General features: G+C 33.6%; 55 protein-coding genes and 1 pseudogene (1 of these 56 running past the window's edge). 14 read left to right on the plus strand and 42 right to left on the minus strand.

Going from position 1 to position 57,671, the window contains the following annotated elements:
• Positions 1 to 320 precede the first annotated feature (320 nt).
• From uvrC to zapA, 6 genes are all read right to left on the minus strand, one after another.
• Positions 321 to 2,105, minus strand: a complete 1,785-nt coding sequence (gene uvrC, locus CD127_RS01595) for an excinuclease ABC subunit UvrC (protein WP_103365508.1) — start codon at positions 2,103 to 2,105, stop codon at positions 321 to 323.
• Positions 2,106 to 2,201: 96 nt separating this feature from the next.
• Positions 2,202 to 2,516 carry a thioredoxin gene (gene trxA, locus CD127_RS01600; protein ID WP_011276093.1) on the minus strand — a complete coding sequence of 105 codons (315 nt, stop codon included), beginning with the start codon at positions 2,514 to 2,516 and terminating at the stop codon, positions 2,202 to 2,204.
• 200 nt (positions 2,517 to 2,716) lie between these two features.
• Positions 2,717 to 5,068 (minus strand): endonuclease MutS2, encoded by a 2,352-nt coding sequence (locus CD127_RS01605; RefSeq protein ID WP_103365509.1) that lies wholly within the window; start codon positions 5,066 to 5,068, stop codon positions 2,717 to 2,719.
• Between the two features lie 9 nt (positions 5,069 to 5,077).
• Positions 5,078 to 6,790: a DNA polymerase/3'-5' exonuclease PolX gene (polX, locus tag CD127_RS01610; RefSeq protein ID WP_103365510.1), complete on the minus strand. Its 1,713-nt coding sequence runs from the start codon at positions 6,788 to 6,790 to the stop codon at positions 5,078 to 5,080.
• Between the two features lie 77 nt (positions 6,791 to 6,867).
• Positions 6,868 to 7,389 (minus strand): CvpA family protein, encoded by a 522-nt coding sequence (locus CD127_RS01615; protein ID WP_103365511.1) that lies wholly within the window; start codon positions 7,387 to 7,389, stop codon positions 6,868 to 6,870.
• On the minus strand, positions 7,390 to 7,656 hold the full coding sequence (gene zapA, locus CD127_RS01620) for a cell division protein ZapA (protein WP_103365512.1): 267 nt from the start codon (positions 7,654 to 7,656) through the stop codon (positions 7,390 to 7,392).
• Positions 7,657 to 7,904: 248 nt separating this feature from the next.
• On the opposite strand from zapA, the gene rnhC reads away from it, so the two are divergent.
• Positions 7,905 to 8,840, plus strand: coding sequence for a ribonuclease HIII (gene rnhC, locus CD127_RS01625; RefSeq protein ID WP_103365513.1), 936 nt, complete (start codon positions 7,905 to 7,907; stop codon positions 8,838 to 8,840).
• Positions 8,841 to 9,354: 514 nt separating this feature from the next.
• Here the strand turns inward: rnhC and pheT are convergent.
• The 5 genes from pheT to CD127_RS01655 all read right to left on the minus strand — a co-directional run bounded on the left by pheT (position 9,355) and on the right by CD127_RS01655 (position 14,888).
• Positions 9,355 to 11,757 carry a phenylalanine--tRNA ligase subunit beta gene (gene pheT, locus CD127_RS01630; protein ID WP_103365514.1) on the minus strand — a complete coding sequence of 801 codons (2,403 nt, stop codon included), beginning with the start codon at positions 11,755 to 11,757 and terminating at the stop codon, positions 9,355 to 9,357.
• A complete protein-coding gene (pheS, locus tag CD127_RS01635) occupies positions 11,757 to 12,815 on the minus strand; it encodes a phenylalanine--tRNA ligase subunit alpha (protein WP_103297414.1) in 1,059 nt (352 codons plus the stop codon). The genes pheT and pheS overlap by 1 nt, the downstream gene beginning before the upstream one ends.
• Positions 12,816 to 13,198: 383 nt before the next feature.
• On the minus strand, positions 13,199 to 13,939 hold the full coding sequence (locus CD127_RS01640; protein WP_103297413.1) for a TrmH family RNA methyltransferase: 741 nt from the start codon (positions 13,937 to 13,939) through the stop codon (positions 13,199 to 13,201).
• Between the two features lie 135 nt (positions 13,940 to 14,074).
• Positions 14,075 to 14,248, minus strand: a complete 174-nt coding sequence (rpmF, locus tag CD127_RS01645) for a 50S ribosomal protein L32 (protein WP_002435373.1) — start codon at positions 14,246 to 14,248, stop codon at positions 14,075 to 14,077.
• 85 nt (positions 14,249 to 14,333) lie between these two features.
• Positions 14,334 to 14,888 (minus strand): YceD family protein, encoded by a 555-nt coding sequence (locus CD127_RS01655; RefSeq protein ID WP_103297411.1) that lies wholly within the window; start codon positions 14,886 to 14,888, stop codon positions 14,334 to 14,336.
• A gap of 126 nt (positions 14,889 to 15,014) precedes the next feature.
• On the opposite strand from CD127_RS01655, the gene CD127_RS01660 reads away from it, so the two are divergent.
• The gene (locus CD127_RS01660) at positions 15,015 to 16,151 is read left to right on the plus strand and encodes a nucleotidyltransferase (protein WP_103365515.1); all 1,137 of its coding nucleotides are present in this window, start codon (positions 15,015 to 15,017) and stop codon (positions 16,149 to 16,151) included.
• 74 nt (positions 16,152 to 16,225) lie between these two features.
• On the opposite strand, the gene coaD is transcribed toward CD127_RS01660, so the two are convergent.
• Both coaD and rsmD read right to left on the minus strand, forming a co-directional pair.
• Complete coding sequence (gene coaD, locus CD127_RS01665) at positions 16,226 to 16,711, minus strand: pantetheine-phosphate adenylyltransferase (RefSeq protein WP_103297409.1); 486 nt, start codon at positions 16,709 to 16,711, stop codon at positions 16,226 to 16,228.
• Complete coding sequence (gene rsmD / locus CD127_RS01670; protein ID WP_103297408.1) at positions 16,704 to 17,255, minus strand: 16S rRNA (guanine(966)-N(2))-methyltransferase RsmD; 552 nt, start codon at positions 17,253 to 17,255, stop codon at positions 16,704 to 16,706. Before rsmD ends, coaD begins: the two co-directional genes overlap by 8 nt.
• A gap of 70 nt (positions 17,256 to 17,325) precedes the next feature.
• Here rsmD and CD127_RS01675 point away from each other — a divergent pair, with 70 nt between their 5' ends.
• Positions 17,326 to 17,715, plus strand: a complete 390-nt coding sequence (locus tag CD127_RS01675) for a DUF7147 family protein (protein WP_103297407.1) — start codon at positions 17,326 to 17,328, stop codon at positions 17,713 to 17,715.
• A gap of 74 nt (positions 17,716 to 17,789) precedes the next feature.
• Here CD127_RS01675 and CD127_RS01680 read toward each other — a convergent pair whose 3' ends face one another.
• Positions 17,790 to 18,041 (minus strand): DUF2129 domain-containing protein, encoded by a 252-nt coding sequence (locus tag CD127_RS01680; RefSeq protein ID WP_103365516.1) that lies wholly within the window; start codon positions 18,039 to 18,041, stop codon positions 17,790 to 17,792.
• Between the two features lie 175 nt (positions 18,042 to 18,216).
• On the opposite strand from CD127_RS01680, the gene CD127_RS01685 reads away from it, so the two are divergent.
• Complete coding sequence (locus tag CD127_RS01685) at positions 18,217 to 19,149, plus strand: glycerophosphodiester phosphodiesterase family protein (protein ID WP_103365517.1); 933 nt, start codon at positions 18,217 to 18,219, stop codon at positions 19,147 to 19,149.
• Positions 19,150 to 19,216: 67 nt separating this feature from the next.
• Here CD127_RS01685 and CD127_RS01690 read toward each other — a convergent pair whose 3' ends face one another.
• From CD127_RS01690 to cyoE, 4 genes are all read right to left on the minus strand, one after another.
• Complete coding sequence (locus CD127_RS01690; protein ID WP_103365518.1) at positions 19,217 to 19,651, minus strand: YlbF/YmcA family competence regulator; 435 nt, start codon at positions 19,649 to 19,651, stop codon at positions 19,217 to 19,219.
• Positions 19,652 to 19,696: 45 nt separating this feature from the next.
• Positions 19,697 to 20,764: a CAP-associated domain-containing protein gene (locus CD127_RS01695; RefSeq protein WP_103365519.1), complete on the minus strand. Its 1,068-nt coding sequence runs from the start codon at positions 20,762 to 20,764 to the stop codon at positions 19,697 to 19,699.
• A 270-nt stretch (positions 20,765 to 21,034) separates the two neighbouring features.
• On the minus strand, positions 21,035 to 21,496 hold the full coding sequence (locus CD127_RS01700) for a DUF420 domain-containing protein (protein ID WP_103365520.1): 462 nt from the start codon (positions 21,494 to 21,496) through the stop codon (positions 21,035 to 21,037).
• 29 nt (positions 21,497 to 21,525) lie between these two features.
• Positions 21,526 to 22,437 (minus strand): heme o synthase, encoded by a 912-nt coding sequence (cyoE, locus tag CD127_RS01705; RefSeq protein ID WP_103365521.1) that lies wholly within the window; start codon positions 22,435 to 22,437, stop codon positions 21,526 to 21,528.
• A 243-nt stretch (positions 22,438 to 22,680) separates the two neighbouring features.
• Between cyoE and CD127_RS01710 the strand changes: the two genes are divergently transcribed.
• Positions 22,681 to 23,598: a COX15/CtaA family protein gene (locus tag CD127_RS01710; RefSeq protein ID WP_103365522.1), complete on the plus strand. Its 918-nt coding sequence runs from the start codon at positions 22,681 to 22,683 to the stop codon at positions 23,596 to 23,598.
• Between the two features lie 56 nt (positions 23,599 to 23,654).
• Here the strand turns inward: CD127_RS01710 and CD127_RS01715 are convergent, their stop codons facing one another.
• The 3 genes from CD127_RS01715 to CD127_RS01725 form a co-directional block, all read right to left on the minus strand.
• Positions 23,655 to 27,104, minus strand: a complete 3,450-nt coding sequence (locus tag CD127_RS01715; protein WP_103365523.1) for a pyruvate carboxylase — start codon at positions 27,102 to 27,104, stop codon at positions 23,655 to 23,657.
• A 304-nt stretch (positions 27,105 to 27,408) separates the two neighbouring features.
• Complete coding sequence (gene ftsW / locus CD127_RS01720) at positions 27,409 to 28,644, minus strand: cell division peptidoglycan polymerase FtsW (protein WP_103365524.1); 1,236 nt, start codon at positions 28,642 to 28,644, stop codon at positions 27,409 to 27,411.
• Between the two features lie 283 nt (positions 28,645 to 28,927).
• Complete coding sequence (locus CD127_RS01725; protein WP_103297124.1) at positions 28,928 to 29,203, minus strand: Fpa/YlaN family protein; 276 nt, start codon at positions 29,201 to 29,203, stop codon at positions 28,928 to 28,930.
• Positions 29,204 to 29,345: 142 nt separating this feature from the next.
• Here CD127_RS01725 and CD127_RS01730 point away from each other — a divergent pair, with 142 nt between their 5' ends.
• On the plus strand, positions 29,346 to 29,831 hold the full coding sequence (locus CD127_RS01730; RefSeq protein ID WP_103365525.1) for a hypothetical protein: 486 nt from the start codon (positions 29,346 to 29,348) through the stop codon (positions 29,829 to 29,831).
• A gap of 1 nt (position 29,832) precedes the next feature.
• Positions 29,833 to 30,024, plus strand: coding sequence for a DUF2197 domain-containing protein (locus CD127_RS01735; RefSeq protein ID WP_103365526.1), 192 nt, complete (start codon positions 29,833 to 29,835; stop codon positions 30,022 to 30,024).
• A gap of 88 nt (positions 30,025 to 30,112) precedes the next feature.
• On the opposite strand, the gene typA is transcribed toward CD127_RS01735, so the two are convergent.
• Positions 30,113 to 31,957 carry a translational GTPase TypA gene (typA, locus tag CD127_RS01740; RefSeq protein WP_103365541.1) on the minus strand — a complete coding sequence of 615 codons (1,845 nt, stop codon included), beginning with the start codon at positions 31,955 to 31,957 and terminating at the stop codon, positions 30,113 to 30,115.
• 98 nt (positions 31,958 to 32,055) lie between these two features.
• Here typA and CD127_RS01745 point away from each other — a divergent pair, with 98 nt between their 5' ends.
• Positions 32,056 to 32,247, plus strand: a complete 192-nt coding sequence (locus CD127_RS01745) for a DUF5325 family protein (RefSeq protein ID WP_103297120.1) — start codon at positions 32,056 to 32,058, stop codon at positions 32,245 to 32,247.
• 64 nt (positions 32,248 to 32,311) lie between these two features.
• Here the strand turns inward: CD127_RS01745 and CD127_RS01750 are convergent, their stop codons facing one another.
• Positions 32,312 to 33,127: an inositol monophosphatase family protein gene (locus CD127_RS01750; RefSeq protein WP_103365527.1), complete on the minus strand. Its 816-nt coding sequence runs from the start codon at positions 33,125 to 33,127 to the stop codon at positions 32,312 to 32,314.
• A 239-nt stretch (positions 33,128 to 33,366) separates the two neighbouring features.
• Here CD127_RS01750 and CD127_RS01755 point away from each other — a divergent pair, with 239 nt between their 5' ends.
• Both CD127_RS01755 and CD127_RS01760 read left to right on the plus strand, forming a co-directional pair.
• A complete protein-coding gene (locus CD127_RS01755; protein WP_103297118.1) occupies positions 33,367 to 33,975 on the plus strand; it encodes a YktB family protein in 609 nt (202 codons plus the stop codon).
• Positions 33,976 to 34,117: 142 nt separating this feature from the next.
• Complete coding sequence (locus CD127_RS01760) at positions 34,118 to 35,464, plus strand: Nramp family divalent metal transporter (RefSeq protein WP_103365528.1); 1,347 nt, start codon at positions 34,118 to 34,120, stop codon at positions 35,462 to 35,464.
• Positions 35,465 to 35,548: 84 nt separating this feature from the next.
• Here the strand turns inward: CD127_RS01760 and CD127_RS01765 are convergent, their stop codons facing one another.
• The 13 genes from CD127_RS01765 to CD127_RS01825 form a co-directional block, all read right to left on the minus strand.
• Positions 35,549 to 36,034: a DUF4064 domain-containing protein gene (locus CD127_RS01765; RefSeq protein ID WP_103365529.1), complete on the minus strand. Its 486-nt coding sequence runs from the start codon at positions 36,032 to 36,034 to the stop codon at positions 35,549 to 35,551.
• A gap of 124 nt (positions 36,035 to 36,158) precedes the next feature.
• Positions 36,159 to 37,340, minus strand: coding sequence for a lipoteichoic acid stability factor AuxB (gene auxB, locus CD127_RS01770; RefSeq protein WP_103365530.1), 1,182 nt, complete (start codon positions 37,338 to 37,340; stop codon positions 36,159 to 36,161).
• A 72-nt stretch (positions 37,341 to 37,412) separates the two neighbouring features.
• Entirely contained in the window at positions 37,413 to 38,486 is a 1,074-nt protein-coding gene (locus CD127_RS01775; protein ID WP_103297114.1) for an ABC transporter substrate-binding protein, read from the minus strand.
• Positions 38,483 to 39,295 carry an ABC transporter permease gene (locus tag CD127_RS01780; RefSeq protein WP_103365531.1) on the minus strand — a complete coding sequence of 271 codons (813 nt, stop codon included), beginning with the start codon at positions 39,293 to 39,295 and terminating at the stop codon, positions 38,483 to 38,485. The genes CD127_RS01775 and CD127_RS01780 overlap by 4 nt, the downstream gene beginning before the upstream one ends.
• Positions 39,296 to 39,300: 5 nt before the next feature.
• The gene (locus tag CD127_RS01785) at positions 39,301 to 40,104 is read right to left on the minus strand and encodes an ABC transporter permease (protein ID WP_103297112.1); all 804 of its coding nucleotides are present in this window, start codon (positions 40,102 to 40,104) and stop codon (positions 39,301 to 39,303) included.
• On the minus strand, positions 40,097 to 41,191 hold the full coding sequence (locus tag CD127_RS01790; protein ID WP_103297111.1) for an ABC transporter ATP-binding protein: 1,095 nt from the start codon (positions 41,189 to 41,191) through the stop codon (positions 40,097 to 40,099). The genes CD127_RS01785 and CD127_RS01790 overlap by 8 nt, the downstream gene beginning before the upstream one ends.
• 15 nt (positions 41,192 to 41,206) lie before the next feature.
• The gene (locus CD127_RS01795) at positions 41,207 to 41,746 is read right to left on the minus strand and encodes a helix-turn-helix domain-containing protein (protein WP_103365532.1); all 540 of its coding nucleotides are present in this window, start codon (positions 41,744 to 41,746) and stop codon (positions 41,207 to 41,209) included.
• 172 nt (positions 41,747 to 41,918) lie between these two features.
• Positions 41,919 to 42,194 carry a UPF0223 family protein gene (locus CD127_RS01800; protein WP_103297109.1) on the minus strand — a complete coding sequence of 92 codons (276 nt, stop codon included), beginning with the start codon at positions 42,192 to 42,194 and terminating at the stop codon, positions 41,919 to 41,921.
• Positions 42,195 to 42,368: 174 nt separating this feature from the next.
• Positions 42,369 to 43,775 (minus strand): dihydrolipoyl dehydrogenase, encoded by a 1,407-nt coding sequence (gene lpdA, locus CD127_RS01805; protein ID WP_103297108.1) that lies wholly within the window; start codon positions 43,773 to 43,775, stop codon positions 42,369 to 42,371.
• A 3-nt stretch (positions 43,776 to 43,778) separates the two neighbouring features.
• Positions 43,779 to 45,077, minus strand: a complete 1,299-nt coding sequence (locus CD127_RS01810; protein ID WP_103365533.1) for a dihydrolipoamide acetyltransferase family protein — start codon at positions 45,075 to 45,077, stop codon at positions 43,779 to 43,781.
• 219 nt (positions 45,078 to 45,296) lie between these two features.
• Positions 45,297 to 46,274, minus strand: coding sequence for an alpha-ketoacid dehydrogenase subunit beta (locus CD127_RS01815; protein WP_103297106.1), 978 nt, complete (start codon positions 46,272 to 46,274; stop codon positions 45,297 to 45,299).
• Positions 46,275 to 46,277: 3 nt separating this feature from the next.
• Positions 46,278 to 47,390, minus strand: a complete 1,113-nt coding sequence (gene pdhA / locus CD127_RS01820; protein ID WP_103297105.1) for a pyruvate dehydrogenase (acetyl-transferring) E1 component subunit alpha — start codon at positions 47,388 to 47,390, stop codon at positions 46,278 to 46,280.
• A gap of 168 nt (positions 47,391 to 47,558) precedes the next feature.
• Complete coding sequence (locus tag CD127_RS01825) at positions 47,559 to 48,185, minus strand: YkyA family protein (RefSeq protein ID WP_103365534.1); 627 nt, start codon at positions 48,183 to 48,185, stop codon at positions 47,559 to 47,561.
• A gap of 130 nt (positions 48,186 to 48,315) precedes the next feature.
• Here CD127_RS01825 and def point away from each other — a divergent pair, with 130 nt between their 5' ends.
• The 3 genes from def to rnjA all read left to right on the plus strand — a co-directional run bounded on the left by def (position 48,316) and on the right by rnjA (position 51,189).
• A complete protein-coding gene (gene def / locus CD127_RS01830; RefSeq protein ID WP_103297103.1) occupies positions 48,316 to 48,867 on the plus strand; it encodes a peptide deformylase in 552 nt (183 codons plus the stop codon).
• A gap of 424 nt (positions 48,868 to 49,291) precedes the next feature.
• Positions 49,292 to 49,510, plus strand: a complete 219-nt coding sequence (locus tag CD127_RS01835; protein WP_103297102.1) for a DNA-dependent RNA polymerase subunit epsilon — start codon at positions 49,292 to 49,294, stop codon at positions 49,508 to 49,510.
• The gene (rnjA, locus tag CD127_RS01840) at positions 49,510 to 51,189 is read left to right on the plus strand and encodes a ribonuclease J1 (protein ID WP_103365535.1); all 1,680 of its coding nucleotides are present in this window, start codon (positions 49,510 to 49,512) and stop codon (positions 51,187 to 51,189) included. The genes CD127_RS01835 and rnjA overlap by 1 nt, the downstream gene beginning before the upstream one ends.
• A 97-nt stretch (positions 51,190 to 51,286) precedes the next feature.
• Here the strand turns inward: rnjA and CD127_RS01845 are convergent, their stop codons facing one another.
• From CD127_RS01845 to CD127_RS01855, 3 genes and pseudogenes are all read right to left on the minus strand, one after another.
• On the minus strand, positions 51,287 to 51,946 hold the full coding sequence (locus tag CD127_RS01845; RefSeq protein ID WP_103365536.1) for a potassium channel family protein: 660 nt from the start codon (positions 51,944 to 51,946) through the stop codon (positions 51,287 to 51,289).
• Between the two features lie 124 nt (positions 51,947 to 52,070).
• Positions 52,071 to 53,087 (minus strand): cytochrome d ubiquinol oxidase subunit II, encoded by a 1,017-nt coding sequence (locus CD127_RS01850; RefSeq protein ID WP_103365537.1) that lies wholly within the window; start codon positions 53,085 to 53,087, stop codon positions 52,071 to 52,073.
• Positions 53,087 to 54,439, minus strand: a pseudogene (locus CD127_RS01855) (cytochrome ubiquinol oxidase subunit I). The gene CD127_RS01850 and the pseudogene CD127_RS01855 overlap by 1 nt, the downstream one beginning before the upstream one ends.
• A 213-nt stretch (positions 54,440 to 54,652) precedes the next feature.
• Here CD127_RS01855 and CD127_RS01860 point away from each other — a divergent pair.
• Positions 54,653 to 54,886, plus strand: coding sequence for a glutaredoxin family protein (locus tag CD127_RS01860; protein WP_103297097.1), 234 nt, complete (start codon positions 54,653 to 54,655; stop codon positions 54,884 to 54,886).
• A gap of 152 nt (positions 54,887 to 55,038) precedes the next feature.
• Here CD127_RS01860 and ptsP read toward each other — a convergent pair whose 3' ends face one another.
• From ptsP to CD127_RS01875, 3 genes are all read right to left on the minus strand, one after another.
• On the minus strand, positions 55,039 to 56,754 hold the full coding sequence (gene ptsP, locus CD127_RS01865; RefSeq protein ID WP_103365538.1) for a phosphoenolpyruvate--protein phosphotransferase: 1,716 nt from the start codon (positions 56,752 to 56,754) through the stop codon (positions 55,039 to 55,041).
• A gap of 2 nt (positions 56,755 to 56,756) precedes the next feature.
• Positions 56,757 to 57,023 (minus strand): phosphocarrier protein HPr, encoded by a 267-nt coding sequence (locus CD127_RS01870; RefSeq protein ID WP_103297095.1) that lies wholly within the window; start codon positions 57,021 to 57,023, stop codon positions 56,757 to 56,759.
• A gap of 330 nt (positions 57,024 to 57,353) precedes the next feature.
• A protein-coding gene (locus CD127_RS01875) for a DUF697 domain-containing protein (protein ID WP_103365539.1) crosses the window boundary here: on the minus strand, positions 57,354 to 57,671 show its 3' portion. It continues 225 nt past the right edge of the window; 318 of the gene's 543 nt are visible here — the last part of the coding sequence; its start codon lies off the right edge, out of view — the gene reads right to left on this strand; its stop codon occupies positions 57,354 to 57,356.

The following is a 57,671-nucleotide window of genomic DNA, read 5'->3' on the forward strand; positions in this document are numbered from 1 at the left end:
CTCGTCAACCTCATCTATATAGTGATGACAATTAAATTTGGTATTCGTTCTATTGATGCCTTATTATTACTAAACATTTAAAATATTTTGAATATGTAAACAAGTATGACTTAAAAAAGTAAATACGTTCAGTGTTTTCTAAATTAATAAGAAATAAAATATATTGCAACATTGAAGTAAATTATATAAGTGATAACATTTCTCAATTAGAAAACGCTTCCATACTTCCTTAAAAAAATAAGCTTTTTGTTAACTTTATTGTAACATTTTTTATATGTTTTTGGGGTATGAGAATAATTCTCATACCCCTTTTTTTGAAATCAATCGTTTTTAAGTGCTTGTTGTAAATTTTTCGCTACTTTTTCAGGAAGTCCTGCAGCTTGTAAATCACTTACACTCGCTTCTTTCATCTTCTTAATAGAACCAAATGTACGTAATAGTTTAGTTTTACGTTTACTTCCAATACCATCTACTGTATCAAGTACAGATTGTAAACCTGTTTTTTGACGAGTTTGACGATGGAAAGTAATCGCAAATCGATGGACTTCGTCTTGAATACGATGTAGTAAGTAGAATGCTTGGCTATTTTTCTTCATTGGCACTACTTCAGCATTAGCGCCGTAAAGTAATTCAGAGGTTTGGTGTTTGTCATTTTTTCTTAAACCAGCGACTGGAATGTCTAAGCCTAATTCATTTTCCAAAACATCAATAACGCCTGACATATGCCCTTTACCACCATCGACGATAATTAGGTCTGGCAAAGGAAGGCCCTCGTTCAATACACGTGTATAGCGACGACGCACGACTTCGCGCATCGATTTATAATCATCTGGGCCTTTTACAGTCTTAATTTTATATTTACGGTAACCTTTCTTATCAGGTTTACCATCTACAAATGTAACCATCGCTGAAACGGGATCTACCCCTTGAATATTTGAGTTATCAAAGGCTTCAATACGAATTGGCGTTTGAATGCCCATACGTTCGCCTAACTCTTCAATCGCTTTAACTGTGCGCGATTCATCTTTAGCAATTAGCTTGAACTTATTATCAAGGGCTACTTCTGCGTTATGATTTGCTAAATCAACCATTTCCTTTTTAGTACCTCTTGCCGGTTGGACAATTTTAGTGTCCACAACAGAATGAATAATATCTTTATCAAGATTTTTAGGAACATGGACTTCTTTAGGTAAAATGTGTTGATTTAAGCTATAGAATTGGCCTATGAAGGTATAAAATTCTTCTTCCTCAGTTTGTTGTATAGGAATCATCGTAGCATCACGTTGAATCATATTACCTTGGCGAATAAAGAATACTTGAATACACATCCAACCTTTAGACACACTATAACCGAAGACGTCTCGAATAGTATTATCTGAAGACATGATTTTTTGTTTTTTAGTTAAATTATGGATATGTTGTATTAAATCTCTATATTCTTTCGCACGTTCAAAATCTAATTTTTCACTTGCATCCATCATACGAGTTTCTAAATTATTCAAAATCGTTTTATCTTCACCATTTAGAAAATCACTAATTTCACGTGTCATTTGAGCATATTTTTGTTGATCAACATCATATACACATGGTCCCATGCATTGCCCGATATGGTAATACAGACATAATTTATCTGGCATGTTGTCACATTTTCTAAATGGATAAATACGATCTAATAACTTTTTCGTTTCTTGCGCAGAATACACATTTGGATAAGGTCCAAAGTATTTACCTGAACCTTTCTTAACGGTTCTTGTAACGATTAATCTTGGATGTTTCTCTTTTGTGATTTTTATAAATGGATAACTTTTATCATCTTTTAATAAAATATTGTAGCGAGGTTGGTATTGTTTAATTAAATTTAATTCTAATAAAAGTGATTCAGTTTCACTTGAAGTTACTATAAATTCAAAATTTCTAATTTCAGCTACTAAACGCGTTGTTTTGGCATCATGCGCGCCAGTGAAATATGAGCGTAATCGATTTCTAAGACGCTTCGCCTTACCTACATAAATGACTTGGTCGTTACGGTCTTTCATGAGATAACAACCTGGTTCAAATGGAACTACGCTCAATTTATCTCTAATCTTATCTTGGTAGTCTGCCATTAATGTCCTCCTTCCTCCTATTTTAAAGACATATAAAAAAGACGGAGCGATTACATTTAATGTAATGCCCCAGTCTTAATTACTTTATAGTCATTCTTATAGATGTTTGTCTAAAACTTCAGCTAAGTTTTCTTTAGGTTGGAAACCAACTACTTTATCGACTGGTTCGCCATCTTTAAATACGATTAAAGTTGGGATACTCATTACTTCAAATTTAGCAGCAGTTGAAGGATTTTCATCTACATCTAATTTTAAGATGTCAGCTTTACCGTCATAATCACCTGCTAATTCTTCTAATACAGGTGCAATCATTTTACAAGGTCCACACCAAGTAGCCCAGAAGTCTACTAATTTAACGCCTGATTGAATGTTTTCATCAAAGTTTGAATCCGTTACTTTTACGATTGCCATAATTGCCAATCCTCCTTAAATTTTGAATGATGAGCAAATTATAACAGACTTTAATCGCATCTGCATTGCTCTTGCTCAATTAATCCATTTCTTGTTTTTAAAAAAAATTACTTATAAATCATTGATTTATTATTTCACTCGCTTTATTGTACGTCAAATAAATAAAAAATCAACTTCCTTGCTTACAAAAACATTATAAATTATTTGAGCTCAGCTACAGTCACGCCGAAGCCACCTTCACTTGGCATACCACCTCGGAATGATTTCACACTTTTATGTTTCTTCAAGTGATTTTGTACGGCTTTTTGTAAGGCACCTGTACCTTTACCATGAATGATATATACTTGCTCATAGTTACTTAACACCGCTTGATCGATATATTGATCTAATTCACCGACCGCTTCTTCATAACGGTAACCTCTTAAGTCTAGTTCTGTTTTAATCGTTTGACGATTTTGACGCGTCACCATTTTAACTGGCTTTTCTTTTTTCTTCTTCGATTTTTCTAAATCTTCAATAGGCAATTTCATTTTAATGATGCCCATTTGCACGACGGCTTCATCATCACCAACAAGTTCTAATACTTCACCTTTTTGGCCATAAGATAAAACTTTCACTTCGTCTCCAGCGTGAATTTCATCATATTTTTGTTTTTGAACATTTTGTTTAATGGATTTTGCTTCATATTGATCATCTAATTGTTTTTTCTTATCAATTAATTCGTGTTCTTTAACATCGGCGCCTTTTTTATCTCGCAATTCGCGTAATTCTTTTAAAATCTCGTCTGCTTCTTTAGTTGCAGATTTTACACGTTGATTTGCTTTTTCTTTGGCCTCGTCCATTAATTTTTGTTCATAATTTTTATACTGTTGATACTGTTGTTCAAGGTCATCATGTGTTGTTTTAGCTTCTCTCAATAATCGGTCTAATTCAATACGTTGTTCATCTACACGTTTTGAATTCTTTTCAAGTGATTCAATCATTGAATTAATTTCTTGTTCATCTGTACCAATCATTGTTTTAGCTTTATTGATGATATTCAGTTTGAGGCCTAATTTTTTAGAAATATCGAAAGCATTCGAACGTCCTGGAACGCCCATCAATAATTTATACGTAGGACTCAATGTATTCACGTCAAATTCAACGCTGGCATTCATTACACCTTCACGATTATAGCTATAAGCTTTAAGCTCTGGATAATGCGTTGTCGCCATTACTAAAGAGCCAATCTCACGAACGTGATCTAGAATACTCATAGCAAGCGCTGCCCCTTCACTAGGGTCCGTCCCTGCACCTAATTCATCAAATAAGACTAAGCTGTTCTTATCTGTCTCTTTCAAAATTTCAACGATATTTTTCATATGAGAAGAGAAAGTAGATAATGATTGTTCGATAGATTGCTCGTCCCCGATATCACAATAAACGTTCTCAAAGACGCTTAATTGGCTACCATCTAATGTAGGAATGAGTAAACCTGATTGCGCCATCACAATGATGAGACCTAACGTTTTAAGTGTGACTGTTTTACCACCTGTGTTAGGACCTGTAATAATCACCGTTTCAATATCATCAATAAATTCAATAGTATTCGCTACTACAGTTTCTCTATTTAATAAAGGATGATAAGCATTTGGTAAATAAACCGTTCTTTCTTTATAAAATGTAGGTTTAGTCCCTTTAATTGAACGCGCATAACGTGCTTTAGCCGTTAAGAAATCAATGTGTCCCATTACAGATTCTGCTACTAAACAGCCATCCGCCTCAGCCGCTACTAATCCCGTTAATTCTGTTAAGATACGCTCACGTTCAACCGCTTCATCATTGCGTAAACGACTAATTTGATTATTCATTTCTACTATTGAAGATGGCTCAATATATAACGTTTGGCCAGACGCAGATTGATCATGCACAATCCCTTTAAAGTCCTGACGATATTCTGCTTTAACCGGAATAACATTTCGGTCATTACGCACCGTAATAATCGCATCAGATAATTTCTTCTGATTCGCTTGACTCTTCACAATACGGTCTAAATTCTGTCTAATACGTTGGTTCGTGCTCGAAATCTTGCTTCGAATGCCTTGTAACTCATAACTTGCATTATCATATAAATCGTACGTATCACATTTCTCATTGATTTCTTGGAAAAGGTCTGAAAGTACTGGTAGCTGGTTCATCTTATCATTCAAGATAGGATATTTAACAACCTCTTCATCTTCTTCAAGTAATTGATTATAAAATGTCTTAAATTGATTCTGAACTTGAATTAAACGTTTAATCAAATTCAATTCAGAAACATTCAGTACCCCACCAATCGTAGCACGATGAATCAATGGTGAGACTTTGGCTAAACCACTTAAACTAGGCATACGATGTTTATTATAAATTTGTGAGATTTCATCTGTTTCATTCATTTGAAACTCTACTGTTTCAAAATCCGTTGCTGGAGACATCTTAGACACTTTTTCACGTCCTAAATCACTCACTGTTTCAGAAGCAACAAATGATTTAATTTTATCAAATTCTAAGACGTCTAATGTTTTTTGTCTCATACAATCCCTCTATTTCTTCAATTTTATATTATTTTCTACTAAATCTTTAAATGCTTCCCTAGACATTGTATTAATGACTCTATCTTTATGGACGAAACCTTTCTGTGCAGTTGCTACACCATATTTCATAAAGTCTAAGTGATCAATATGATGCGCATCCGTATTAATTGTTAATCTAACGTTTGGATATTTTCTTACTATGTCTGCATTTAAATCCAAACGACCTGGGTTAGCATTAATTTCCATAATAGTATTGGTTTCTTCCGCCAATTTCATCAACTGTTCAATATTTGGCTCATAACCTTTACGGCCACCTACAATTCGACCTGTAGGATGTGCAATATGTCTGACATAAGGATTGCGACATGCATTTTCTAGACGCTTCATAATTTCTTCTTCAGGTTGATTAAAGCTTTGGTGAATAGACGCAATCACGTAATCTAATTGCGCTAAAACGTCATAATCATAATCTAATGAGCCATCTGGTAGAATATCCATTTCTGTACCTGAATAGACATCGATTTCTTTATATTCTTCATTCAGTTTTTTAATTTCTTCATTTTGGCGCAATAATCTTTCTACTTGTAAACCATTCGCTACTCTTAAACTTTTAGAATGGTCAGTAATCGCCATAAATTGGTAACCCTTTTCAATATTGGCTTCGATCATTTCTCGAATTGAAAAAGCACCATCACTATATGTCGTATGCATATGGATATCGCCATTAATATCGTCTAACGTAATAATATTGCTTAAATCTTTATCGAATTCACTGCCATCTTCGCGCATCGCTGGGTCTATCCATTCACTACCAAAGTGTTGGTAAATTTCCGCTTCACTTTGGAATTGTAGAAGCGTGCCATCTTGTTGTTCAATACCATATTCACTGACTTTTTCCTTTTTCGCTTTCGCCAGCTGTCTAATGCGAATATTGTGGTCTTTAGAACCCGTGAAGTGTTGTAACGTATGATAGTAAGCAGCAGGTTCGATTAATCTAAAGTCTACACCAACTGTTTCGTCATCATATGTTAACTCAAGCGAAACTTTAGTTTGACCTACAGCCACTTCTTTAACTTTATTCGGAATCTCTAATAATTGTTGTTGCACTTTATCAGGATGGTTTGTGCTGATAATATAATCTAAGTCTTTGCTCATTTCTTTATAACGACGGAAGCTTCCAGCTACAGAATATTTATCAACGTCTTCTAAAGTCTCTAAATATTCACTAATCGTTTGATTTAATTTGCGCATCAACCCAATTGGATAACGATCTTTTTTAGCACCTAACGCTTTCACAGCTTCTAAAATATTTTGTTCCGTCTTTTTAGCAAAACCGCTTAATTCACTCACCTTGCCATTTTCACATGCGACTTGAAGGCTTTCTTTATCTGTAATATTAAGCTCTTTGTACAATTTCGCTATTTTTTTACTACCTAAACCTTGAATCTTCATTAAGGGAATTAATCCTTCAGGTACAACTTGTTGAAGTTCATGTAAGGTAGTTGATTCTCCTGTATTACGATATTCATTGATAACATCCCCTACACCTTTACCAATCCCTTTTAATTCTGTCACATCTTCAATTTCGTCTAAAGTACGCTCATCGATTTCTAAACTTTGTGCTGCCTTTCTATATGCAGAAACTTTAAATGTATTTTCTCCATTTAATTCCATATATATGGCTATTTTTTCTAATAATTGAATTACATCTTTTTTAGTCACTACACTCACTCCATAAAAAGAAGACCAGGACATTTAACATAGTCTTATTGTCCTGACCTCATATCAGTTTTGTTTTATTATAAGTTTAAAATATAGGACGATAACCATGGTGTGTGAAATAAAATGCCACTTCCTATTATTGAATGCGATAAACTTTGTTGTAACCAGTCAACTGGATATAAAGCTACTATGTATAGCACCAGTTGAAGTAAAATGATAGCCAATACTGGACTAATCACACAACCCAATATCCTACTTATTAATGAAATATTTTGATACGTCACTATATTATCAAAAGTTACAATAATAAGATATAAAAGCAACTTGCTAATAAACATAATTAAAATAAAAGCGAAAATGGTATCAAAACGTTGTTGTAACTCATTAAAGTGAAATGCATATGCCGTATCGTAAGCAATTGTCTTGGGGAAAGGTATAAACACAATAAGTTGTTTAGCAATAGAACGATAAAAATGATGCGCAATAATCAACGAGACTATCGTTGCTAATAAATGCAAACTACTGAGCCAAATGCCCCTTCTAAATCCCATCACAATATAATAAATGATGATTAGTACAACAATGACATCAATTAGCATCTATTCTTCTCGATGTTTTAATTGTTGAATTTCTTGACGGAGCTTACGATTTTCCTCTTCTAACTTAACTTTCTCATGCATAATATTCACTGCTGTTAAAATAGATTTTCTTGTTGTATCTAACCCAGATGATTTACGTCCCATTTCTTTTAACTTTTCATCAACTAAATGCGCCACGTAACGAATATGTTCCGGACTGTCTTCCCCGATAATGGTATAATTTTGATCATTAATTGAAACATTAATGCGATTTTTAAACTCTCCCATAACCTCAACTCCTGACGTATTTAAATTATTCTAAAGCCTATCATGGATAGTTATATAGATATTGCAAACTCTCTTAATTAGTAAATAATCACAATATATTATACATGAGCATACCCTTATTTGTAAGTGGCTAGATACTATACTTTTACTTCTAAGTCTTTTCACGTTATCTCCTACTCTAGCTAATATATATGTTATCATTATGTAGGTTTTAACAGTATTTTTGAAAAGTGAGGTCAAGCATCGTAATGGCTAACGTCGTTCATAAATTAACAGAACAAGAGATTCAACAATTGATGCAACAAGTATCATTTGAAACCTCTCAATTACCTAATGGTATGAAAGCACGCACAAAGTATAATCAAACAACGATTAATATATATAATTCTGGAAAAGTTATGTTTCAAGGCAAACAAGCAGAAACGGTAGCACAACAATTATTACCAAATCATGGCGCTAGTTCAAATGCAACTGCATCTAAGGCGAAGCAAACTTCAGCGACTACTATTTCTTACAATCAGTATAACTGTATCGGCAGTGATGAAGCGGGCAGTGGTGATTACTTTGGACCACTTACTGTATGTGCCGCTTATGTTTCAAAAGAACATGCCCAAATTTTAAAAACATTAGGCGTCGATGACTCGAAAAAATTAACCGATCCTAAAATTGTAGAATTGGCAGAACAACTCATTACTTTCTTACCCCATTCTTTACTAACGCTTGATAATATTAAATATAATGAAAGACAAGCTTTAGGTTGGTCTCAAGTTAAAATGAAAGCTGTATTACATAATGAAGCAATAAAAAACGTGACACAAAAAATTTCTACAGATGAATTAGAATACATTGTGATTGACCAATTTGCAGAACGTGGTGTATATCAACGTTATGCCTTAAGTGCACTGCCTTTTCCAGAAATAACGCAATTTGAAACTAAAGGCGAATCAAAGTCATTAGCTATCGCTGCAGCAAGCATTATTTCAAGATATGCGTTTGTGAAGCATATGGATCATATCGCGAAAACAATGCGCTGCGACATTCCAAAAGGCGCTAGCAATAAGGTAGATTTAGCAGCTGCTCGCATTATTGAACAACATGGCATCGCTAAATTAGATAGCATTTCTAAAAAACACTTCAAAAACCGAGAAAAAGCACAAAACTTAGTTAATAAAAAATATAAATAAATTACTAAAGCCACTTCATACAATTACGAAGTGGCTTTTACTTTATTCTTGAAAAGTAGTTCTCAGATAGATAACGAAGCGTAGTTGCGTAGACACCTACATCAATAATGAATTTAAATGTTTTAGTACTTAGTTAAGAAATTCTAAAGTTGAATTTCGAGTGACGTTGCGCGACTCTTGGCGTTTTTTTATTGAACACAAGTGCGCGTGCACTTGCGTAAGGCGTTCTAAGATAGATAACGAAACGTAGTTGAGGGACGCCTGAGGGAGCAGGATGAGTGTCGAGACCAAGGCTCGACCCAGCCCCCTAGGCAAGCATCTCAACTTAAGTGAGTGAACATCTATCTAAGAACGCCTTTACAATACTACAGGCTTGAGCCTTTCCCACTAGAAAGCGAAATAACTTAAGCAAGTGAACATCTATCTTAGAACTCATTGAAAAAGTATGTAAAAAAACTGTCGGCAAAATTGGGAAACTTTGTCGACAGTTTTTATATTATAATCTTTAAATTGATTATCTAATTGTAGCACCTTGTGCTTGTAATGCTTCTAAAATCTTATCGTGAACTTTTGATACGCGTTCGTCTGTTAATGTATCTTCAGTATCTAAATAATTCAATCGAATAGCAACTGATTTTTTACCTTCTTCTAAATGCTCACCTTCGTAAACATCAAATACTAATGTACTTTGAAGAATATCTTCACCATTGTCATGAATAATTTGTTTCAATTCTGATGAAGGCACATCACTATTTACTTCAAGTGCAATATCACGTGTTACACCAGGGAATCTAGGAATAGGTTCATAATTGATGTAACCTACCGCCACTTGCATAATCGCATCATAATTTAATTCAAACACATACGTACGTTTTAAATCATTATCTGCAGCGACTTGAGGATGTAATTCACCAATAAAGCCGATTTCTTTACCTTCTAATGAAATAATTGCAGTACGTCCTGGGTGTAAACCATTAATTTCGCCAGCTTTATAGCTAAATTCTAAGTTCAGTTTTTCAGCCACGCGGTCTACTACACCTTTTGCAATAAAGAAGTCAATTTCTTCTTTTTTACCTTGCCAAGTATTCACTACATATTCGCCAGTTAAAATGCCACTTAAGTATTCTACTTCATTAGGAAGTTCGCCTTCGCCATTGCCAAAGAATACACGACCTACTTCATATAATCTAACGTCTTTGTTTTTACGTGCAACATTGTAAGCTGCCGCTTCAATTAAATGAGGTAATAAACTTTGACGTAATGTAGAATGCGCTTCACTCATTGGCATTAATAAGCTAATAGTTGGACGTTCTTGTAATGCGAAATCTTTGGCATGCTCTTTAGATACTAATGAATACGTAATTGCTTGGTTCAATCCAGCACCTTCAAGTGTTTCTTTAACTGTACGTGTTTTATGTTGGCGGTCAGTTAATTCCCCACTTGTCACTTCGCCGAATACTGGTAATGATGAAGGAATTTCATCGTAACCATAAATACGTGCGACTTCTTCAATCAAGTCTTCTTTAATCGTAATATCTTTACGGCGTGATGGTACTTTAACTGTTAATGTTTCGCCATTTTGTTCTGTTTCAAAGCCTAATTGTTCAAAGATAGCTTTAATTTCATCACTTGATAAATCGAAACCAATTGTTTTGTTTACTTTTTCAGCAGTAATATCAATTGGTGTAATAAATGAACCTAAGTCTCCTGAAGCTACTCTATCTTGTAGCACTTCACCAGATGCATATGTTTGTAGTAAGTAACATGCTCTGTCTACCGCTTCATCGACGAATTCTGTCGCGATACCCTTTTCAAAACGGCTAGAAGATTCACTACGTAAATTTAATCGACGTGATGTATGACGGATTGATACTGGGTCAAAGATGGCACCTTCTACAACCACGTTAGTAGTTTGTTCAGTTACTTCTGAAAAGTCTCCACCCATTACGCCAGCTAATGCGATAGGTTCTTGACCGTTTGAAATCACGATATCAGTATCCACTAACGTACGCTCAGTATTATCTAATGTCGTCATTGTTTCTTTATCTTTAGCTTGACGTACAACAATTTCTTTAGAACCAATATGGTCTTGGTCGAACATGTGTAATGGTTGACCGTATTCTAATAATACGTAGTTTGAAATATCAACGACATTATTAATTGGGCGAATACCTGCTTTAATTAAACGGGCTTGCATCCAAATTGGAGATGGCGCAATTGTAACGTTTTTAACAACTCGTGCGCTGTAGTATGGAACCTTTTCAGGATTATCAATAGTCACTGATAATTCATTTGATGCAGATTCTGAAGTTTCGTTACTTTGAGTTGCTGGTTTCGTCATTTCAGTTTGATATAAAGCTGCTACTTCATAAGCAGTACCTACCATACTTAATGCATCTGCACGGTTTGGTGTTAAATCAAATTCCATTACTTGATCGTTTAAATAAAGGGCTGTTAGCGCATCTGTGCCTGGCTCAACTTCAGTTGGGAAGACAAAGATACCGTTCTCGTAAGCTTTAGGTACGACATTACTTGAAATACCAATTTCTTGTAATGAACAAATCATACCTTCTGAACGTTCACCGCGTAATTTGGCGCGTTTAATCTTGATACCGCCTGGTAAACGACCGCCTACTTTGGCAACAATTACATGTTGGCCAGCATCTACATTTGGTGCACCACAAACGATTTGAACTGCTTCTTCTTCACCAATGTCTACTTGGCAAATATTTAATTTATCAGCGTCAGGATGTTTCTCTTTAGATTGAACATAACCTACTACTAAATTTTTAATATCTTTCGTGTAATCGATAATGTCATCTACTTCAATACCTGTACGTGTAATACGTTCTGCTAAGTCTTCTACTGAGACGCCAGCGTCTACGTAATCTTTTAACCATTCATTTGAAATCAACATTATGCTTCACCTCTATCTTCAACAGCTTTAAATTGATCAAGGAATCGAACGTCATTAGTATAGAAATGACGAATATCTTCAATACCATATTTCAACATTGCAATACGGTCAGGACCCATACCAAATGCGAAACCAGAATATTCATTTGAATCGAAACCGGCCATTTCAAGTACGTTTGGATGTACCATACCAGCACCTAAAATTTCAATCCAACCTGTATGTTTACATACGTTACAGCCTTTACCTTTACATTTGAAACAAGATACGTCTACTTCTACTGATGGTTCAGTGAATGGGAAGTAACTTGGACGTAAACGAATTTCACGGTCTGCACCGAATAATTTTTTCGCTACTAATTCTAACGTACCTTTTAAGTCGCTCATTTTAATATTTTTATCAACGACTAAACCTTCAATTTGCGTAAATTGGTGACTGTGTGTCGCATCATCTGAATCACGACGATACACTTTACCAGGACAGATAATTTTTACTGGACCTTGGCCGTTACGTTTCTCCATTGTACGCGCTTGTACTGGAGATGTATGAGTACGCATTAAGATTTCATCAGTGATATAGAAACTATCTTGCATATCACGTGCTGGATGAGACTTAGGTAAGTTTAATGCTTCAAAGTTGTAGTAATCTTGTTCTACTTCATAACCATCAACAATTTCATAACCTAAACCTAAGAATAAATCTTCAATTTCTTCAACTGTTCTTGTTAAAGGATGTTTAGAACCAATGCTGATTTGACGGCTTGGTAAAGTTACATCGATTGTTTCTTCAGCTAATTGTTGATTTAATTTTTCAGTTTTTAAAAGTTGTTGTTTTTCGTCTAATTCACTTTGAATTGTTTGACGTAATTCATTTACTTTTTGGCCGTAAGCAGGTTTTTCTTCATTAGGTAAATCTTTCATGTTTTTCATTAAGCCACTTACTGAACCTTTTTTACCTAAATATTTAACTTTAACATCTTGTAATTCACGTTCATTTTGAGCTTCATTAATATCAACAAGGGCTTGTTGTTTTAATTCTGCCATTGAATCGTTTTGAGTCATATTACAGACACCTCACGCTTTCTATTTTTTAAAATTTAATACAAAAAAAGACTTTCCTCCCTAAATACTGGGACGAAAGTCTTTCCGTGGTACCACCCAAATTTATGTCTTTATAAAGCATCACTATTCTCTACACTTTATGTGACATACACTTGTTTTACGTTGTTAACGAAGACGAACTCCGACTTAAATCTCTTTAAGTAACCAAAAAGATGAAAGCAATTAACGAGAATTGGAGTAAGTTGCAGTCACGCTTACTCTCCCTGGGCAATTCTCTTTGTTAATTAAAGTCTTTTTATCGGTTATTCATTCAATTTTATATGTTAAATTATTTATCTGAAAAATTGTTTACATCTAAGTATAGCCGATTTTAAATCGTATGGTCAACCTTTCAAATGGTAAAGTAAAATACTGCCTGCAATAGCCACATTTAAGCTTTCTGCCTTACCATATATTGGAATAATAAGATTTTGCGAAGTTTGATCTAATAGTTCTTTGTTAACCCCTTCGCCCTCGTTACCTAATAGTAAGGCAAAGCTTTCTTGTGATGACACTTCTTTAAATGGGACTGCATTTTCAAGGGCTGTACCGTAAACTGGACCATCAAATTGGTCAATAAATGCCTTTAAATCTTCACTTATGACTGGAATATGGAAGACACTGCCTTGGCTAGAACGTAATACTTTATCTTGGTACGGATCCGCTGTACCTTTCTCCATCACAATTAAATCGATGCCAGCCGCGTCAGCCGTACGAATTAATGTACCTAAGTTACCTGGGTCTTGAATGCGGTCGATAAGCAACACTTGTTTAGCTTGAGTAATATCGTATTCCGGCTTCTCAATAATCGCAAAAAAGCCTTGAGGCGTAATTGTGCCAGATAAAGATTCAGCCACTTTCATATTAATTTCGTACGTTTCTTCCGCATAATCTAAAAGGGCGTTATCCGTTCTATCTGGTTCGATAACAAATAATTGTTTAATCGTGATACCGCTTTGATAAGCTTCTTCAATTAGATGGATGCCTTCAATTAAAGCTTGACCTGTTTTATCGCGCTCACGTTTCTTTTTTAACTTATTTGCATTTTTAATTTTACTATTTTGCGCAGACGTAATTTGTTCCATATTGTAATCTCCATTTTTAAGAGTTATTTATTAAGCTTTATCTATATTGTAAGTTATCATTTCTCTTATTTAAATAAAAATGAGCCTGTCACATTAAAAAATGTCACAGACTCATTTAACCATAATATTAGTCGATTATTTAGAAACGACTTCTTCACCGTTGTAAGAACCACAGTTTTTACATACGCGGTGAGATAATTTGTATTCGCCACAACTTGGGCATTCAGTCATACCAGGTACTGAAATTTTGAAGTGCGTACGACGTTTGTTTTTTCTAGTTTTAGACGTTCTTCTTTTTGGTACTGCCATGATATATCCTCCTTAATATTGAAACACGAAATCTTAAGTGTTTAGGTCATTAAATTATTATACAATAATTTGAAACAACCTGCTATTACTCTTTATCATATAATTGTTGTAATTTTTGAAGCCTAGGATCAACTTGTCTAGTCTGGGATTCGTCATTGTCTTTCTCTTTTTCAAGTTCGATCATTTGATCTTCGTCAATAACTTCCCAACCGTTACCTTCTGTAAGCATTTGATCACTATTCTCAGAAAATGCTCGCATTGGTTTCTCAATGATAACCAATTCTTCAACAATGTTTCGGACATTAATCATACCGTCAGTAGCAAGATGATAATGTTCATCTTCTTCTACCTCTTCATCGGTATAATTATCATAACCTTCTAAATCAAATATTTCAGATGTACGCACATCTAACGGAACCTCAACTGGTACTAACGTACGTGCACAAGGCATAGTGTATGTTCCAGTTACATGCAAATCTGCAATAACTTCATTTGATTTAACGGATAATTCCCCTTCAACATTGATTTCTGATAAATCGATCAAACCTAAGGGTTCTATTAAATGTTCAAAATTAGCCGTTTGATTAAACTCAAATGGCTTACCTTGATATTTTCTTAATTGCGTTATTGACCATTTCATATGGCTTCACCTCTAACAAACACAAAATTTATTTTAACTTTACTAGTATAAGTTGTCAAGATTTTTTCTTAACAACCTATCATCTGTTACAATACTAATAATGAATACTGAAAGGACGAAATGCAAATGAAAAGTGTTGGACTCATTACTGAATATAATCCATTTCATAATGGCCATTTATATCACGCCCAGCAAGCAAAGCTTCAGTCCAACGCTGATGTAAGCATTGCTATTATGAGTGGCAATTTTGTTATGCGAGGCGAACCTGCATTTTACAACAAATTTGTTCGCACTCAAATGGCACTTTCAGGTGTCGACCTTGTAGTAGAGTTACCTACTATTGCTACCCTTTCTTCAAGTGATTATTTCGCTCAATTAGGTATTAAAGTTGCTGATTATTTAGATATAGACGCTATTGCTTTTGGTAGTGAAATTGCTAATATTACCCGTCTTGAAAATGTAGCAACAAATATTACTGAATTAGAACAGTCGCCACATTTTCAAAAATTAATAAAAGAAGGCAATAATTACGCTAAAATCATTCACGAGTTAATTGAAAACCAAGACATATTGCAATCACCGAATAATATATTGGGTGTAGCGTATTTAAAGGCTATCTCTCAATTTGCCCCTACTATTCAAGGCATAGCCATTCAGCGCCTATCTTCAGCACATCACGATAAAGCCATTAAGCATGACACATTTGCGAGCGGTTCATCTATTCGACAATCAATATTAAATGATGAAAATAATTGGAAAACTGTCGTACCTTCAAAAATTAAAAATTTGTATGGGAAACCTCATCTATTAAAAGAAGATACATTTCAGATGATTAAATATAATTTATTAAGTCGTTCTGCCGAAGAATTATCTGCAATTTATACTATGTCAGAAGGATTAGAACACCGCTTAAAAGCGCACATACAAGAAGCGCATAACTTTGAAACGTTCATGTCTTTCATCAAAACGAAACGATTTACATATACGCATTTACAACGTGTGCTCATGCAAATATTACTTAACATCACTAAAGATGACTATGATAGCGAAATTCATAGCGTGCGAATATTAGGCATGAATCAAACCGGGCAACAGTATTTAAAATATTTAAAATCTCAATTTCCGGAAAGACAATACATTACTAATGTAAATAAAAAAACTGCCCATTTATTTAAAAATGAAATTAAGGCTACTCAAATATATAATTTACTTTCTGGACAAACTGCCCACGATTTCAACACACCTGTTATAAGACAAAAATAAGAGCGAGACCTCGAAATTATTATTACTTAATAGAATTTCATTGTTTCGCTCTTTTATAAATTAAATAGTTATATTTATTTATTAAATTTTTCCTTCAATGCTTTTTCTACATTCGGCGGTACAAAATCTGAAATATCAGCTTTATATTGTGCTACTTCTTTCACAACACTTGAGCTAATAAATGAATAGTTTGTACTCGTCATCATGTACATTGTTTCTACTTTATTGTTTAATTTTTTATTCATTGAAGTTAGACGCAACTCATATTCAAAGTCGCTAACAGCTCTTAAACCACGAATAATTGTTTGAGCCCCAATTTGATCACAGAAATCTACCAATAATCCATTGAAATTATGAACCTCTACATTAGGTAAATGTTTTACAGATTCACGAATTAATGCCATGCGTTCTTCAACGCTAAATGTGCCAGCTTTACTGCTGTTTCTTAATACACAGACATGTAATTCATCAAATCGTTCTGCACTTCTTTCAATGATATCTAAGTGACCATTTGTAATTGGATCGAAACTACCCGGGATGACCGCTTTTGTTTTAGCCATTTTGTTCTCCTTTTTCTAGTAACAAAGTATCTGTTAACCCATAGTGATATTGTTTAATCACTTGGAAGTCTTTGGTGTCGATATCTTCTTGGTTGCTAAACTCACAAATGATGATACCACTTTCTTTTAATAAATCAAACTCTGCAATTTGTTCTAACGCTTTATCAATTAATCCTTTATTGTAAGGAGGATCTAAGAAGATATAATCAAATTGGATGTCACGTTTGTTTAATGCTTTTAACGCACGGTCTGCATTATTCTTATATACTTCAGATTGCTCCGTTAAATTAAGTTGTTTTAAATTCGCTTGAATCACTTTAACCGCTTTAAAGTTTTGATCTACAAAGATGACTTTCTCCATGCCACGAGATAGTCCTTCGATACCTAGAGCGCCGCTTCCAGCAAACAAGTCTAGTCCTAGTCCATGAACATCGTGTAAACTGTTAAAGATTCCCTCTTTGACTTTATCCATTGTCGGACGAGTATTACGCCCTTCTAAACTTTCTAATGGCTTACTTTTATGCTTACCCGCAATAACTCTCATTCTGACTTACACTTCCATTTCCTTAAGTTATTTAATATAATTTGTTTTGAAAAAGGAGAATGATCACGCTATGAAACAATCATTTATCGTCTTAGGCGAAGGACTTACCGATTTATTCGAGTTTTTAACATTAATTGAATACAATCACACTCGCATAGACAAAATTGTCTATTTCCACTCACCTCAAACATCTAAGCAATTATCTTCTGTTGCTATCATCATGCAACCGACTGCTGGTCAACATTTTCAAGCAATGTATATCATGCTCAATGCTTTGAAATATCCTTACCCAGATCATAATAAAAAGTTTCAACTTATCAATGCACATGCTAACAAATATAACGTGCCTGTGTTAGGTATTGACGTACAACCGCCAGAAGCTTTCCACTCCCACGATTTATATTTTAAATATTTAATTAGCGTGCTAAGATTACAAAATTGGATACCACCTATGCAATAACTATGCAACTGTTAAAAGACAAGATGAAGTGATATCTCAATTACAAATGTGAAACTTATGTTCCATTATGATTTTTATAACATTTCATGTTTCTCTTTTTCATACGTTTTTTTCAAATATTTATAAGGTGACCCATCAATGTTGAGCACATATTTTAATTTCATTAATTTATGAACAACTGCATCTGCATCTTGTTCATTGACATATAATACAACGTACTTACGTTGTTTATTTGTATAAACAATATGTCCATATTTACGAATTTGGCGTTCGTGTTTAATATGTTTTAGATAAACAATTAAACTGACTCTCAAAACTAATTCCATATCATACTCACTCCATTTTTTATGCATATTAACTATACCACGACTAAATATTTTATAAAATATTTAAAACAGTTCGTTCCAATGTATTTATCAACGTGGCTCTAACATCGCTTTACTTTTGCATGAGAATAATTTTTGGTACGCTAAGTGCAATAACCTATAGGAGGAACGACTTATGACAAATAAGAAGAGATGGGCTTTAAATTTAAGTTTAGCAAGCGCTGGTTTGTTAGGCAGTCTATTGTTTATTAATAAAAATAAAGACGTCGAAACGAAGAAGCAAATTCCAAAGTTCTTTGATGGTCAAGCGCCATATATCTTTGCACATCGAGGCGGTATGGCTGTGCGTCCAGAACAAACGCAATTAGCCTTTGATAACGCGGTAGCTCACGGTCTAGACGGCTTTGAAACAGATGTCCGACTTACTAAAGATGAAGAATTAATTGTCTTTCATGATGCTACAGTAGACCGTACTACAAACGGTTCTGGAAAAGTCAGTGAGCACACGCTAGCAGAATTAAAACATTTAGATGCAGGTTATCACTTTACCGATATTAATGGCGCACATCCTTATCGTGGCCATGAACACGCAAAGATTTTAACATTCGATGAATTATTAAAGATGTATCCTGAAATGTATATCAATGTAGATTTAAAAGACGCGCCTAATAGTTATGAAGGCTCTGTTGCACCAAATAAAATGTATGAAATTATCGTTAAAAATAACGCACAAGATCGTGTACTTGTAACAAGCTTCCATAAAGCGCAAAATGATCGCTTTAGAGCTATCAGTAACAATGATGTTGCAATTGGAGCGAGCCAACAAGAAGTTGCAGAAGGATTCATAAAATTTAATACAGGCTTTGGTCATACTTACCAACCTGTCGCTGACACTTTCCAAATGCCATTAAAATTCAAAGGCATTCCTTTAACTTCACAACGTTTCATTCAATGGCTTAATTTATTAAATATTGTTCCTGGTTACTACGGCGTAAATAGTACAGACTTAATGGCCGACTTACATGCCAAAGGCGCTCATACACTCGTTACAGATCGCCCAGACCTAGGTAAACAATTTAAATCTTCTTTAACGAATACAACTAAATAAATTAGAATATAAGAAAAGTGAGGTATTGATGATGTTAGGCTACATCGTCAATACCTCACTTAATATATTATAAGCTACAATTACATGTACCTCCTGTGGCACATCCATTGTGATCCGTTTTAAAGAAAGGATTACCAGCTTCAATTTTCACATTTTTAGAAACAGAAAAAGCAATCTTACTTACCACTTCATCAATTAAATTTTGTAATGCAACTTCTTTAGATTTGTAATCCATAACCACAGGTAACATTTCGTATGCACGTTTACGACGACGCGTATCCATCATTACATGTTGATAATCTGGATGATACTTTCCAAATCGCATCACTTCATCATATTTCATTTTAGATTTTAAAAACGCTTGATACATTAAATGCGCCTCATCATCCTTATTTAATCTTTCTTGAGCTTCTCTATAATCGTGGTAAAGTTGAGATTGCACTATCATGTCTGATAACGCGTCTATATCATCTAAAATCGACATTGTTTCTTCAGTGTACATAATTAAATAAGCCTCCTTTCTAAAATTTTCTATAAAAACTTTCTCTTATTTCTCAACAAAGATAAGTGAATAATAATTTTTCATTACTTCTCCGCCCATTTCGTCATATTTCGTATTCAATATTCTTGAACGGTGTATATCTGAATTCATCCAACTATGAATAAGCGTTGGCACATCATCAAAGTCATAGCCTACATTTTGACTAGTTGATTTGAAATCAATACCCTCATTATCAAGTTGACTTTTCAATGCGTCTTCAGTGAATTCAACATCCTCTTTACTTGTCGCTTCATACAGATTCATAGCGGCAATATGTGCAATATCTGTATTAATGGCTAAAGGTTTAATATCTTTTAATTTACGCATTTCATTTGTAATTTCGTATAAAGTCATCAGTTGATTTGGATTTTGTTCATATGGCAATTTACCTGCATTATCCTCATTTAACTCGCCACTATCATCATAAGATTCAGTGTTATCTTCCTCACTAGCTAATTGATACGGCTTTAAGAAAGCTAAGGCTTCTTTGTCCAAATAACGAACACCCATAATACGATTTGATTGTTGATCCACATAGATTTGTGCATAAATCTTACCATATTTTATTAAAGCTTGCGTTTTAATATCTTCATCCGACAATTCAAAGGTATATTCTTTGCCATTGACTTTAAATGATGGGTCTGGATTAATACTTGTATTTTCGAAAATGTGAGAGGCACTTTCATTGATTTTTAAAGAATCAATTTTAGCCTTTTGACCAGTAGCATAAACAGATTTAATTTTATCGTTTTTCGTAGAAACTATGTAATATTGCTGGTCTCTTTTAAAAACATAATTTGTATAATTATCTTTAAAAGGATAAATACGATTAGCTTGACCAAACTTATTTGTGAGGTAATGAATATCTTGGCCAATCCAAGTTCCTACTCCTTCTTTAGGTGCTGGATTTTCAGTTTCCGTTTGTGAATGAGGCGTTTGTTCTGTACGATTCGTCGTTGTAGATTTATTAGGATTTTCTAATACATCAAATTTTAACCGTGGTGAGTAAAATAAATATATTAAAAAAACAACTAAAAATATTACGCCTAAAACTTTAATAATTAATTTTGCCATCTTTCACCCACCTAATTTGAATTATATCTATTGTACAAAATATCTATTTTAACAATCAAGATATCTATATCACACTTAAAACTGAAAATACTCAAAGTAGTTTATACCTATTTTATAAACATATTAAACACTATTAGATTAATATTTTTTAAAAATTATCATCATTTTAACTACTTAACAATTTAATTTTAAAGTAACTCCTTTATTCCATAAAAAAATCCCTTCAAAGTTTTCGTTTTTCAACGTCTACTTTGAAGGGTTTATATTAATTTATAAGCCAAGTGTTGCTTTAATTAATGAAGTTGTTTCCCCACCTGGATAAAAGACATAAAGTAATAAGTACACAACCACGCCAGTGATGGCTGTAAAGAACCAAATAACTGACGCTACAGGTCCTGCTTTTCTATGCCAATTAAATTTATCCTTAAATGCAGTGATGATTTGTACTAATCCTAATACTCCGCCAATTGTAGCTAAGTTAATGTGGAATATTAAGAAAATTTTATAATACGTTCTTACAGAATCAGGGCCACCAAAATCGGTATTCCCTAAGAATATTGTTCGCGCTGCATAAATAATAAAGAACGTTAATGCAAAGCCTGCTGCCCATAACATTGTTTTTTTGTGCTTATCAATATGGCGATGCCAGATTTGCCACCAGCCGATTGCCACGAGAATAGCACTAATAACAATACAACTTGTACTAATCGTTGGTAGAATTGGTAAATTCATAAGTTTCATCCTTATTTACTTTAATTATTTTAAATCATTTTAATTAACGAAACGACCACAACTAAAACAAAAAAGACTACTAAATAATTTAGTGAATAAATAAACATTTTTGTTGCCCATTTAGTTTGATCAGTATTTTTCTTAAATGTTGTTAAGCCAACGTAAATCCAACCTAAATTTAATAATGTCGCTAATACGACAAATGTAGTGCCTAAACTTGATAATAAGAATGGTAATGGAAGTAATAAAACTAACCAAATAAACATGCTTACTCTCGTACGTTTAAAACCTTTAACTGATGGTAACATTGGAATTTTAGCTAATGAATATTCATCGCTACGTTTAATTGCTAATGCGTAGAAATGAATTGGTTGCCAACAAAAAACAACTAAGAATAATGCAACTGCAGCTAAACTAATATTTCCATCAATAGCAACCCACCCAATTAATGGTGGTACTGCTCCTGGGAAACTTCCCACTACTGTGTTCCAAGTTGTATGTCTTTTAGACCAAATAGAATAATAAGACACATAACCTACAATGCCGATAAGGCCTAATACGCCTGATGGTACATTTAATAAGAATAAGCAAGCCTCTCCTACTAACATCATACCGAAACTTAATAATAATAAGTGTTTATCTGAAATTCTATCATTTACTGTCGGTCTATTTTGCTTACTTGGCATAATACTATCGATATCTTGGTCATAGTAATTATTTATTGCACAAGCGCCACCCATAATTAATGTTGAGCCAATCAACATTAAGAGAATTTGAGGTATTGACGATAGGAAGGAATGATTTGTCATCACAACCGCCAACCAAGCACCAGCAAATGCCGGGATTAAATTACCTTGAACCAAACCCATTTTAATAATTTGCTGTAATTCTTTAAAACTCACACGGTCAGAATGTTGTGATAAAGTTTGTTCTTTACTCATGGTCCCCCTCCTTAAATTTTCCATATAGTACTATGATATAGTAATTATTAATAAATGACTAGTTTATATGAAATTAAATTGTGACACTTTAACGACATTGTATGTGAGCAATTTTTTGTTACTATGTAATGTTGTATAATTGATTTGATATTATAAATCCAAAAATATAGACATTAAATCAGGCTATGTTATCGTATAATGATTAGCATTGAAATTCCTGAATTAATGATGGGGTGTTTAACATTGTTTAACAAACGAAACCTTAAATGGTTATCAGTATTAGCCACAATTATTATGGCAATGGTGCAACTTGGTGGTGCACTGGTAACTAAGACAGGTTCTGAAGATGGTTGTGGATCTTCATGGCCACTATGTCATGGTGCCTTACTTCCTCAGAACTTGCCAATCGCTACTATTATAGAATTAAGCCATCGTGCTGTATCCGGCATATCATTAATTATAGTTCTATGGCTTGCCATAACAGCTTGGAAAAGAATCGGGTATATCAAAGAAGTTAAACCATTAGCAGTAATAAGTGTTGCCTTTTTATTAGTGCAAGCATTAATTGGTGCAGCTGCAGTAATTTGGCAACAAAACTCTTATGTTTTAGCGCTTCATTTCGGCATCTCACTTATAAGTTTCTCTTCTGTATTCGTTTTAATGCTTATTATTTTCGAAGTAGATAAGAAATATGAAGCCGATGAACTATTCATTAAAAAGCCATTAAGAACACTTACATGGATAATGACAGTAATCGTTTATCTAACTATTTATACAGGGGCATTAGTTAGACATGCGAAAGCAAGTTTAGCATATGGTGCATGGCCATTACCTTTTGATGATATTATTCCGCATACTGAACAAGACTGGGTGCAATTCGCTCATCGTGGTATGGCATTTATCACTTTCTTCTGGATTATGATTACTTTTATTCATGCCGTGAAGAATTATTCAGAGAATCGTACAATTAGATACGGTTATACAGCTGCATTTATTTTAATCATTATCCAAGTTATCACTGGTGCACTTTCAGTTATAACGCATGTTAATTTAATTATCGCATTAATTCATGCATTATGTATTACTATCTTGTTTGGTTTAATTGCTTACTTTATTTTACTCATGCTTCGATCAATTAGAAGCGATCGTCGAATTAAATAATTTGTAATTAAAAAGTCTCTTTATCGTAGTTGAACTACGGTAAAGAGACTTTTTCGTTATTCCGCTTTTTCAATTTCTATTAATAAATCACCTGTAGCAATCGCATCGCCATTGACTACTGTAACTTTCTTAATCACACCATTGAATGGTGCTTGAATTGTTGTTTCCATCTTCATTGCTTCTGTAATAAGCAATGGTTGATTTACTTTCACTTCATCACCAACAGCTACTTTTACTTCCGTAACAGAACCAGGCATTTGAGCGCCAATATGACTTGGATTAGTTTTATCTGCTTTAGGTTTCACATTCGCATTTGTTTTAATATTTTCATCTTTAATATTTATACGACGTGCTTGACCGTTCATCACATAATACAGTGTACGGTTACCATTTTCATCGAGCTCACTAATCGTTTCTAATTTAATAATTAATCGTTTACCTGTATCAATTTCAATTTCTACTGTCTCACCGTTGCGCATACCGAAGAAGAATGTAGGTGTATCTAGAAGTGATAAATTACCGTATTGCTGTTTCGTTTGAATGTATTGATCAAATACTTTTGGATACAATACATAACTAATGACATCTTGTTCAGTGACTTCACCATATTCTTTGTCACTAAGCTCTTGTCTAATTGCTTCAAAGTCTACTGGCTCTAAATATTCACCAGGACGTTCAGTTAATGGTTGTTGCCCTTTTAAAATAACGTCTTGTAACTTTTTATTAAATCCATTAACCGGTTGACCAATATCACCTTTAAAGTATGAAACCACAGATTCAGGGAAATCTAATTTATGACCTTGTTCAATGACTGTTTGTTCATCTAAATCATTTTGTACCATGTAAAGTGCCATGTCGCCCACTACTTTTGATGATGGCGTTACTTTAACTATATCTCCGAATAAGAAATTAACGCGACGATACATGTCTTTAACTTCATTGAAGCGCTCTCCTAATCCTAAACTTTTAGCTTGTTGACCTAAGTTAGAATATTGACCACCTGGCATTTCATGTTGATAAATTTCTGTATTTGGTGATTTAATATCACTTTCAAAGTCGCTATAGTATGGACGTACATTACCCCAGTAATGACTAAGTTCTTCAAGCCCTTTAATATCCGTACGCATATTTCGACTAAAGCCATTTAATGCATAATATAAAGAGTTTGCGCTTGGCTGACTTGTTAAACCACTCATTGAAGCGACAGCTGTATCAATAATATCTACGCCCGCATCGATGGCTTCTTTATAAATTAATAAACCATTACCGCTTGTATCATGCGTATGCAGATGAATTGGTAAATCAACTGCAGCTTTTAATTCTCCAATTAATTCATAAGCTGCTTTAGGTTTTAATAGGCCTGCCATATCTTTTATTGCTAAAATGTGGAACCCTTCGCGCTCGAGTTCTTTAGCTAAATTAACGTAATAATCTAACGTAAATACATTTGAGCGTTCCGGATTTAAAATATCACCAGTATAACAAATCGCACCTTCTGAAATTTTACCAGCTTTTTGTACCGCTTCATTCGCAACTTTCATCTGATCAACCCAGTTTAATGAGTCGAAGATTCTAAAGACATCCACGCCTGCTTTTGCACTTTCAGCTACAAATTTTTCAATGACATTATCCGCATAATTTTTATAACCTACTGCATTTGAGGCACGTAATAACATTTGAAATAATACATTAGGAATAGCAGTTCTTAATCTTTCTAAACGTTCCCATGGGTTTTCTTTTAAGAAATTGTAGGCTACATCAAATGTTGCGCCACCCCACATTTCTAATGAAAAGCTATCTTTCAGAACTTCAGCTGTTTTAGACGCAATATTCATCATATCTTTAGTACGTACACGTGTAGCTAATAAAGATTGATGGGCATCACGGAAAGTCGTATCTGTAATTAAAACATCTTCTTGTGCGCGCACCCAATCTGATACCGCTTTAGGCCCTTTATTATCAAGTAATTGCTTTGTTCCATTCAATTGCGCAATTTTATTATGAGAAACTCGAGGAATAGAGGCTGTTTCATAATCTGGTTTCTCACGTTTTTCTACATTCGGGAAGCCATTAATCGTAACATTGCCAATATACTCTAATGTTTTTGTACCACGGTCTAACGTTGGCGCAATATTAAATAATTCTGGTGTTTCTTCAATAAATTTGGTTGTATAATCTCCGCTACGGAACTTTTCATTACGCATTACATTAATTAAGAATGGAATATTCGTTTTAACCCCACGAATACGCATTTCTCTTAAAGAGCGTTCCATTTTTTCTTCTGCTTGTTTAAAAGTCACTGCATGCGTAGATAATTTCACTAATAGTGAATCGTAATAAGGTGAAATTTCAGCACCTTGGAAACCGTCACCTGCATCTAAACGTACACCGAAACCACCACTTGAGCGATAAGCAATGATAGTACCAGAATCAGGCATGAAATCATTAGTTGGATCTTCAGTTGTAATTCGACATTGAATAGCATAGCCTAACGTTTGTATATCTTCTTGTTTAGGCATTGCGATGCGTTCATCAAATAAATTCGCACCATCGGCTACTAAAATTTGAGTCTTCACAATATCAATACCTGTAATCATTTCAGTGATAGTATGTTCTACTTGTACACGAGGATTTACTTCGATAAAGAAGAACTCATCTCCAGAAACTAGGAATTCTACAGTCCCTGCATTGACGTATTTAATATTATTCATTAATTTTAATGCCGCTTCACAAATACGTTCTCTTAACTCATTAGGAAGTCCTACTGATGGTGCAACCTCTACAACTTTTTGATGACGACGTTGTACTGAACAATCTCGTTCATATAAGTGCACAATGTTACCATATTCATCACCGATAATTTGAACTTCAATATGTTTAGGATTATCAATGTATCTTTCAATATAAACTTCACTATTGCCAAATGATTTAGCTGCTTCAGATTTAGCACGGTGAAATGCATCTTCTAATTCACTTTCTTCGCGAACGATACGCATTCCTTTACCGCCCCCACCACTAGTTGCTTTAATCATAAGTGGGAACCCTGCTTCATGCGCAAAACTTTTCGCAGCTTCAAAGCTTTCAATTGGACCATCTGTACCTGGAATAACTGGTAAATCTGCTTTAATTGCAGTCGTTCTCGCTTTAACTTTATCTCCAAACATATCTAAATGTTCAAGATGAGGTCCAATGAATATAATACCTTCCTCTTTACAACGATGCGCAAAGTGCTCATTCTCACTAAGGAAACCATAACCCGGGTGAATTGCATCTACACCTGCATTTTTAGCTACTTCAATAATACGCTCAATATTTAAGTAACTTTCTGCCGGTCCTAAATCTTTCCCCACTAAATAAGATTCATCTGCTTTATATCTATGTAATGAATTCTTATCTTCATTAGAATAAATGGCTACTGTTTGAATATCTAATTCCGTTGCTGCTCTGAAAATTCTAATTGCAATTTCACCACGATTGGCTACTAATAACTTTTTTATGTGTTTCAAAGAATGAACACCCCTTTATAGTTTGAAAATTCTAACTAATTAGATAATAAGATTTTATACTAAAATAATTTAGAAAGCTATTTATTTTTTCAAATCAAGATTTTTCTAAACGAGTATAAATTACTTATCATAACTTTAGTCTTTATAATTAAATATTATTGTAAGTAATAACTTTATTTTATCATCTATAAAATAATTCATCTACTTAGATAAGGGGGCTTTTATAAATTTTCACATAAATGTAAAAAACCTTTACAAGATTGAAGAAACTGAACAATCTTATAAAGGTTAAAATTTAACTAATTTAATTATATTGTCTTGGAATGTCGACTTTTTGTTTCTTTGCTTTCATAGCACGTTTTTCATCCATTTTAATTTGCTTAGCCACAAGTAAAAGTAGACCCATTGCTATACTTAAACTTAACATTGATGAACCACCAAAACTGATAAATGGTAGAGGCACACCTGTTAATGGAATTGTAGCTGAAATACCACCTAAGTTAACAAAGGTTTGACTTCCTATGTAACTTGCTACGCCTACACAAATAAGTTTATAGAAATATGAAGGAGTCTTTGATGCTAACATAAACGCACGATATACGATAAAGAATAATAAACAAATAACAAATAAGCCACCAAGTAAACCAAGTTCTTCACAAATTACCGCAAAGATAAAGTCCGTATGTGCTTCCGGTAAATATCCAAGTTTCATAATACTATTTCCTAACCCTCGTCCAAACAAACCGCCATTACCGATAGCCATTAATGAATTTGAGAGATGATAACCAGTACCAGATTCTGAACCAAACGGATTGGTTAATACACTAAAACGTGCTTTTAAGTAGTGAGGCATGAGACCTGTAATCAATGCAAATCCTGCTATCACAATAAAACTAATAATCACTAATAAAACTGGTCCTTTTAACAACTTTTGAACACCTATGCCAGCGAATAGAAACATTGAGACGATAATGATTAAAATAAGCAAAGTTTGTCCAATGTCACGTTGTAATAAAACCAAACCGACACACGCTAAAATTAAGAAAATGGGTTGTCTTATAACTTTTAGTTTCTCTCTAACTTGAGGCAATTTTCTACTAATAACGTATGAGATGTAGAGGATCAATGCGATTTTTAATAATTCAGAAGCTTGTAGATTCATAAAGCCTAAGTTAATCCAACTTTTTGATCCATTAATATTTTTACCAATGATCAAAGTTAAGCATAGAAGCACAAACATGATAGACATAATCCACATTTGTACTTTAATTTGTTGGAATACTTTAATATTAAGCATAAACGCTATAAAGAAAACGACTATAAAACTCATAATTACATAAATAAGTTGTCTGTTGTAAAAATATGTTCCAGATACTTCTATACCGCCTGTTAATGTTCCTTTCGTAGCAGCGACCATACTTGCGCTGTACACCATTACAAGGCCAATTAAACATAAAATAACATATGTAATTAATAATGGATAATCGATAAACTTAGACATTCTACCTATGTATCGAAAAAAATTTTTTAAGTTACTCATAAAAATGATCATCCAATTCTAAAATTTTAAAATATCTATGTTCATTGAAATTAATTTTCCAACAAAATCTGTCTCAACTATTATATACTTTCCACTTACAGTTTCACAAACATTAACTGAAAGAAAGTATATACCTATCTAAAATGCAAAATGACTGAAAATATTATTATCATAATATTTCAGCCACTATTTAAGCTATATCATATGTAATCACATATATAAGCTTGCATTTATATCCATTTAAATAGCATCAGTATGCTAATATATTTAATCAAGAGTCAACTTACACGTTTGTAAATGCTTCATGTAATTTAGATAATTCTTTTTCTAAACGAAGCATTAAGTTTTTACCGTCTTCTTTATCAACTAAGCCAAGTTTAACAGCAAAGTCCACTTCTTTTTGTAGACCAAACATTTGTGTGTCGAGAACTTCTTCATATAACGGGCAAGATGGCATTGTTAAATTATCCATTTGAACTTTAATTAAATGTAAGATTCTATCTGCATCTTGATTTAATTGTTCATAAGCCACGTTCTTCATATTCGATTGCTTCGGCATCACATACTCCCCCTATCATTAAATATCTTCATGTAAAAAGTTTATCTCACTCGATATTAAAAAGCAAGTTAATTCAGTGAATAGGAAAATTTAAATGTGATAAAATAATGATTATAGAACGAAATTAGGGAGTGGGCAAAATATGATTCAAATCAAAGGTGCAGTCAAGTTCCCTATCACTTTAGATAGCACAACTTGGATTTTTGATGACAGAAAAGTAAAAATAGAAGATATAGAAAACGGCGTGTTCGATGGAACTAAGCCTGTTAAATTTGAAGACAACCGCGAATGGAATAGAGCGATTTTAGAAGGACAAACTAATCCGCCAACATTAAATTCAGAAATTAAATATCGCAAACGCTCAGTATTAGAAGATTCATTTGCGATCAATATGACACCATTTTTCAAAAATGCAGAACCATCTGAAAATGCAACAAAAATTAAATTATATAATGATAAAGATTCAATCGAAGTACCAATGGAATTATTACCTTATCTATTCTTCCAATTTGCTAAAGATGGCAAAAGATTATACGACGATAATTCAGTGGATAGCTTTGTATACAATCCTGATGAGAAAGCTTACTCATATGAATTTAAGTATGTCACTCATATCGAGGTGATTTAATTTGCGTGAAGTTCAATGTATCATTTGTGATACGAAGGTATTAATTGATGAGAATACCGTTGAAGCCAAACGCTTACGCAATAATCCAATTCGAACATTCATGTGCGATGATTGTAAAAGTCGCTTAGATAGACCTAAACAGCGACCAAACAACGCTGAATATTTAGAATTGTCACATGAAGATAGATATTAGTTGGATTAATATAATAAAAAATGAGGGTATGAAATCTTAGTAGTTTAAAGATTTCATACCCTCATTTTATTTAATCGAGACGATTAGATTATTCGTCTTGCATCATTTGTTTAACACGTTTTGCTTCTTTTTCACGTGCTGATTTGTTTAAGATTTTCTTTCTTAAACGGATGCTTTGTGGTGTGACTTCCACTAATTCATCGTCGTTAATATATTCTAATGCTTCTTCAAGCGTTAAGATTCTTGGACGGTTCATTGTTTGTGTTTGGTCTTTTGTAGCTGAACGTACGTTAGTTTGGTGTTTAGCTTTAGTGATATTAACTGTTAAGTCATTTTCACGGTTGTGTTCACCAACAATCATACCTTCATAAACTTCAGTACCTGGTTCCATGAAGTTTACACCACGGTCTTCTAAGTTAATGATAGCGTAAGCTGTTGCTTGACCTTGGTCCATTGAAATTAATGCACCGTTACGACGTCCACCGATTTGTGCTTTAACGCGTGGTCTGAATTCTTCAAATGTATGGTTGATAATACCATAACCACGTGTCATAGACATGAATTCAGTAGTGTAACCGATCATACCACGAGCTGGTACTAAGAAGATTAAGCGTGTTAAACCATTATCAGTTGTGATCATGTCTAACATTTCACCTTTACGTGCACCTAATGATTCGATAACTGCGCCGGCATTTTCAGAAGGCACTTCACATTGTACACGTTCAAATGGTTCACTTAAGACACCATCAATTTCACGTAAAATAACTTGTGGTTTAGATACTTGAAGTTCGAAACCTTCACGTCTCATATTCTCGATAAGAATTGATAAGTGTAATTCACCACGGCCTGCAACAATCCATGTATCTGGAGAGTCAGTTGGTGTTACTTTTAATGATACGTCTGTTTCAAGTTGTTGATCTAAACGTTCTTGAATTTGACGTGCAGTTACGTAGTCACCTTCACGACCAGCAAATGGAGAGTTATTTACTTTGAATGTCATTTCAAGTGTTGGTTCATCAATACGTAACACTGGTAATGCTTCTTGATGTGTAGGTGGTGTAACCGTTTCACCTACGTTAATATCTTCCATTCCTGATACAGCGATTAAGTCCCCTGCTTGTGCTTCTTCAATTTCTTCACGTTTTAAACCGAAGAAACCAAAGATTTTAGTAACACGGAAGTTTTTAACTGTGCCATCTAATTTAATTAATGATACGTTATCTCCTACACGCATTTTACCTCTGAACACACGACCAATACCAATACGGCCTACATAGTCATTATAATCTAATAATGCTACTTGGAATTGTAATGGTTCCTCATGGTTATCAATTGGTGCTGGTACGTATTCAAGAATTGTTTCGTATAGTGATTGCATGTTTTCATCTTGTTTCTCAGCATCAAGACTTGCAGTACCATTTACAGCTGAAGCATATACAACTGGGAAGTCTAGTTGTTCATCGTTTGCTTCTAATTCGATGAATAAGTCTAATACTTCATCTACTACCGCTTCTGGTCTAGCAGCTGGTTTATCAATTTTATTTACAACTACTACAGGTTTTAAGTTTTGTTCAAGTGCTTTTTTAAGTACAAAACGTGTTTGAGGCATTGTACCTTCGTAAGCATCTACTACAAGTACTACACCGTCTACCATTTTCATAATACGCTCTACTTCGCCACCAAAGTCAGCGTGTCCTGGTGTATCTAAGATGTTAATTCTTGTGCCTTTATAATTAACTGCAGTATTTTTCGCAAGAATTGTAATACCGCGTTCTCTTTCTAAATCATTAGAGTCCATTGCTCTTTCATCGACATGTTCATTCTCTCTGAAAATACCAGATTGTTTTAATAATTCATCAACTAATGTTGTTTTACCATGGTCGACGTGAGCAATAATTGCAATATTACGTACATCTTCTCTTCTATTAGTCATTTTATTATATCCTTTCATGAGTAAACTCCCACTTTTAATTACAACTGTTTTATTATATCATATAATTAAGAAAAGATAAGTAAAAGGTGGGGTATGGGATGGAAAAACCAAAGTCTAAAGGTATATTTTGGGTACTATCTATTCTAGCAGTATTGTTCTTAGTGCTATTTAGTTTTAGCGTCGGCGCAGCTAGCGTTCCAATGATGATTTTAACATTTATACTTTTCATTGCAACATTTGGTGCTGGTTTCGCGCTTAAGAAAAAATATCGTGAAAATAATTGGTTATAATATATATAGTCTCAACTATTCACTCATAAAGTGACAACTTTTAGATGAACAGTTGAGACTCTTTTTATTTTCTAAAGCGTTGATGTAGTTCTGTTAATACTTCTTTATGCGGGTTCAGGAAGCCTTCGAGGATTTCGTTATGCACTGCTTTATTTCCGATAACGATTGAATTCGGGCTTGCAATAGATAGTGATTCACCTAATAGGTTACTACCTATGCCCCCTACTTCATTTAATATAATTAATCCACCTGCAAAATCCCAAGGTTGTAATCTTGGCGTGATATAGGCAGCTAATTGTCCTTTCGCCACGCTCACAATTTCTAATGCAGCGCTACCATAGGCTCTACAACTTCTACATTCATTAACGATTTCTGAGAAGATAGGTCCCATTTTAGGTTTTGTCACCCAGTTAGGATTAATGCCTATTAAACTTTGTTTTAATCGTGTATCTTCTATTAAAGATAGTGGGTGTTTATTTTCAAAAGCCCCTTCACCCACCTTCGCATGATATAGCACGTCTTTCATCACATCATAAACGAATCCAGCATAAGGTTCTCCATTGCGATAAATACCGATTGAAATCGCAAAGTTCTCTTGTTGATGCACAAAATTCAATGTGCCATCGATAGGATCAACAACCCACACGACTCCATCAATATTCTCTAAATCATGTCCGTGACCCTCTTCACCTATTACATGATGTTCTGGGTAGTTGTTAGATATTGCTTCATAAATATAATTTTCAGTTGCTTTATCTACATTTGTCACTAAATCATTTGGATTGGATTTAGTTTCAATATTTAATTCTTCTTTCATCATTGTTCTAACTTTATTTCCAGCTTCTAATACTAAGCCTTTAGCAAAATCGTATAATGACATTTCATCATCTCCTGTTGCTTTCTATTATACAGAATTTCGTGCAAATGAACTAAGTAATGCCCCTTCATACCGTGATAGTGTATCGTTAAAGCTTTACTTAATTTTTAGCTTTACAACATTGTATACCTTATTCTATTCACTTTAAACGCATTCGCTTCTTAAGTCGGCTTATAATGTAATAAGTTCAATATATGCTACAATAATTTTAAGTTAAATTTTTCTGAAAAGGAGCACTAAATATGACGCAATATACCTTTAGTCCTAAAGATTTTGAAGTATTTGACGTAGATGGTTTAGATGCACGCATGGAAGCATTAGATAAACATGTAAGACCACAACTCCATCAATTAGGTGATTATTTTGCTGAATACTTTACCTCACAAACTGGAGAAACGTTTTATGCACATGTAGCAAAACATGCGCGCAGAAGTGTAAACCCGCCTATTGATACTTGGGTTGCTTTTGCACCTAATAAACGTGGTTATAAAATGCTACCTCATTTCCAAATTGGTTTATTCAGAGATCAATTATTCTTAATGTATGGTGTAATGCATGAAGGTAAGGATAAAGCGGAACGTGTTAAAGTATTTGATAAACATTTTGATGAATTAAGAAATCTACCAGAAGATTACCGCGTAAATTTAGACCATATGAAACAAGATAAACCGCTTATTAAAGATTTAAGCGATGACGAATTGCACCAAGCAATCGACCGCGTTAAAAACGTGAAGAAAGGCGAATTCTTTGTAGCACGTGTACTTGAGCCTACAGATAAACGTCTTAAAACTGATAAGGATTTCTTATCGTTTATTAAAGAAACCTTTGATGAATTCTTGAAATTCTATTAAATTACCTTGTTAAATCAGTAACTTTAAACAATAGATATACTTCTATTGTTTAAAGTTTTTTTATTATCGTTAAAAATTATTAGGTTGACCTAACTTTTTGATTAGGTTAATATAAATAAAAAGAAATCAAGGAGTGTTATTAATGTCCGCAAATAAAGATCACACACAACTTAGTCTAGATGAAATTAACAACACTGTTGATTTCAGTGGAGATAAAAGTGTCAGTCAGAAATTTTTAGCCTTTTTAGGCCCTGGGTTATTAGTCGCCGTGGGATATATGGATCCCGGGAATTGGATTACTTCTATGCAAGGTGGCGCCCAATTTGGTTATACCTTACTCTTTGTGATACTCATTTCGAGTTTATCAGCTATGCTATTACAAAGTATAACCGTTCGCTTAGGCATCGCTACTGGGAAAGATTTAGCTCAAATGACACGCCATTATTTAAACAGACCTATTGCCATCACTTTCTGGATTATCGCTGAACTCGCGATTATTGCTACTGATATAGCAGAAGTCATAGGTAGTGCCATCGCCTTAGATTTATTATTCAATATTCCATTAATCGTTGGCGCATTGATTACAGTACTAGACGTCTTCTTATTACTATTCATTATGAAATTCGGTTTCCGGAAAATTGAAGCAATCGTCGGTACCTTAATATTTACTGTGCTCATTATTTTCATATTTGAAGTTTTCGTCTCTTCTCCTCAAGTAATTGATATTCTTAATGGCTTCATACCCCATCAAGAAATTGTGACAAATCACAGTATTCTATATATTGCGTTAGGTATTATAGGTGCGACTATTATGCCTCACAATCTATACTTACATTCATCAATTGTTCAATCACGTAAATATAACCGTGAAAGTAATGATGATAAAGCTCAAGCGATTAAATATGCTACCATTGATTCAAACATTCAATTAAGCATTGCTTTCATTGTCAATTGTTTATTATTGGTGTTAGGTGCAGCCCTTTTTTATGGAGTTAATGCTGATAAACTAGGTGGTTTCTATGATCTATATCATGCACTTCAAACGCAACCTATCTTAGGCCCAGTATTAGGAGGCATAATGAGTACATTATTTGCCGTCGCTTTACTTGCTTCCGGTCAGAATTCAACAATTACTGGTACATTATCAGGACAAATTGTGATGGAAGGATTTTTAAAACTTTCTATTCCTAATTGGGTACGTCGTTTGATTACGCGAGGTTTAGCTGTTATACCAGTTATCGTATGTTTAATTATTTTCCGCGGTAATGAAGGGAAAATGGAACAATTGCTTGTTTTCTCACAAGTATTTTTAAGTATTGCTTTGCCATTTTCATTAATTCCGCTTCAACTGGCAACGAGCAATAAACAATTAATGGGGCCATTCTATAATAAAACGTGGATAAATATTTGTTCATGGAGTTTAATCGTCATTTTAAGCGTATTGAATATTTATTTAATCTTTGAAACATTTAGAGGGTTTTTTGCTTAATTTTAAATATGATTAAAGCTACCTTTTAAAGTTAGATAAGATAATCTAGCTTTAAAAGATAGCTTTTTTGTTTTTTTAAAACTTCTAGTAAATATATGGATCATCTTTTTTACGAGATTGATATTCCTCGTCTGGGTGCCATTCATTTCTAGGAGAGTTGTTTCCATTTCCTCTTCTATTTTGATTGTTACTTCTTTTTACAAATAACATAATCGCTACGATAAACCATAAGACACTTGCAATTAAACTCATATTAACAATACCTATTAATGCCGCAGCAATGAGTAAACATCCTGCTAATATAGGTCTATTTTTAATAATTAGTGTACCTGCGATTCCTAAAATAGTGGAAAATAATAAAGTAGCTATTGAGAAAGTCATTGCAAAATTAACCATTTCAGGTGTTACGTTAACTTTTTGATTACCAAACTGATGCATCATTTGATTATATTGTTCAGTAGTATTATGGCCATTTTTAACAATGAAAAAAGATATTAAAGACATAAGAAAATAAATAGCACTTAAACCACTCGCTATCCAAGCAAGAATTATTTCTACTTTACGGTTCACTTCATTTCCTCCTAATAATTAGATTTACTTAAATCTTACTAAAATTTTTCATCTCTTACGAATAAAGATACATGTGTAAATAAAAAAGATTGAGACACCAGTGTAGTATCTCAATCTTTTAAAATTATTTATCTTCTTTATGTTGATTATCCACTGGTGTATTATCTTCAGAATGTTGTTCATCTTTGTTTAAAATTTGTTTACGTTCTTCATAATTCATACGTCGTTGATTAACGGCGCTAGGTTGATTTTTACGTCTTTCTTTCATGCGTTGATTATAAGCTTTACGTTTTTCTTTTTTCTTAGCTTTAATTTCAGCTTTTTCTTTTTTACGTTGCGCTTTTTCTTCTTTTTTATCTACCTTAGGTACCGCTTCAATTGATTCTGGTGCATCATCATGAAGATGTGAGTCAGCGTCTGGATTATACTGAGATTGTTTTCTTGATTTTTGTTTATATTTTGCTTGTCTAGAGAGTACGCCGGATGTATTTTCTTCTTCTGGTGAATTATACTCTTCAGTAACCGCACGCTTAGGATATTGATTATATTTATCTTCCTCAGCATCATTTACTACATCTTGTTCATTTCTATATGATTGAGGTCTTTCCTCTTCATAATAATCATCTCTATAATCATAACCTCTATCATCCTGATATGATTTTTTACGACGCGTGCGACGTTCAGATTTTTTAGTCTTACGAGGAGGCTCCACATATTCTTCTTCATATCGTGGCGCTTCATAGTCATGACGTTCATCTTCGTAATAACGTCTATCGTCTTCATAATCATCTCTTGGACTATAACGTGGTTGATACTGTGGACCGGGTCCATATGCTGGAACAGTTTCGATTTTACTTTTCCTAGCAAACATCATAATCGCAATGATAAAGAAGAAGATTGGGATAATTAATGTTACGAATAATAATACTAAAGGCAGTGTAATAATTGATGCAATTAAGAATAGGAAACCTGAAAGTATTCTAATATTCATAGAAATTAACGCTAAAAATGAAATTAATAGACAAACTATGAAATATACAATAATTGCCCAAACGCCATTTTGAAGCCAAATCACAAATTGCGTAGTATTTAAACTATTATTAGCTAGAATTTGTTGAATCAGCTCATTATTATTCATTGAGTTTTCAAGATTTTGAATAGATGTATCATTACTAAAAGATACGAGTGCAATAAACATTGTAATAACCGTCAATATCAATAAGAAAATCCAACTAAACCAACCTAAAAGTTTTTCAGTTAGACGACTCACAGGCCGTTTTATTTGCGTGTATCGTTCTCCTGACATTTATTACAACTCCTTAATTAACTTGTCAAATTATTATATCTAATTAATTATAAAATAACTACTATTTATAGTCTATTTTAACGACATTTTAAAGTTTAAGAAACTTTCGTTATATTCACCTAAAGTTTTTTGGCCTAGATCTTTATAAACTTCTAAACGTTGTTGTTCTTTTTGAGTAGGATAGAAGCGATGATCATCTCTTACTTCTTTAGGTAATAATTGACGAGCTGCTTTGTTAGGAGTTGCGTAACCTACCCACTCTGTATTTTGTTTATTATTTTTGGCATCTAATAAGAAGTTCATAAATTTATATGCGCCTTCTTTATTTTGTGCAGTTTTTGGAATTACCATATTATCAAACCATAAGTTTGAACCTTCTTTAGGGATGACATAGTTATATTTATCTCCGCCTTCAACAAGTGGCGCTGCTACACCGCTCCACACAACTGCAATATTTCCTTCATTTTGTTGGAGCATCATTGTAACTTCATCACCTACGACACCTCTAACTTGTGGTGTAAGGTTTCTTAAATCTTTTTCAGCCTTTTTAATATGTGCAGGATTTTTATCGTTCAAGCTATAGCCTAATTTATTTAAAGCTAATCCCATAATTTCACGCGCACCATCCACTAACAATACATCATTTTTATATTTTGGTTGATATAAATCTTTCCAGCTATCAAAATTTTCGTTTGGATACGCTTTTTTATTATATAAAATACCTACCGTACCAAAGAAATAAGGTAATGAATATTGATTATGTGGATCATATGTCATGTTCATATAATCAGGATCAAGATTTTTTATATTAGGTATTTTTTTATGATCTAAAGGTAATAATAAATCTTCACGTTTTAATTTTTGTACTGTGTATTCACTTGGAAAAGCGACATCATAGTGTGTACCACCATTTTTAATTTTAGCTTCCATTGCTTCGTTAGAATCAAACGTTTCGTATACCACCTGGATACCTGTTTCTTTTTCAAACTTTTTAATTAAATCAGGGTCGATGTATTCTCCCCAGTTATAAACATAAATCTTCTCACCAGTGTTGGTATTGTCTTGAGACTTAAACCAATGGCTGATACCTAAACATATTAATCCAATCACTAGAGCGCCTAATATTAATTGTAAAAACTGTTTCACTGCTGTACACCTCGCTTAAAGGCTTGACGTCTTTTTACAGCACGTTGAATAGCGTAGTAGCCAATCACACCAAGGACAATAGCGGCAAATAAAATAGTAGATATCGCATTAATTTCCATGCTAATACCTTTACGCGCCATCGCATATACTTCTACTGATAACACACTGAACCCATTACCAGTTACGAAGAAGCTGACTGTAAAATCATCTAAGGAATACGTTAACGCCATAAAGAAACCACCAATAATGGCTGGCATTAAATTAGGAATAAGTACTCTTCCTAAGATTTGGGACTCAGTTGCGCCTAAATCACGGGCTGCATTCAAAATATTATTATTCATTTCATATAATTGAGGTAAAACAACAATAACTACAATAGGTATACAAAATGCAATATGTGAAGCAAGAACCGTACCAAATCCTAAACCTAAACCAGTTAAATGGCCGAGAGCGGTAAACATAATTAAGAATGATGCACCGATAACGACATCAGAAGATACCATTAATACGTTATTTAATGTCAGTAATGTGACCTTGAATTTTTTATTTCTTAAATAAAATAATGCAATCGCACCAAATGTACCTATAATCGTAGAAATAGCGGCAGCTAACAATGCAACAGCAATCGTATTAAAGATAATGGACATCAGACGGTCATCTTGGAATAGCGTTTGATAGTGTTCCCAAGTAAAATGTTCAAAATGAATCATATTGCCAGCTGAATTAAATGAATAAAACATAAGAAAGAATATCGGAACGTATAAGACGACTAATAGGAGTCCAATATAAATTTTTCCATACCATTTCACTTAATTCACCCTCTTCCATCTGTTGATTTAGATTTAGTAATAATTAAAATAAATGCCATAAATACTATAAGCACGATAGCAATGGTAGAACCCATACCATAGTTTTGAATAACTAAGAATTGTTCTTCAATTGACGTACCAATATTAATGACTTTATTTCCAGCAATTAATCTTGTAATCATGAATAATGATAATGCTGGAATAAATGTGACTTGAATACCTGTCATTACACCTTCTTTTGTTAACGGCATAATTACTTTTCTAAAAGTAGTGAAAGGATTAGCACCTAAATCACTTGAGGCTTGCAATAAATTATTAGGTATTGCTTTCATACTATTAAAAATCGGCAAAATCATAAAAGGAATATAAATATAACTTGCTACTAATAGAAACGCGCCCGGCGTAAATAACATATTCGCAGATGGAATATGTAAAAAGTTTAAAAATTTATTGATCATTCCCTCATGACTTAAAATGCCGATGAAAGCATACGTTTTAAGTAATAAGTTAATCCAAGTCGGTATAATCAATATAAGTAACCAAAGATTTTGATTTTTAGATGTACGTATAAAATAAGCTGCTGGGTAACTAATAATCAATGTGACTATAGTAATTAGCGCTGCATAAAATATAGAATCCCACATCATTTTTAAATATTTTAATGAAAAGACTTGCTCATAATTAGTAAAGCTGAAGTGTCCTTTTACATCTGTAAAAGAGAAATAAACAAGCAAAATCACAGGGATAATGATAAAGAACACCATCCATAAAAGATAGGGAATTATCAGTACCTTATTAAGATTACGCATGGTCTATATCCTCATAACTTTCGATACGTTTATCGAACTCTTCTTCAGTTTCTCCTGGCACCATGATATGTATCGCTTCAGGATCGAAGAATAAGCCCACTTCACTACCCACTTCAGCTTTTTTCGTCGATTGAATCACCCATTCATAACCTTTTCTATCTATACAGCAAATTTCATAATGCACACCTCTGAATAGCATTGAATCCACTGTTGCTTTGAAAAGCCCTTTATCAGCTTCAATTAAAGAAATATCTTCAGGACGGATTACAACTTCAACATTTTTATTGGTTGGAATACCAGCATCTACGCATTCAAAATCTTGTCCATAAATATTTACTACAAAGTCTCTTACCATTGTTCCTTCGACTATATTAGATTCACCTATAAAGTCAGCAACAAAACGGTTAACCGGTTCATCATATATATCTGTTGGTGTACCAAATTGCTGGATTTTTCCATCTTTCATAACAAAGATGTAATCACTTAATGCTAATGCTTCTTCTTGGTCATGTGTAACAAAGATAAAAGTAATGCCTAAGCGTTTTTGCAATTCACGTAATTCATATTGCATCTCTGTTCGCAATTTTAAATCTAAAGCTGATAATGACTCATCTAGTAGTAAAATCTCAGGCTCATTCACAATTGCTCTAGCAATCGCTACGCGTTGCTTTTGTCCCCCACTCATTTCATTGATATTACGTTGTTCATAACCAGATAATTTCACTAGTTTTAATGCATCTTTAACTTTTTGATTAATCTCTTTTTTAGACTTTTTCTTTAGTTTTAATCCAAAAGCAATATTATCGAAAACATTTAAATGAGGAAATAATGCATAATCTTGGAACACTGTATTCACTTTACGCTTATTCGCTGGCAATTTTCCAATGGATTTATTCAAATAAATAATATCGCCATTATCCGGTTGTTCAAAACCTGCAATTAGCTTTAAAATCGTAGTTTTACCACACCCTGATGGGCCGAGTAATGTATAAAAGTGACCTGACTCAATTTCTAAGTCCATATTATCTAGAATCGTTACATCATCGTAACCTTTCGTTACATTTTTAAATGATAACAATGGCTCCACTTCAATATTCCCCCTTTATAAATATGATGCTGTAGCAACAATTAAAATTTTAACTTCATTTTCCGTTTCATTATGTAATTGATGAATTTCATTAGCCCTAAAATATAATACGTCTTCTTCTCTTGCTTGATATCGTTCTTTACCTAAAGTGAGTGTGACACATCCTTCAAGACAATAAATAAATGTGTCTGATTCAGAAGGTTCAAAGTGTTTATAAGAAGCGCCTGGTTTAATAGATAAGATAAGGGGTTCCATTTCAAATTCATTAGAATTTGTAACTAACCAATTCAATATGTATCCTCTATCATATTCGTCATAAATCGTTCTATCATCTTTCGTGTAAAGCACTTTTTCTTTGGATTTCTCTTTGAAAAAGTCACTCGGAGATGTTCCTAATACTTCTAATATATTTAAAAATGTTTCCATACTTGGCGAAGCATGTTGGCTTTCGATTTGCGAAATATAACCTTTTGATAAATCAGTACGCTCAGCTAATTCTTCTTGTGTTAAGTTCTTTTGACGTCGTAAATTACGTAATTTAGTACCAATTTGCATATTTAACCACCTAAAAAAGCTGTATCATGTTTAGTAATATTAAACATTTTGTTTAATGCTTAATAAAAATAACAAAATACAGCTTTAACTTCAATAGGTTTATAAAAAATATTCAAAATAAATCTTTTTAAGACCTATTTAATTGAAAAAATTGTGTCATTTTTAGTGATGATTAGTTTTGACCGCTAAACGTTTGTTGATCAGGATTGTTTTTTACATCCTGAACAGCTTTATAACTGTTATAACCACTTTTATCTTCAAATTCTTTGAATAATGTTTTTTCCTCCGCCTTACCAGGCACGATTTCTTTAAAACGTTTATAGTGAGCCATTAAGTCCTCTCCATTAACTGACTGTTCATAATAGTTCTCTATTTTATTAAAAAATGCTATAACATCGACCATTTCTTCATTTGTCCAATCTAAATCAAGTGGATATTGGTATTCCATATACTTTCCTCCTTTTAAGAAAAATTAAAAATAAAAACTATCAATACTTAATTAATGCCCTTTTTAACCCTTATATATTCAAAAAAGGATGGAACAATGAATTCTATAGTGAATTCAAAGTCCCACCCTTCAAAGATGTGATGTTATTGAATAAATAGTCTAATTGACTAAATATTACATAGTGTGGATTGGTAATCCGATTGCTTTTTCAGCAGCTTCCATAGACATTTCACCTAAAGTTGGGTGAGCATGTACAGTTAATGCGATATCTTCTGCATTCATACCAGCTTCGATAGCTAAGCCTAATTCAGAAATGATATCTGAAGCGCCATTACCAGCAATTTGTGCACCGATAACAGTTCCATCTTCTTTTAATGTGATAAGTTTAACGAAACCAGTAGTATCGTCTAATGATAATGCACGACCATTACCAGCGTAAGGGAATTTAGATGCTTTGTAATCTAAACCTTCTTCTTTAGCTTGAGCTTCAGTGTAACCAACTTGAGCTAATTCTGGTTCAGTGAAGCATACAGCTGGCATACCGATGTAGTCAACTTCTGAAGCTTGTCCTGCGATAGCTTCAGCAGCTACTTTAGCTTCATAGCTTGCTTTGTGAGCAAGTGGTAAACCAGGAACGATATCACCAATTGCATAAATGTTGTCGATAGAAGTACGGCTTTGTTTGTCTACTTCTAATAATCCACGATCTGCGAATTTAAGACCTAATTCTTCTAAGCCTAATTCGTCAGTGTTTGGACGACGACCAACTGTTACTAATACGTAATCAGCTTCGATAGTTTTTTCTTCACCTTTAGCTTCGTAAGTAACTTTAACGCCATTTTCAGTTTCTTCAGCATTTTTAGCCATTGCTTCAGTAATGATTTCAACGCCTTTTTCTTTCATGCCTTTTTTAACTGGTTGAACCATTTGTTTTTCGAATCCGCCAAGAATTTCTTTAGCGCCTTCTAAAATAGTAACGTCTGAACCAAAGTTAGCGAATGCAGTACCAAGTTCTGAACCAATGTAACCGCCACCTACAACGACTAATTTACCTGGAACTTCTTGTAAGTTTAACGCGCCAGTTGAATCGATAACACGTTTACCAAATTCGAAGTTAGGAATTTCAATTGGTCTAGAACCAGTTGCGATAATAGCGTTTTTGAAGTTATAAGTTTGAGCACTTTTTTCGTCCATAACACGTAAGCTGTTGTTATCTACGAAATAAGCTTCACCTTTAACGATTTCAACTTTATTACCTTTTAATAAGCCTTCAACACCACCAGTTAATTTACTTACAACTGATTGTTTGAATTCTTGAACTTTGTCAAATTTAAGTGATACGCTTTCAGCGATTACACCTAAGTTTTCAGAGTGTTGAGCTTCTACAAAGCGGTGTGAAGCGTGTAATAATGCTTTAGAAGGAATACAACCAACGTTTAAGCATACACCACCTAAGTTACCTTTCTCAACGATAGTAACTTTTTGTCCTAATTGTGCTGCGCGAATTGCTGCAACGTATCCACCAGGACCTGCTCCGATTACAATAGTATCTGTTTCAATTGGGAAATCTCCAACTACCATGTTTTACCCCTCCATTAATAATAATTCTGGATTATTTAATAAGCGTTTGATGTGATTCATAGCGTTTTGACCAGTAGCACCGTCAATTTGTCTGTGGTCAAAGCTTAATGATAATGCTAATACTGGAGCTGCTACAATTTCACCATCTTTAACGATAGGTTTTTGAGCAATACGGCCAATACCTAAGATAGCTACTTCTGGGTGGTTGATAACTGGAGTGAACCATTGTCCACCAGCTGAACCGATATTACTGATTGTGCATGTAGCACCTTTCATTTCTTCAGATGTTAATTTACCGTCACGAGCTTTAACAGCTAATTCGTTAATTTCGTCTGAAATTTGGAAGATAGATTTACGATCTGCATTTTTAACTACAGGTACTAATAAACCTCTTTCAGTGTCAGCTGCGATACCGATGTTCCAGTAATGTTTGTGTACGATTTCGCCAGCTTCTTCGTTGAATGAAGTGTTAAGTGCTGGGTATTTTTTAAGTGCAGAAACAAGTGCTTTAACAACGTATGGTAAGAATGTTAATTTAATACCTTGTTCAGCTGCAACTTCTTTGAATTTTTTACGGTGATCCCATAAGTCTTGAACATCAATTTCATCCATTAATGTTACGTGTGGAGCAGTGTGTTTAGAGTTAACCATTGCTTTAGCAATTGCTCTACGCATAGCTGGGATTTTTTCAGTAGTTTCAGGGAAGTCGCCTTCTGGAACTGATTGAGTTTGAGCTGCTGAAGCATCTTCAGTTGAAGTTGCTGCTGCGCTTTCGTTTGAAGCAGCTGCTTGAGCACCGCCACCATTAACGTGATTGTCAATGTCTTCTTTAGTGATTCGGCCATTTTTACCTGAACCAGCTACTGCTTTAATGTTAATGCCTTTTTCACGAGCATATTTACGAACAGATGGCATAGCTTTGATTTGTCTATTTTCATCTACTTCTTCGTCTTGTGATGCTGATGCTGCTGGAGCTTCTTCTTTAGCTTCTTCTTGAGCAGGTGCTTCTTCTTTAGATGAAGAATCGTCATCATGACCACCTTTGAATTGCATTTCTTCTGCATCAGGTGCATCAATTTTAACGATAACGTCACCTACTACTGCTACAGTACCTTCGTCAACTACAACTTCTTCTACTGTACCGCTAACAGGAGATGGAATTTCAACTACAGATTTGTCGTTTTGAACCTCTGCTAATACATCATCTTCTTCAATTGTATCTCCGGCTTTAACAAACCATTTTACAATTTCACCTTCGTGGATACCTTCACCAATGTCGGGTAATCTAAATTCAAATGCCACGTTCTTGTCCTCCTAAGATTTTCATATTCATTCATTTAAATAAATTTATAACATAGAGCAAGGACAGAATAATCAACAATGTTAAACATCATTCAATTATTATGTCCTATATCTCTAATGTACACTTAACTATTGACATACAGAGTAAAAAGTAAACATTTTACTTACTAACCTTCTATATGCTAACTACAATTTTAAAATTGAAGCTTACTGATATTATTAGAATTCTAAAGTAGCTTTAGCTTGTTCAATAATATCATTTTTGTTTGGTAACCAAACATTTTCAGCTTGAGTGAATGGGTAAACTGTGTCAGCAGCAGCTACACGTGCGATTGGAGCTTCTAATGAAAGAATTGCACGTTCAGCTAATTCAGCAGCTACAGTAGCACCAACACCAGCTTGACGTTGAGCTTCTTGAACTACTACAGCGCGACCAGTTTTTTCAACTGAAGCAACTAAAGTATCGATATCGATAGGTTGTACAGTACGTAAGTCAATTACTTCTACTGAGTAACCTTCTTTTTCTAATTCTTCAGCAGCTTTTTCAGATTCTTGAACCATTGCACCGTAAGCGATTAATGTGATGTCGTTACCTTCTTTTTTCACATTAGCTTTACCTAAGTCAATTGTATATTCTTCTTCTGGAACTTCTTCACGGAATGAACGGTATAATTTCATATGTTCTAAATATACAACTGGGTCGTTTGAGCGAATAGCTGAAAGTAATAAACCTTTAGCATCATATGGGCCAGAAGGAATTACTACTTTGATACCAGGTGATTGAGCTAAGATACCTTCTAAATTATCTGCGTGTAATTCAGGAGTGTGTACCCCACCACCGAATGGTGCACGGATTGTTACAGGTGCTACTTTAGAACCACCTGAACGGAAACGTGTACGAGCGATTTGACCAGCAACTGAGTCAAATACTTCAAATACGAAACCAAGGAATTGGATTTCCATTACTGGACGGAAACCTTCAACTGTTAAACCAAGAGCTAAACCACCGATACCTGATTCAGCTAATGGAGTATCGAATACGCGGTCTTCACCGAATTCTTTTTGTAAACCTTCAGTAACACGGAATACACCGCCGTTAACACCAACGTCTTCACCGAAAACTAAAACATTTTCGTCATTTTGCAATTCAGTTTTAAGCGCATTATTAATCGCTTGAACCATTGTCATTTGTGCCATGGCTTATTTCGACTCCTTCTCTTTGTAGATTTCATATTGTTCTGCTAAGTTTTGAGGCATATCTTCATACATGATATCCATTAAGTTAGTAACTGTTTGTTTTGGAGTATTGTCAGCCTCTTTGATAGCTTTCTTGATGTCGTCTTTAGCACGTTCGATAACTTCGTTTTCTTTGTCTTCGTTCCATAAACCTTTGTTTTCAAGGAATTTTCTGAAACGAACTAATGGGTCTTTTTTCTCCCAATCAGCGTCTTCATCTGAAGTTCTGTAACGAGTTGGATCGTCCCCAGCCATTGTATGTGGACCATAACGATAAGTCATAGTTTCGATTAATGTAGGACCTTCACCGTTAATTGCACGATCACGTGCTTCTTTAGTAGCTTGATATACAGCTAATGCATCCATACCGTCAACTTGGATACCAGGGATACCTACTGCAATAGCTTTTTGAGCTAATGAAGTAGCAGCTGTTTGTTTGCTACGTGGAGTTGAAATAGCATAGTTGTTATTTTGAATAACAAAGATTGCTGGTGCTTTATAAGCTGATGCGAAGTTGATACCTTCATAGAAGTCACCTTGTGAAGAACCACCGTCACCAGTGTAAGTGATAGCTACAGCTTTTTTACCACGTTTTTTAATACCAAATGCTACACCAGCAGTTTGAACGTACTGTGCACCGATAATGATTTGTGGACTGAATGCATTAACGCCTTCAGGGAATTGGTTACCTTTGAAGTGTCCTCTTGAGAATAAGAACGCTTCAGTTAATGGTAAACCATGCCAGATAATTTGAGGCACGTCACGGTAACCAGGTAAGATGAAGTCTTCTTTTTCTAAAGCATATTGAGAAGCTAATTGTGAAGCTTCTTGTCCTGCTGTTGGAGCGTAGAAACCTAGACGACCTTGTCTGTTTAATGAAATAGAACGTTGGTCAAGGATACGAGTCCATACCATTCTTTCCATTAATTCTACTAGTTGTTCATCTGTTAAATCAGGTACTAAGTCTTCATTTACGACATTACCATTTTCGTCCAAAATTTGAACCATTTCAAATTTCGACTGAGTATCATTTAATACTTTTACTGCATCGAATTGGGCTTGTAACTTAGGAGCCATTCAATTCACCATACCTTTCCCATATAATAGAAATTCATTTTATCCTCTCATAGTGTACCACAATTTTTTTGTACTGTTAAACATTTTAACAAATTTCTGTATTACTAAAAAAGATACAGAATTTCAAACTGTATTAGTGGCAATTACACAACTGTATTAATCTACATATTATGTGAGTTTATCGACGTCTTGTTTTTCTTTATTCACTATATTCATCGCTTTAGAATAATTTTTGAATTTCTTTTTGAAATTATCTTGTGCTTTATTTAATGCATCATTTTTTTCATCCACTTGAGATTGAGTGATGCCATCTTGTTTTATTAATTTAAATAAATCTTTTTCTTTATTTAATACGTTTTTATATGCTTTAGCATAATCATCATGCGCTTTATATTTATCTTTAACCGCATCATCTAACTGCTTAACTTCTTTTTGTTTATCATCACTTTTTATTTCTTTAATATGAGATTCACCTTTTTTAAATTGTTTCTCAGAATCATCAATTGCAGAAATTTCATCGTCAAATGTGTTCTCTCGTTGCTTGATATTATCGAGAATGTCATCAGCTGCTTTTTTACGTGTGTCATCATTATTGCTGTTTGCTTTTTTATATAAGTCTTGTTTTTTCACTTCAAGATCATTTAGCTTTTTGCTTGTGCTTGTGATTCCTTGCTCTTTTTCAAAAGCTTTTTGAATATTGTCATCATAAGCGCGTACTTCTTTTTTATCAGTAGTACAACCAGCTAATAAAATGCTTGAAGCGACTGCTACAGCAAGTGTTTTACGTAATTTCATTAATTGTTATCCTCCTCGTAGTGATTCGAATGTAATATTATAGAAAGATAAAGTATAAATCAAATGAAAGCAGATAATGTACTAATCAACCCCTAATCTGTTATATTTTAATATAAGGAAGGTGTATGACATGTTAACTATGAAAGATATAATTAGAGATGGCCATCCTACATTGCGCAAAAAAGCTGAAGATGTAACATTACCACTCTCTGATGAAGATAAAACTACTTTACGTGCTATGCGTGAATTCTTAATTAATAGTCAAGATGATACAATCGCTAAAAAATACGGATTACGTTCTGGTGTGGGTATAGCTGCGCCTCAAATCAATGTTTCTAAACGTATGCTTGCGGTTTATTTACCAGATGATGGCGAAGGTAAATCTTATGATTATATGCTAGTCAACCCTAAAGTGGTTAGTCACAGCGTTCAACACGCTTATTTACCAACTGGGGAAGGTTGTTTAAGTGTTGACGAAAATATTCCTGGGCTGGTTCACCGTCACTATAGAGCTACTATTAAAGCTTATGATATCGACGGTAATGAAGTTAAATTAAGACTAAAAGGCTACCCAGCTATTGTATTCCAACATGAAATCGATCATTTAAACGGTATTATGTTCTATGATTACATCGATAAAGATCACCCATTAACACCGTTACCAGATTCAGTTGAAGTATAAGTGATACATTTATATGCTTAATATATTTTTAAAGACGCTTCTTTCTTTGAAAATATATTAGGCATTTTTTTATGCAAGCTTATTGTAAAATATGTAGCTATTTATAATGTGAACCTAAATATAAACTGCTTTATTTATTTAGATACATAATGTAAAATGAGTATTAACTGACAAGATAGTTTAATACTATTTTTCAAATAATGAACGAAATTAATCACAACTCTGTGAACAATATTAGTGACAAAGTTAAATGGTCATTAATTACTTAAACTTATCGAATTTATATTTATTAAAAATTACATTTTTACTTACTCAGCTTTCAATATATGCATTAAATTGAAATGAAAATAATCGATATACTTTGCTATACTAAATTGTTTAACTAGAGTCGCATATTAATATATTTTAGGAGGAATTATCCATAATGGCAGTATTTAAAGTATTTTTTCAACATAACAAAGACGAAGTAATCGTTCGTGAAAATACAAACACAATTTACGTTGAAGGTGAAACTGAAGAACAAGTTAGACGTTATTTAAAAGACCGCAATTATAACATCGAGTTTATTACTAAATTAGAGGGCGCACATTTAGAATATGAAAAAGAACACTCTGATCACTTTAATGTGGAGAGCGCTCAATAATGAAACAACTACATTCTAATGAAGTAGGTGTATATGCTCTAGGTGGTTTAGGCGAAGTTGGTAAAAATACTTATGCCGTAGAGTATAAAAATGAAATCGTAATTATCGATGCTGGTATTAAATTCCCAGATGATAACTTATTAGGTATCGACTATGTGATTCCAGATTACACTTACCTTGAACAGAACCAAGATAAAATTGTCGGTCTGTTTATCACTCATGGACACGAAGACCATATAGGTGGTGTGCCCTACCTATTAAAGCAAATTAATGTACCTATTTATGGTGGTCCATTAGCTTTAGGTTTAATTCGTAATAAATTAGAAGAACATAATTTATTACGTAATGCTACACTACATGAAATCAATGAAGATAGCGTTATTAAATCTAAACACTTTGAAATTTCATTCTATTTAACTACGCATAGTATTCCTGAAGCATATGGTGTCATTGTAGATACGCCAGAAGGTAAAATCGTTCACACTGGTGACTTTAAATTTGACTTCACTCCTGTCGGTGAACCAGCTAATATCGCTAAAATGGCCGAATTAGGTAAAGAAGGCGTATTATGTTTACTTTCTGACTCAACAAATGCATTAGTACCTGATTTTACTTTAAGTGAAAGAGAAGTTGGTCAAAACGTTGATAAAATTTTCCGCAATTGTAAAGGCCGTATTATTTTCGCTACATTTGCATCTAATATTTACCGCGTGCAACAAGCAGTAGAAGCGGCTATTAAGTACAATCGTAAAATTGTAACTTTCGGTCGTTCAATGGAAAATAATATCAAAATCGGTATGGAATTAGGCTATATTAAAGCACCACCAGAAACATTTGTAGAACTGAATAAAATTAATAATATTCCTAAACATGAATTATTAATCTTATGTACTGGTTCTCAAGGTGAACCAATGGCTGCGTTATCACGTATTGCTAATGGTACACACAAACAAATTAAAATCATCCCTGATGATACAGTAGTATTTAGTTCATCACCTATTCCAGGTAATACTAAAAGTATCAATCGTACAATCAATGCTTTATATAAAGCAGGCGCTGATGTTATTCATAGTAAGATTTCTAACATTCATACATCTGGCCACGGATCTCAAGGCGATCAACAATTGATGTTACGATTAATTCAACCTAAATACTTCTTACCAATTCATGGTGAATATCGTATGCTAAAAGCTCATGGTCAAACTGGTGTTGATTGTGGCGTTAAAGAAGAAAACGTCTTTATCTTTGATATCGGAGATGTTTTAGCACTTACGCATGACTCAGCACGTAAAGCTGGCCGTATCCCTTCAGGTAATGTACTTGTAGATGGAAGCGGCATTGGAGATATTGGTAATGTTGTTATTCGTGACCGTAAATTACTTTCTGAAGAAGGGTTAGTAATAGTTGTAGTAAGTATCGACTTCAAGACTAATAAATTACTTTCTGGTCCTGATATTATTTCACGTGGTTTCGTTTATATGCGTGAATCAGGTCAACTCATTTACGATGCGCAACGTAAGATTAAAACAGATGTCATTTCTAAGTTGAATTCAAATAAAGATATTCAATGGCATCAAATTAAATCTTCAATTATTGAAACATTACAACCATATCTTTATGAGAAAACAGCTCGTCGCCCAATGATTTTACCAGTTATTATGAAAGTTAATGAAGATTAATCATTATAGATAAACTAAAAGCACGATATAGACATGTTATTTACACATGAACTATACCGTGCTTTTTCACGTTATTAATGATTTTTTGTCCACTACGTTAACGTACAATTTTCTTTTCAAAGCGATTTAAATCGTTATCATGACCTATCATAATGAGTATATCTCCAAATTCAATATTCATACTAGGATCAGGTGATACGATAATGTTCTTGCCTCGTTTAATCGCGATAATATTAATACCAAACTGACGACGAATATCTAAATCGATAATAGATTGACCCGTCATCTTCTCGCTCGCTTTCAATTCAACTAATGAATGCTCATCCGCTAATTCAAGATAATCTAACACGCTTGCACTCGCCACATTATGCGCAATACGTCGTCCCATATCTCTTTCTGGATGCACTACTGTATCTGCCCCGATTTTATTTAATATTTTAGCATGATAATCATTTTGAGCTTTAGCCGTCACTTTTTTAACCCCTAGCTCTTTTAAAATTAAGGTCGTCAACGTACTCGATTGAATATTTTCCCCTATCGCTACAATTACGTGATCAAAGTTACGTATACCTAAACTTTTCATCACCGCTTCATCAGTAGTATCAGCCACTACTGCATGTGTAGCGATATCACTGTACTCATTTACTCTTGCTTCATCTCTATCAATTGCCATAACATCCATATCAAGCGCATTAAGTTCTCTTACGATACTACCACCGAAACGCCCTAGACCTATAACAACATATTCCTTCTCCATACCGTAGATACCCCTATCTTCTATAAAAAATAGGAGCTGAGTAAGCTTGCTTCATGTCTTGAAAAATAAATTCGCTCACTTCAAAACATAAATTAAACTTATCTCAGCCCCTTCAGTATTGTAATTATTTCTTGCCTTCGACGTATGATTTATCGAATACAAATAATCTCAATAATAATATTAACGATGGAACTAATAAAAGTAAACCTAAAATAAATACGATTACAAGCGCTAAGCCCATTGATGAATTAACACCTGAATCTGTAATTTTAATATATGGATATAAAATATATGGTAACTTACTCATACCGTAGCCATAAAAGGCAAAAGCCATTTGTAAAATAACCATAATAAACGCTAAACCATGATGTTTTTTCATTAGATTTAATACGCCAGCGATTAAGAAGAAGATAAAGCTAATCGCAAACATCCACCAATAATTCGTCACTGCGTTATAAAAATGATTTGAGTTTTGAATTCTTAATGATAGGAACACAAATAATGAAATAATAATCATTGGTGGTCCCCAAAACATAAACCATTGACGCATAAATGAGTATGCTACTTCATCTTTAGCTTTAGCTGCATAATACGTTAAGAAGCCAGATGAAATATATAACACACTAATAATTGCTAAAAATACTACTGACCATGCGAATGGACTTAATAATAATTGCACCCAGTCTAAATCAAGATGTGATCCTCTTTGATTAATATAACCGCCTTCAGATATAGTTAAAACAGTTGCCAATGAGGCTGGAATTAATAGTCCAGTAAGTCCATATAAAAAGATCCATGGTAATTTTGTATCTTGACCATAATGTTCAAAAGCATAAAAACTACTTCTAATTGAAATAAGTATTAACGCAATTGAACCAGGTATTAATAATACTGTACCTAAATATAACGCAGAATCTGGAAAGAACCCTACAAACCCTACGAAGAAGAAGACAAAGAATACATTTGTAACTTCCCACACTGGATTAAGATAACGTTCAACAAGATGGTTAATCTTTTTTTCTTCTCCAGTTAATTTCGTATGCAATGTGAAAAAGCCTGCACCAAAGTCAATTGAAGCTACAATAATATAGAAGAATAAGAATATCCATAATACAACAATACCAATACTAGTATAATCCATTATGCTTGACCTCCTTTTTCAATCACTTTGTCTACATCATCTTGGGCTGGTTTATTTTTAAACATACGCAATAATACATAAGCTGAAGTAACTAACAGAACTAAATATAATAAACCAAACATAATGGTAACTAATGTAATTCCACCAGCTTGAGTAGCTGCTTGGCTTACGCGCATATAGCCTCGAACAATCCATGGTTGTCTACCCATTTCAGTTAAGAACCAACCAAATTCAATGGCTAATAACGAAGCAGGCCCTGTCAGTAATACTGCATATAATAAACCTTTGTTCAATGTAAATTTGCGTAATTTTTTAAAGATTAATGTAAGTATAAATAATCCTGAAACGATGAAGCAGAATATACCCATTGAAACCATTAAATCAAAGAAGTAATGCACAATTAATGGAGGTAAATCATTTTTAGGGAAATCATTTAACCCTTTCACTTTAGTATTAACATTGTTGTCAGCTAAGAAGCTTAACATGCCAGGAATTTTAATCGCACCATGAACTTCTTGCGTTTTATCATTTAATACACCGAAAAATACTAAATCAGCTTTAGATTGTGTGTCAAAATGCCATTCATAAGCTGCTAATTTCTCAGGTTGTACTTTATGAAGAAATTTCGCCGACATATCTCCCGCAAGCATTGCAAGTAAAGTATTTATAAAACCAACGATCATCGTCATTTTTAATGCTTTTTTATGATATTCTGCATCTTTACTAAATTTGTTTTTCAATAATTTGAACGCTGCAATAGCGGCTAAAAGAAATGCCATTGTCATTCCAGCTGTAGCTACTACGTGAAATGCTCTAACTAAAAATGAAGCGTTAAACATTGCTTCAAATGGTTGCACATTAACCATCTTGCCATGTTTCATTTCGAAACCAGCTGGTGTATTCATAAATGAGTTGACTGACGTGATGAAGAAAGCTGAGAATGAGCCCCCTACTATAACTGGAATACTTATAAGGAAATGTATCCATTGATTTTTGAAACGATTCCATGTTTATAGATAAATACTTAAGAAAATTGCTTCAAAGAAGAATGCAAATGTTTCCATGAAAAGCGGTAAAGCTATAACATGTCCGCCCATTTTCATGAAGGTTGGCCAAATCAATGAAAGTTGTAACCCGATCATTGTACCAGTAACAACCCCTACTGCTACCGTAATCGTATAACCTTTCGACCAACGTTGTGCTAATGCTATATATTTAGGATCTTTATTTTTGATCCCTAAAAATTCTGCGATGGCAAACATTAACGGCATACCTACACCAATGGTAGCAAAAATGATATGTACCGCTAATGTCATTCCGGTTAGAAATCGACTAATTTCTACAGAATCCATATATTAATCACCTTTTCTTTATATTTAAGATTTATATTTTTAGAAACAATTGATATAAATTATATTACTTTCATTTTTCTAGCTAAATTGTTTTGCTTAATCTTCATAAATTTTTAACAATGTGTTTCACAAAATTTTCACAGTTTGCATTTCTAAGATATATTTTATATAGTAATTTCAGTTAAAATAATTGACAAAAAGGAGTGTTTATAAATGTCTTCAATTACAATTTATACACAAAACGATTGTCCGCCTTGTACATTTGTTAAAAATTATTTAAGCGAACATAACGTAAATTATGAAGAAAAAAATATTGCTAAAGATGAATATCGACAAGAAATGATGAATTACGATGCCTTTGCGACACCATTTATACTTTTAAATGATGAACCTATGTACAATGTTGATATGGAAAAGATTAACAAAGCCTTTAATATTGAGAATTAATCGCTATAATAAATAAATTCTTTCAAAATTAAATATTTCCATCAAAAAAACGTCTTACATCTAGTTTATAAAGTTGAATCTTGATGTACGATGTTTATAAAAAGAAAAGCATCTTTGTCTAATGTCAAATTAAACAAAGATGCTTTTTATAATTATTTAGAAATATTATTTACTAACTCTTTAACTTCATCTTGAGTAGCACAATTAATTGCACGATGTGCTAATTCTGCCATTTCGTTTTTACTTAAACCATTAATTTGTCTTCTAGCTTTTAAGATAGATGTTGCACTCATAGAGAATTCATCTAATCCTAAACCTAATAATAATGGGATAGCTGTTTCGTCTCCAGCCATTTCACCACACATACCAGTCCATTTACCTTCTTTATGAGAAGCTTCAATAACTTGTTTAACCAAGCGTAAAATCGCTGGATTATATGGTTGGTATAAGTAAGAGACACGTTCTGACATACGGTCAGCTGCCATTGTATATTGAATTAAATCATTCGTACCAATACTGAAGAAATCAACTTCTTTAGCGAATACATCTGCTAAAGCAGCAGTTGATGGAATTTCAACCATGATACCTAATTCAATTTCATCTGACACTTCGTGACCTTCGTTTTTAAGTTTATCTTTTTCTTCTAAAAGAATCGCTTTTGCATCACGGAATTCATTAATAGTTGCTACCATTGGGAACATAATATTTAATTTACCGTATGCAGACGCACGTAATAATGCACGTAATTGTGTTCTGAAAATATCTTGTTGATCTAAGCATAAACGAATTGCACGATATCCTAAGAATGGATTCATTTCTTTAGGTAAATTTAAGTAAGGTAATTCTTTGTCCCCACCGATATCTAAAGTACGTACAACTACGCGTTTATCTTTCATTGTTTCAAGCACTTTTTTATAGGCTTCAAATTGCTCATCTTCAGTTGGCATTTGATCTCTACCCATATAAAGGAATTCAGTTCTATATAAACCAATACCTTCAGCGCCATTTTCCATTACACCATATAAATCGTCAGGCGTACCGATATTTGCAGCTAATTCAGCATGTTCACCGTCAATAGTGACAGTTTCTGCGTCACGTAATTTTTGTAATTCTTTCTTATCTTCAAAGAAACGTTCACGTTTATTTTGATAAGCGATTAATTCATCTTCAGTAGGATCAATGATTACGTCACCAGTTGTACCGTCAACGATAATCATGTCGCCTTGTTTAACTTCTTTCGTAATTGTTTTAGTACCAACGACAGCAGCAATTTCTAATGAACGACTCATAATTGCTGAGTGACTAGTACGTCCACCAATATTAGTAACGAAGCCTTGAACAAATTCTTTATTTAATTGTGCAGTGTCAGAAGGTGTTAAATCATTTCCGACGATAACTACACTTTCATCAATCATACTTGGGTTAGGTAAATCAACACCTAAAAGATGTGCTAACACACGTTTAGAAACGTCTCTAATATCTGCAGCACGCTCTCTCATGTATTCATTATCCATTGATTCAAAGATTGTAATAAATTGCGTAGTGACTTCATGTAATGCTTCAGGAGCACTTGCTTTTTCATTCGCAATTTTATCTTCGATTGGTTGAATTAACTCAGGATCATCAAGTACTAATAAATGTGCATCAAAGATAGCAGCTTTATCAGGACCTAATTGTTTCTCAGCGTTATTTCTGATTTTAGTTAACTCGATTTTAGAAGCTTCTAACGCATTTCTAAACTTTTTAATTTCAGCATCAGTATCAGTGACTTTTTCATTAGTAAATGATAAATCTGGTTCTACTAATAAATATGCTTTAGCAATTGCTACGCCATCAGACGCAGCAATACCTTTAATTAAGTTAGACATAATTACTCAGTTAAACCTTCTTTAGATAAGACATCACTGATAGCTTGAATTGCGTCTTGTTCATCGCTTCCGTCAGCATAGATAGTGATTTCAGCATCTTTACCTACACCTAAACTCATAACACCCATGATAGATTTTAAGTTAACTTTTTTACCGTTGTATTCTAATTGAATATCTGAATCAAATTTTGATGCAGTTTGAACTAACATAGTTGCAGGACGTGCATGAATACCAGTTTCATCAATAATTACATAAGATTTTTGTTCCATAATCTATTTCTCCTTCGCAAAGTTAGAATATTCAAATTTATCATAATCTAACATAATTTTATAAGATAACACTACCAAAATATAATAGCAAATTCAATTCTTATACGATTGAAACACTATTATACTGGCAAATGATATGACTAGACAAGCAATTCAGATTGACAATAAACACTTCTCTATCAATATTTATACTTTCCTTATTTAAAATTGATGTTTCTGCTTAAGTATCAACAATCTGTTGCTCGCTATCATTTAGTTAATAAATTTAATCAATATTGTAATTGTTATCTTATTAACACTTTATATTAATTATACTACAACATTTCCATTTTAAATAATATCATATAGAACTTTTTCACATTTTTCTATGTGTTCGCGTCCTAATTTGTTCATAAAGTAGTAGCTAATAGACGCTGATACTGCTTGTCCAACCACTGGGAACCATTTTGTTTGTTTAGCAGCAGTACGTTTCGCCATATCTCTGATTACTACTTTTAATACAGCACTTGATACTTTTTTACCTACAAATGAACTACCTTGAATAGCCGCTGCTGCTAGCACACGTTCTCTAACATCATCGCCTAAAGTATTCACTTGTTTATGATCAAGACCGTAAATTTTATTAACATCTTCAATGATGTCTCTCAT

This window comes from Staphylococcus petrasii (assembly GCF_002902565.1).
Classification (GTDB): Bacteria; Bacillota; Bacilli; order Staphylococcales; family Staphylococcaceae; genus Staphylococcus; species Staphylococcus petrasii.

Excerpts from the sequence above, each read along its gene's own strand:
- uvrC (WP_103365508.1), bottom strand. The coding sequence starts at position 2,105 with ATGGCAGACTACCAAGATAAGATTAGAGATAAATTGAGCGTAGTTCCA.
- trxA (WP_011276093.1), bottom strand. The coding sequence starts at position 2,516 with ATGGCAATCGTAAAAGTAACGGATTCAAACTTTGATGAAAACATTCAA.
- CD127_RS01605 (WP_103365509.1), bottom strand. The coding sequence starts at position 5,068 with ATGAGACAAAAAACATTAGACGTCTTAGAATTTGATAAAATTAAATCA.
- CD127_RS01615 (WP_103365511.1), bottom strand. The coding sequence starts at position 7,389 with ATGCTAATTGATGTCATTGTTGTACTAATCATCATTTATTATATTGTG.
- zapA (WP_103365512.1), bottom strand. The coding sequence starts at position 7,656 with ATGGGAGAGTTTAAAAATCGCATTAATGTTTCAATTAATGATCAAAAT.
- rnhC (WP_103365513.1), top strand. The coding sequence starts at position 7,905 with ATGGCTAACGTCGTTCATAAATTAACAGAACAAGAGATTCAACAATTG.
- pheT (WP_103365514.1), bottom strand. The coding sequence starts at position 11,757 with ATGTTGATTTCAAATGAATGGTTAAAAGATTACGTAGACGCTGGCGTC.
- pheS (WP_103297414.1), bottom strand. The coding sequence starts at position 12,815 with ATGACTCAAAACGATTCAATGGCAGAATTAAAACAACAAGCCCTTGTT.
- CD127_RS01640 (WP_103297413.1), bottom strand. The coding sequence starts at position 13,939 with ATGGAACAAATTACGTCTGCGCAAAATAGTAAAATTAAAAATGCAAAT.
- rpmF (WP_002435373.1), bottom strand. The coding sequence starts at position 14,248 with ATGGCAGTACCAAAAAGAAGAACGTCTAAAACTAGAAAAAACAAACGT.
- CD127_RS01655 (WP_103297411.1), bottom strand. The coding sequence starts at position 14,888 with ATGAAATGGTCAATAACGCAATTAAGAAAATATCAAGGTAAGCCATTT.
- CD127_RS01660 (WP_103365515.1), top strand. The coding sequence starts at position 15,015 with ATGAAAAGTGTTGGACTCATTACTGAATATAATCCATTTCATAATGGC.
- coaD (WP_103297409.1), bottom strand. The coding sequence starts at position 16,711 with ATGGCTAAAACAAAAGCGGTCATCCCGGGTAGTTTCGATCCAATTACA.
- rsmD (WP_103297408.1), bottom strand. The coding sequence starts at position 17,255 with ATGAGAGTTATTGCGGGTAAGCATAAAAGTAAGCCATTAGAAAGTTTA.
- CD127_RS01675 (WP_103297407.1), top strand. The coding sequence starts at position 17,326 with ATGAAACAATCATTTATCGTCTTAGGCGAAGGACTTACCGATTTATTC.
- CD127_RS01680 (WP_103365516.1), bottom strand. The coding sequence starts at position 18,041 with ATGGAATTAGTTTTGAGAGTCAGTTTAATTGTTTATCTAAAACATATT.
- CD127_RS01685 (WP_103365517.1), top strand. The coding sequence starts at position 18,217 with ATGACAAATAAGAAGAGATGGGCTTTAAATTTAAGTTTAGCAAGCGCT.
- CD127_RS01690 (WP_103365518.1), bottom strand. The coding sequence starts at position 19,651 with ATGTACACTGAAGAAACAATGTCGATTTTAGATGATATAGACGCGTTA.
- CD127_RS01695 (WP_103365519.1), bottom strand. The coding sequence starts at position 20,764 with ATGGCAAAATTAATTATTAAAGTTTTAGGCGTAATATTTTTAGTTGTT.
- CD127_RS01700 (WP_103365520.1), bottom strand. The coding sequence starts at position 21,496 with ATGAATTTACCAATTCTACCAACGATTAGTACAAGTTGTATTGTTATT.
- cyoE (WP_103365521.1), bottom strand. The coding sequence starts at position 22,437 with ATGAGTAAAGAACAAACTTTATCACAACATTCTGACCGTGTGAGTTTT.
- ftsW (WP_103365524.1), bottom strand. The coding sequence starts at position 28,644 with ATGAGTAACTTAAAAAATTTTTTTCGATACATAGGTAGAATGTCTAAG.
- CD127_RS01725 (WP_103297124.1), bottom strand. The coding sequence starts at position 29,203 with ATGCCGAAGCAATCGAATATGAAGAACGTGGCTTATGAACAATTAAAT.
- CD127_RS01730 (WP_103365525.1), top strand. The coding sequence starts at position 29,346 with ATGATTCAAATCAAAGGTGCAGTCAAGTTCCCTATCACTTTAGATAGC.
- typA (WP_103365541.1), bottom strand. The coding sequence starts at position 31,957 with ATGACTAATAGAAGAGAAGATGTACGTAATATTGCAATTATTGCTCAC.
- CD127_RS01745 (WP_103297120.1), top strand. The coding sequence starts at position 32,056 with ATGGAAAAACCAAAGTCTAAAGGTATATTTTGGGTACTATCTATTCTA.
- CD127_RS01750 (WP_103365527.1), bottom strand. The coding sequence starts at position 33,127 with ATGTCATTATACGATTTTGCTAAAGGCTTAGTATTAGAAGCTGGAAAT.
- CD127_RS01755 (WP_103297118.1), top strand. The coding sequence starts at position 33,367 with ATGACGCAATATACCTTTAGTCCTAAAGATTTTGAAGTATTTGACGTA.
- CD127_RS01760 (WP_103365528.1), top strand. The coding sequence starts at position 34,118 with ATGTCCGCAAATAAAGATCACACACAACTTAGTCTAGATGAAATTAAC.
- auxB (WP_103365530.1), bottom strand. The coding sequence starts at position 37,340 with ATGTCAGGAGAACGATACACGCAAATAAAACGGCCTGTGAGTCGTCTA.
- CD127_RS01785 (WP_103297112.1), bottom strand. The coding sequence starts at position 40,104 with ATGCGTAATCTTAATAAGGTACTGATAATTCCCTATCTTTTATGGATG.
- CD127_RS01795 (WP_103365532.1), bottom strand. The coding sequence starts at position 41,746 with ATGCAAATTGGTACTAAATTACGTAATTTACGACGTCAAAAGAACTTA.
- CD127_RS01800 (WP_103297109.1), bottom strand. The coding sequence starts at position 42,194 with ATGGAATACCAATATCCACTTGATTTAGATTGGACAAATGAAGAAATG.
- lpdA (WP_103297108.1), bottom strand. The coding sequence starts at position 43,775 with ATGGTAGTTGGAGATTTCCCAATTGAAACAGATACTATTGTAATCGGA.
- CD127_RS01815 (WP_103297106.1), bottom strand. The coding sequence starts at position 46,274 with ATGGCACAAATGACAATGGTTCAAGCGATTAATAATGCGCTTAAAACT.
- pdhA (WP_103297105.1), bottom strand. The coding sequence starts at position 47,390 with ATGGCTCCTAAGTTACAAGCCCAATTCGATGCAGTAAAAGTATTAAAT.
- CD127_RS01825 (WP_103365534.1), bottom strand. The coding sequence starts at position 48,185 with ATGAAATTACGTAAAACACTTGCTGTAGCAGTCGCTTCAAGCATTTTA.
- def (WP_103297103.1), top strand. The coding sequence starts at position 48,316 with ATGTTAACTATGAAAGATATAATTAGAGATGGCCATCCTACATTGCGC.
- CD127_RS01835 (WP_103297102.1), top strand. The coding sequence starts at position 49,292 with ATGGCAGTATTTAAAGTATTTTTTCAACATAACAAAGACGAAGTAATC.
- rnjA (WP_103365535.1), top strand. The coding sequence starts at position 49,510 with ATGAAACAACTACATTCTAATGAAGTAGGTGTATATGCTCTAGGTGGT.
- CD127_RS01845 (WP_103365536.1), bottom strand. The coding sequence starts at position 51,946 with ATGGAGAAGGAATATGTTGTTATAGGTCTAGGGCGTTTCGGTGGTAGT.
- CD127_RS01850 (WP_103365537.1), bottom strand. The coding sequence starts at position 53,087 with ATGGATTATACTAGTATTGGTATTGTTGTATTATGGATATTCTTATTC.
- CD127_RS01860 (WP_103297097.1), top strand. The coding sequence starts at position 54,653 with ATGTCTTCAATTACAATTTATACACAAAACGATTGTCCGCCTTGTACA.
- ptsP (WP_103365538.1), bottom strand. The coding sequence starts at position 56,754 with ATGTCTAACTTAATTAAAGGTATTGCTGCGTCTGATGGCGTAGCAATT.
- CD127_RS01870 (WP_103297095.1), bottom strand. The coding sequence starts at position 57,023 with ATGGAACAAAAATCTTATGTAATTATTGATGAAACTGGTATTCATGCA.